This is a genomic window from Streptomyces sp. NPDC101776, assembly GCF_044766845.1.
GTDB lineage: Bacteria > Actinomycetota > Actinomycetes > Streptomycetales > Streptomycetaceae > Streptomyces.
Genome location: NZ_JBIWMV010000014.1, coordinates 244,835 through 300,229, shown reverse-complemented (window position 1 = coordinate 300,229; position 55,395 = coordinate 244,835). Strand labels below are relative to the sequence as shown.

The 55,395-nt window shown below is 68.7% G+C and carries 48 protein-coding genes (1 of these 48 running past the window's edge); 18 read left to right on the top strand and 30 right to left on the bottom strand.

The genetic code is table 11. The features are described from left to right. Positions 1–154 precede the first annotated feature (154 nt). From ACIRRY_RS34995 to ACIRRY_RS34970, 6 genes are all read right to left on the bottom strand, one after another. Positions 155–1,135 (bottom strand): cation diffusion facilitator family transporter, encoded by a 981-nt coding sequence (locus ACIRRY_RS34995; protein WP_403980859.1) that lies wholly within the window; start codon positions 1,133–1,135, stop codon positions 155–157. A gap of 184 nt (positions 1,136–1,319) precedes the next feature. Further along, entirely contained in the window at positions 1,320–2,471 is a 1,152-nt protein-coding gene (manA, locus tag ACIRRY_RS34990) for a mannose-6-phosphate isomerase, class I (RefSeq protein ID WP_403980857.1), read from the bottom strand. A 109-nt stretch (positions 2,472–2,580) separates the two neighbouring features. Beyond that, positions 2,581–3,708, bottom strand: coding sequence for an SIS domain-containing protein (locus ACIRRY_RS34985; protein WP_403980855.1), 1,128 nt, complete (start codon positions 3,706–3,708; stop codon positions 2,581–2,583). 31 nt (positions 3,709–3,739) lie between these two features. Then, entirely contained in the window at positions 3,740–3,910 is a 171-nt protein-coding gene (locus ACIRRY_RS34980) for a Trm112 family protein (RefSeq protein WP_019072213.1), read from the bottom strand. 251 nt (positions 3,911–4,161) lie between these two features. Continuing rightward, positions 4,162–5,526, bottom strand: a complete 1,365-nt coding sequence (locus tag ACIRRY_RS34975; protein ID WP_403980853.1) for a phosphomannomutase/phosphoglucomutase — start codon at positions 5,524–5,526, stop codon at positions 4,162–4,164. 150 nt (positions 5,527–5,676) lie between these two features. Next, the gene (locus ACIRRY_RS34970; RefSeq protein WP_403980893.1) at positions 5,677–6,108 is read right to left on the bottom strand and encodes a DUF3499 domain-containing protein; all 432 of its coding nucleotides are present in this window, start codon (positions 6,106–6,108) and stop codon (positions 5,677–5,679) included. 279 nt (positions 6,109–6,387) lie between these two features. Between ACIRRY_RS34970 and ACIRRY_RS34965 the strand changes: the two genes are divergently transcribed. Continuing rightward, positions 6,388–6,837, top strand: coding sequence for a metallopeptidase family protein (locus tag ACIRRY_RS34965; protein WP_403980890.1), 450 nt, complete (start codon positions 6,388–6,390; stop codon positions 6,835–6,837). 29 nt (positions 6,838–6,866) lie between these two features. Here the strand turns inward: ACIRRY_RS34965 and ACIRRY_RS34960 are convergent, their stop codons facing one another. From ACIRRY_RS34960 to ACIRRY_RS34950, 3 genes are all read right to left on the bottom strand, one after another. Continuing rightward, positions 6,867–8,354 (bottom strand): DUF5719 family protein, encoded by a 1,488-nt coding sequence (locus ACIRRY_RS34960; RefSeq protein WP_403980851.1) that lies wholly within the window; start codon positions 8,352–8,354, stop codon positions 6,867–6,869. Further along, on the bottom strand, positions 8,351–12,115 hold the full coding sequence (locus ACIRRY_RS34955) for a glycosyltransferase (RefSeq protein WP_403980848.1): 3,765 nt from the start codon (positions 12,113–12,115) through the stop codon (positions 8,351–8,353). The genes ACIRRY_RS34960 and ACIRRY_RS34955 overlap by 4 nt, the downstream gene beginning before the upstream one ends. Before the next feature lie 197 nt (positions 12,116–12,312). After that, positions 12,313–12,576, bottom strand: coding sequence for a WhiB family transcriptional regulator (locus ACIRRY_RS34950; protein WP_003975777.1), 264 nt, complete (start codon positions 12,574–12,576; stop codon positions 12,313–12,315). Positions 12,577–13,186: 610 nt separating this feature from the next. On the opposite strand from ACIRRY_RS34950, the gene ACIRRY_RS34945 reads away from it, so the two are divergent. From ACIRRY_RS34945 to ACIRRY_RS34930, 4 genes are all read left to right on the top strand, one after another. Beyond that, positions 13,187–13,732, top strand: coding sequence for a cysteine dioxygenase (locus tag ACIRRY_RS34945; protein WP_403980846.1), 546 nt, complete (start codon positions 13,187–13,189; stop codon positions 13,730–13,732). An 87-nt stretch (positions 13,733–13,819) separates the two neighbouring features. After that, entirely contained in the window at positions 13,820–14,779 is a 960-nt protein-coding gene (gene cofD / locus ACIRRY_RS34940) for a 2-phospho-L-lactate transferase (protein ID WP_403980843.1), read from the top strand. Between the two features lie 14 nt (positions 14,780–14,793). Beyond that, complete coding sequence (locus tag ACIRRY_RS34935) at positions 14,794–16,092, top strand: coenzyme F420-0:L-glutamate ligase (RefSeq protein ID WP_403980888.1); 1,299 nt, start codon at positions 14,794–14,796, stop codon at positions 16,090–16,092. Between the two features lie 141 nt (positions 16,093–16,233). After that, positions 16,234–17,235, top strand: a complete 1,002-nt coding sequence (locus ACIRRY_RS34930; protein ID WP_403980841.1) for a DNA-3-methyladenine glycosylase family protein — start codon at positions 16,234–16,236, stop codon at positions 17,233–17,235. A gap of 321 nt (positions 17,236–17,556) precedes the next feature. Here the strand turns inward: ACIRRY_RS34930 and ACIRRY_RS34925 are convergent, their stop codons facing one another. Together ACIRRY_RS34925 and ACIRRY_RS34920 are read right to left on the bottom strand one after the other, a co-directional pair. Then, positions 17,557–18,639, bottom strand: coding sequence for a sugar phosphate nucleotidyltransferase (locus tag ACIRRY_RS34925; protein WP_403980839.1), 1,083 nt, complete (start codon positions 18,637–18,639; stop codon positions 17,557–17,559). Between the two features lie 124 nt (positions 18,640–18,763). After that, positions 18,764–20,143 (bottom strand): peptidoglycan recognition protein, encoded by a 1,380-nt coding sequence (locus ACIRRY_RS34920; protein ID WP_403980837.1) that lies wholly within the window; start codon positions 20,141–20,143, stop codon positions 18,764–18,766. Between the two features lie 138 nt (positions 20,144–20,281). Between ACIRRY_RS34920 and ACIRRY_RS34915 the strand changes: the two genes are divergently transcribed. The 4 genes from ACIRRY_RS34915 to ACIRRY_RS34900 all read left to right on the top strand — a co-directional run bounded on the left by ACIRRY_RS34915 (position 20,282) and on the right by ACIRRY_RS34900 (position 26,079). Continuing rightward, positions 20,282–21,019: a TIGR03089 family protein gene (locus ACIRRY_RS34915; RefSeq protein ID WP_403980835.1), complete on the top strand. Its 738-nt coding sequence runs from the start codon at positions 20,282–20,284 to the stop codon at positions 21,017–21,019. 234 nt (positions 21,020–21,253) lie between these two features. Continuing rightward, positions 21,254–22,438: an LCP family protein gene (locus tag ACIRRY_RS34910; protein WP_403980833.1), complete on the top strand. Its 1,185-nt coding sequence runs from the start codon at positions 21,254–21,256 to the stop codon at positions 22,436–22,438. Positions 22,439–22,652: 214 nt separating this feature from the next. After that, complete coding sequence (locus ACIRRY_RS34905) at positions 22,653–24,380, top strand: LCP family protein (RefSeq protein ID WP_403980831.1); 1,728 nt, start codon at positions 22,653–22,655, stop codon at positions 24,378–24,380. Positions 24,381–24,510: 130 nt separating this feature from the next. Then, complete coding sequence (locus ACIRRY_RS34900) at positions 24,511–26,079, top strand: LCP family protein (protein WP_403980829.1); 1,569 nt, start codon at positions 24,511–24,513, stop codon at positions 26,077–26,079. A 25-nt stretch (positions 26,080–26,104) separates the two neighbouring features. On the opposite strand, the gene ACIRRY_RS34895 is transcribed toward ACIRRY_RS34900, so the two are convergent. Next, complete coding sequence (locus tag ACIRRY_RS34895) at positions 26,105–27,139, bottom strand: glycosyltransferase family 2 protein (protein ID WP_403980827.1); 1,035 nt, start codon at positions 27,137–27,139, stop codon at positions 26,105–26,107. A 126-nt stretch (positions 27,140–27,265) separates the two neighbouring features. On the opposite strand from ACIRRY_RS34895, the gene ACIRRY_RS34890 reads away from it, so the two are divergent. Next, entirely contained in the window at positions 27,266–28,720 is a 1,455-nt protein-coding gene (locus ACIRRY_RS34890) for an LCP family protein (protein ID WP_403980824.1), read from the top strand. A gap of 39 nt (positions 28,721–28,759) precedes the next feature. Here ACIRRY_RS34890 and ACIRRY_RS34885 read toward each other — a convergent pair whose 3' ends face one another. After that, the gene (locus ACIRRY_RS34885) at positions 28,760–29,284 is read right to left on the bottom strand and encodes an acyl-CoA thioesterase (RefSeq protein WP_403980821.1); all 525 of its coding nucleotides are present in this window, start codon (positions 29,282–29,284) and stop codon (positions 28,760–28,762) included. A gap of 120 nt (positions 29,285–29,404) precedes the next feature. On the opposite strand from ACIRRY_RS34885, the gene ACIRRY_RS34880 reads away from it, so the two are divergent. Further along, positions 29,405–30,697, top strand: coding sequence for an LCP family protein (locus tag ACIRRY_RS34880; protein ID WP_403980818.1), 1,293 nt, complete (start codon positions 29,405–29,407; stop codon positions 30,695–30,697). 313 nt (positions 30,698–31,010) lie between these two features. Here the strand turns inward: ACIRRY_RS34880 and ACIRRY_RS34875 are convergent, their stop codons facing one another. The 4 genes from ACIRRY_RS34875 to ACIRRY_RS34860 all read right to left on the bottom strand — a co-directional run bounded on the left by ACIRRY_RS34875 (position 31,011) and on the right by ACIRRY_RS34860 (position 33,893). Beyond that, entirely contained in the window at positions 31,011–31,817 is an 807-nt protein-coding gene (locus tag ACIRRY_RS34875; RefSeq protein WP_403980816.1) for an aminoglycoside phosphotransferase, read from the bottom strand. A gap of 83 nt (positions 31,818–31,900) precedes the next feature. Further along, a complete protein-coding gene (locus ACIRRY_RS34870; protein ID WP_403980813.1) occupies positions 31,901–32,065 on the bottom strand; it encodes a hypothetical protein in 165 nt (54 codons plus the stop codon). Further along, entirely contained in the window at positions 32,062–33,180 is a 1,119-nt protein-coding gene (locus ACIRRY_RS34865) for a radical SAM protein (RefSeq protein WP_403980811.1), read from the bottom strand. Before ACIRRY_RS34865 ends, ACIRRY_RS34870 begins: the two co-directional genes overlap by 4 nt. Positions 33,181–33,401: 221 nt before the next feature. After that, positions 33,402–33,893 carry an NUDIX domain-containing protein gene (locus ACIRRY_RS34860; RefSeq protein WP_403980809.1) on the bottom strand — a complete coding sequence of 164 codons (492 nt, stop codon included), beginning with the start codon at positions 33,891–33,893 and terminating at the stop codon, positions 33,402–33,404. 1,063 nt (positions 33,894–34,956) lie between these two features. Between ACIRRY_RS34860 and ACIRRY_RS34855 the strand changes: the two genes are divergently transcribed. Together ACIRRY_RS34855 and ACIRRY_RS34850 are read left to right on the top strand one after the other, a co-directional pair. Then, complete coding sequence (locus ACIRRY_RS34855; protein WP_403980806.1) at positions 34,957–35,778, top strand: Scr1 family TA system antitoxin-like transcriptional regulator; 822 nt, start codon at positions 34,957–34,959, stop codon at positions 35,776–35,778. Then, entirely contained in the window at positions 35,775–35,993 is a 219-nt protein-coding gene (locus tag ACIRRY_RS34850) for a DUF397 domain-containing protein (RefSeq protein WP_403980804.1), read from the top strand. Before ACIRRY_RS34855 ends, ACIRRY_RS34850 begins: the two co-directional genes overlap by 4 nt. 180 nt (positions 35,994–36,173) lie before the next feature. Here the strand turns inward: ACIRRY_RS34850 and ACIRRY_RS34845 are convergent, their stop codons facing one another. From ACIRRY_RS34845 to ACIRRY_RS34825, 5 genes are all read right to left on the bottom strand, one after another. Beyond that, entirely contained in the window at positions 36,174–37,532 is a 1,359-nt protein-coding gene (locus ACIRRY_RS34845) for a DUF3987 domain-containing protein (RefSeq protein ID WP_403980802.1), read from the bottom strand. A 391-nt stretch (positions 37,533–37,923) separates the two neighbouring features. Further along, entirely contained in the window at positions 37,924–38,727 is an 804-nt protein-coding gene (locus ACIRRY_RS34840) for a histone-like nucleoid-structuring protein Lsr2 (RefSeq protein WP_403980800.1), read from the bottom strand. A 644-nt stretch (positions 38,728–39,371) separates the two neighbouring features. After that, on the bottom strand, positions 39,372–40,145 hold the full coding sequence (locus ACIRRY_RS34835; protein WP_403980799.1) for a hypothetical protein: 774 nt from the start codon (positions 40,143–40,145) through the stop codon (positions 39,372–39,374). Between the two features lie 1,044 nt (positions 40,146–41,189). Beyond that, positions 41,190–41,348, bottom strand: a complete 159-nt coding sequence (locus ACIRRY_RS34830; protein ID WP_403980886.1) for a helix-turn-helix domain-containing protein — start codon at positions 41,346–41,348, stop codon at positions 41,190–41,192. Between the two features lie 89 nt (positions 41,349–41,437). Next, positions 41,438–41,989: a hypothetical protein gene (locus ACIRRY_RS34825; RefSeq protein WP_403980797.1), complete on the bottom strand. Its 552-nt coding sequence runs from the start codon at positions 41,987–41,989 to the stop codon at positions 41,438–41,440. A gap of 57 nt (positions 41,990–42,046) precedes the next feature. On the opposite strand from ACIRRY_RS34825, the gene ACIRRY_RS34820 reads away from it, so the two are divergent. Beyond that, a complete protein-coding gene (locus ACIRRY_RS34820) occupies positions 42,047–43,309 on the top strand; it encodes a tyrosine-type recombinase/integrase (protein WP_403980795.1) in 1,263 nt (420 codons plus the stop codon). Positions 43,310–43,508: 199 nt separating this feature from the next. Here ACIRRY_RS34820 and ACIRRY_RS34815 read toward each other — a convergent pair whose 3' ends face one another. Continuing rightward, on the bottom strand, positions 43,509–44,666 hold the full coding sequence (locus ACIRRY_RS34815; protein ID WP_403980794.1) for an acyl-CoA dehydrogenase: 1,158 nt from the start codon (positions 44,664–44,666) through the stop codon (positions 43,509–43,511). Positions 44,667–44,843: 177 nt separating this feature from the next. Here ACIRRY_RS34815 and ACIRRY_RS34810 point away from each other — a divergent pair, with 177 nt between their 5' ends. Continuing rightward, positions 44,844–46,187, top strand: coding sequence for a UDP-glucose dehydrogenase family protein (locus tag ACIRRY_RS34810; RefSeq protein ID WP_403980792.1), 1,344 nt, complete (start codon positions 44,844–44,846; stop codon positions 46,185–46,187). Positions 46,188–47,006: 819 nt separating this feature from the next. On the opposite strand, the gene ACIRRY_RS34805 is transcribed toward ACIRRY_RS34810, so the two are convergent. Further along, positions 47,007–47,507 carry a CGNR zinc finger domain-containing protein gene (locus ACIRRY_RS34805; RefSeq protein ID WP_403980790.1) on the bottom strand — a complete coding sequence of 167 codons (501 nt, stop codon included), beginning with the start codon at positions 47,505–47,507 and terminating at the stop codon, positions 47,007–47,009. 84 nt (positions 47,508–47,591) lie between these two features. On the opposite strand from ACIRRY_RS34805, the gene ACIRRY_RS34800 reads away from it, so the two are divergent. Both ACIRRY_RS34800 and ACIRRY_RS34795 read left to right on the top strand, forming a co-directional pair. Then, complete coding sequence (locus ACIRRY_RS34800) at positions 47,592–47,957, top strand: VOC family protein (protein WP_403980788.1); 366 nt, start codon at positions 47,592–47,594, stop codon at positions 47,955–47,957. Between the two features lie 14 nt (positions 47,958–47,971). Then, positions 47,972–48,352 carry a VOC family protein gene (locus ACIRRY_RS34795; RefSeq protein ID WP_403980785.1) on the top strand — a complete coding sequence of 127 codons (381 nt, stop codon included), beginning with the start codon at positions 47,972–47,974 and terminating at the stop codon, positions 48,350–48,352. A 10-nt stretch (positions 48,353–48,362) separates the two neighbouring features. Here the strand turns inward: ACIRRY_RS34795 and ACIRRY_RS34790 are convergent, their stop codons facing one another. The 4 genes from ACIRRY_RS34790 to ACIRRY_RS34775 form a co-directional block, all read right to left on the bottom strand. Next, complete coding sequence (locus ACIRRY_RS34790; protein ID WP_403980783.1) at positions 48,363–49,505, bottom strand: dipeptidase; 1,143 nt, start codon at positions 49,503–49,505, stop codon at positions 48,363–48,365. Positions 49,506–49,647: 142 nt separating this feature from the next. Then, positions 49,648–50,871 carry a dipeptidase gene (locus ACIRRY_RS34785; RefSeq protein WP_403980780.1) on the bottom strand — a complete coding sequence of 408 codons (1,224 nt, stop codon included), beginning with the start codon at positions 50,869–50,871 and terminating at the stop codon, positions 49,648–49,650. A 14-nt stretch (positions 50,872–50,885) separates the two neighbouring features. Next, positions 50,886–51,428, bottom strand: coding sequence for a 5-(carboxyamino)imidazole ribonucleotide mutase (purE, locus tag ACIRRY_RS34780; protein ID WP_403980778.1), 543 nt, complete (start codon positions 51,426–51,428; stop codon positions 50,886–50,888). Next, positions 51,425–52,564: a 5-(carboxyamino)imidazole ribonucleotide synthase gene (locus tag ACIRRY_RS34775; protein WP_403980775.1), complete on the bottom strand. Its 1,140-nt coding sequence runs from the start codon at positions 52,562–52,564 to the stop codon at positions 51,425–51,427. The genes purE and ACIRRY_RS34775 overlap by 4 nt, the downstream gene beginning before the upstream one ends. 176 nt (positions 52,565–52,740) lie before the next feature. On the opposite strand from ACIRRY_RS34775, the gene ACIRRY_RS34770 reads away from it, so the two are divergent. Continuing rightward, positions 52,741–53,268: a GtrA family protein gene (locus tag ACIRRY_RS34770; RefSeq protein WP_403980773.1), complete on the top strand. Its 528-nt coding sequence runs from the start codon at positions 52,741–52,743 to the stop codon at positions 53,266–53,268. A 49-nt stretch (positions 53,269–53,317) separates the two neighbouring features. On the opposite strand, the gene ACIRRY_RS34765 is transcribed toward ACIRRY_RS34770, so the two are convergent. Next, positions 53,318–54,595, bottom strand: coding sequence for an ATP-binding protein (locus ACIRRY_RS34765; RefSeq protein WP_403980771.1), 1,278 nt, complete (start codon positions 54,593–54,595; stop codon positions 53,318–53,320). Between the two features lie 152 nt (positions 54,596–54,747). After that, a protein-coding gene (locus ACIRRY_RS34760; RefSeq protein WP_174447603.1) for a response regulator transcription factor crosses the window boundary here: on the bottom strand, positions 54,748–55,395 show its 3' portion. The gene runs 30 nt beyond the window's last position; only the last 648 of its 678 coding nucleotides appear in the window; the start codon falls outside the window, past its right edge; the stop codon is at positions 54,748–54,750.

The window sequence follows — 55,395 nt, the reverse complement described above, 5'->3', positions numbered from 1 at the left end:
CGTCCGTCGACCATCGCGCCGACACTCTGCCCCCTCGTTCATCGAGAAGGCCCAGCCTATTTCAACCGGCGAACCTTCCCGGTCAGAGCACTAGCGGGATGGGGAGGGCCCGTCGAAGTCCCGGCGGGCCTCATTGCCCTAGCAGCGCGGGGACTCAGTGCTCGGCGGGGTGCTGGGCCGGGCCTCCGGGGGTGGCTTCGCGGTCCGGGCCCTTGGTGGCTTCGGACTCGCTGTAGATGTCGGGTTCGAGGTAGATCACGCGGGCGATCGGGACGGCTTCGCGGATGCGGGACTCGGCCGCGTTGATCGCGGTGGCGACCTCGGTGGCGGTGTCGTCGTGCTGGACGGCGATCTTGGCGGCGACGAGGAGTTCCTCGGGGCCGAGGTGGAGCGTGCGCATGTGGATGATGCCGGTGACGGTGTGGCCGTCGACGATCGCGGCCTCGATCTTCTGGACGTCCTCGATGCCGGCGGACTCGCCGAGCAGCAGCGACTTGGTCTCCGCGGCCAGGACCAGTGCGATCAGGATTAGCAGGATGCCGATGCAGAGCGTGCCGATGCCGTCCCAGATGCCGTCGCCGGTGAGCAGGGCCAGGCCGACGCCGCCGAGGGCGAGGACCAGGCCGATGAGCGCGCCGAAGTCCTCCAGGAGGACGACCGGCAGCTCGGGGGCCTTGGCGCGGCGGATGAACTGCGACCAGGAGTGCGTGCCGCGCAGTTCGTTCGACTCCTTGATGGCCGTGCGGAACGAGAAGCCCTCGGCGATGATCGCGAAGATCAGGACGCCCACCGGCCAGTACCAGTGCTCGATGTCGTGGGGGTGCTTGATCTTCTCGTAGCCCTCGTAGACGGCGAACATGCCGCCGACGGAGAAGAGGACGATCGAGACGAGGAAGGCGTAGATGTAGCGCTCGCGGCCGTATCCGAAGGGGTGCTGGGGGGTGGCCTCGCGCTGGGCCTTCTTGCCGCCGATCAGGAGCAGTGCCTGGTTGCCGGAGTCGGCGAGGGAGTGGACGCCCTCGGCGAGCATCGAGGACGAGCCGCTGAAGGCGAACGCCACGAACTTCGATGCCGCGATCGCGAGGTTGGCGCCGAGTGCCGCCACGATCGCCTTGGTGCCGCCTGACGCGCTCATGTGTTCGCGGTGTCCCTTCGCCTTCGTACGTCTGTGCCGGACGTCCAGGTCGGACGCCCACGTCGGACATCTGCCCCGGACGTCTGCCCGGATGAGTCGTCCGGCCGTCTTTGCCCGTCCTTTGCCGGTGGGTCATTCTTGCAGCCCTGCCCGGCGACGGCGCGTCAGGTATCCACAGGCCCGGTCATACGATCACAGTGGCTCGGAAGATCGTGCCGACTCCGGACACCTCGGCCTTCTCTCCGGCCGGGACGAACACCGACTGGCCGGGGGCCAGTTCGAACTCGCCCGCCGTCACCGCACCGGCTGTGCAGAGCAGGATCTGCGGGGTGTCGAGGGTGAGGTCGTGGACGCCTGTGCCCGCCGGGAGGACGTACCGGGACAGCCGGAACTCGTCGATGGGGGTCTCGTAGACCTCCTCGCCGTCGGGAGACGCCTCGGGGCGCAGCACTCCGGGGTCGCCCGCCTCGAAGCGGACGACGCGCAGGAGTTCGGGGACGTCGACGTGCTTGGGGGTCAGGCCGCAGCGCAGGACGTTGTCGGAATTGGCCATGATCTCGACGCCGAGGCCGTTGAGGTAGGCGTGCGGGATGCCGGCGCCGAGGAACAGGGCCTCGCCGGGCTGGAGTTGGACGTAGTTCAGGATCATCGCCGCGATGACCCCCGGGTCGCCCGGGTAGTGGTGGGCGATGTCGGCGTAGGGCGCGTAGTCGCCGCCGAGGCGGGTGCAGGCGGTCGCCGCCGCGGTGACCGTGTGGCGCATCTCCTCCGGGTCGGCGGTGAGGATCGCCGTGAGGACCTCGCGCAGGGCGGCTTCCTCGGGGTGTGCGTGCAGGAGGTCGACGTACGGCTTCAGGGAGTCGACGCCCAGGCCCGCGAGCAGGTCGGCGGCGTCCCGCGGGTCGCGGAAGCCGCACAGGCCGTCGAACTCCGTGAGCGCGCAGATCAGTTCGGGCTTGTGGTTGGCGTCCTTGTAGTTGCGGTTCGGGGCGTCCACGGGGATGCCCCGGCGCTCCTCGTCGGCGTAACCCTCCTTGGCCTGCGCCAGGTTGGGGTGCACCTGGAGGGAGAGCGGGGCGCCGGCGGCGAGGATCTTCAGCAGGAAGGGCAGTCGCGGGCCGAACTTCGCCACCGCCTTCTCCCCCAACTCCCGCTCCGGAGCGGCCTCGACGACCTCGACGAGCGTCCCGCGCGCGGTGCGCGAGGGTGCGCCGGGGTGCGCGCCCATCCACATCTCCGCCTGTGGTTCGCCGTTCGGCTCGACGCCGAGCAGCTTGGGGATGGCGGTGGTGGAACCCCAGGCGTAGGGGCGGACGGTGTTGTCGAGGCGGTCCATGTGGCTCTCTACCGGTTCTCTGTGTGTACGACCCGAGGACGACCTGGGTACGACGTGGCTTCGCGCCCCGTACGACGGTGTACGGCGGCTCAGGGCTTCGACGACAGGATCAGGCGCCCGAGGCGAGCGCCAGGTAAACGGCGGCGAAATCCGTCATGGCGATCAGCTCCGCGAGGGTCTCCAGCTCGCCGCCCTCCTCGGGCTCCAGCTCGCTGATCGGCGTGTCGTGGCTGAGGGCCAGGTCACGGGCGGTCGGGGCCGCTGTGAGACCGCCGATCGGACGGTCCCGGAGCAGCACCACGCGTGCGTGCAGCGCGGGTGCCTCGTCGACGCGGTCCCTGAAGAAGTCGTCGGGGTCGGCGCTCGCGGCGAGCGGGCCGGCCAGCAGGGCGTTGTGCTCGGCGAGCGCCTCGGGCAGTTCGGAGACGAGCGCGGGGCGGCCGGCCAACTCCGCGAGCGCGGCGGCGAATCGGCGGCCCGCCGGGCCCGCCGACGTGCCCTCCGTCCAGATCACCGGGAGCGAGTCGGCGAGTTCGGCGGCGAGGGTCTTGGCGGGGTTGCTGTAGGTCGCGACGGCGGGCCCGCAGCGCTCGGCGACCTGGTCGAGACGGTCGGCGACCTTCTCCAGGGCCTCGGGCGGCGCGCTGAGCAGGCCTGTGCGGTCCAGGAGCGCGAGCAGCGGGGTGAGCAGCGCCCAGAGGACTCCGGGGGCGGAGGCGGCCAGGGGTTCGTCGTGTTCGTACGGTGCGGTCGCCATCGGTACGAAGAGGCCGTGGGCGCCGTCCACCGCCTCGGTGAGAGGGCTGCGGGACGGGGCCACGGCGACGACCGTGCAGCCGCGGCGGTAGGCCTGCTCCGCGAGCAGGGCCAGGCCCGGCTCGCTGCCGTCCGGGGTGGTGATCAGCAGCAGGTCCACGGAGCCGGCCCAGCCCGGGAGTTCCCAGCGCAGGGCGCCGGCCGCGGGGGCGACGCCGGTGGGTGCCAGGCGGGTGACGGGGCTGCTGGCGCCGGCGAGCCTGCCGAGCAGGTCGGCGACGCAGGTGGCGGCTGCGCCGGGGCCCGCGATCAGGATGGCGCGGGGGCGGCCGTCCGGTTTCAGGTCGTGGACGCCCGCCTCGGCCGCGTGCCGGGCGGCTGTGCGCACCCGGGCACCGGCTTCGGCGGCACCGCGGAGCAGGGCTCGGCGGTCGGCCTCGGTCAGCGCGTCCGGGGAGTCGAGCAGCGATTCGTCGAGCATGGGCGGCGGCCTCCGATCGCGTCGTCGTCGGTTACGCGGGGTGGCGGGCCTCGTCGACGAGGAGGACGGGGATGCCGTCCCGTACCGGGTAGGCCAGGCCGCAGTCCTCGCCGGTGCAGATCAGCTCGGTGTCCTGCTCCTTGAGGGGGGCGTGGCAGGCCGGGCAGGCCAGGATCTCCAGGAGGCCGGCTTCGAGCGGCATGGGGTGTCCCTCCAGGGGGTGTCTACGACTGTCTGCGACGCTTCGGCGGATGTGCCTGGTCAGGGTACCGCCGGTGAGAGGTGTGCGCCGGGGTTGGGGCGGACGTCCATGGGGGCTGCGCGCCCAGACCCCCCTTCGGCCTGAACCGCCTCGTCCTCAAACGCCGGACGGGCTGAAAGTGACCGGCACCCAAAGACCCCGTCAACCGCTCACCCCTCACCCCTCACCCCTCACCCCTCACCCCTCACCCCTCACCCCAGGATGATCCCCAGCACCTCGTCCCGCACCTTCCCCATCGTCGCCTCGTCCCGCGCCTCCGCGTTGAGCCGCAGCAGCGGTTCGGTGTTGGAGGGGCGGACGTTGAACCACCAGTCGGCGGAGGAGACGGTGAGGCCGTCGAGTTCGTCGAGGGTCAGGTCGGGGCGGTCCTCGTAGGCGGTGCGGATCGCCGTGAGGCGGGCCTGCTGGTCGTCGACCGTGGAGTTGATCTCGCCAGAGCCCACGTAGCGGTCGTACTGGGCCACGAGGGCGGAGAGGGTGCCGTCCTGGCCGCCGAGTGCGGCGAGGACGTGCAGGGCGGCCAGCATGCCCGTGTCGGCGTTCCAGAAGTCCTTGAAGTAGTAGTGCGCGGAGTGCTCGCCGCCGAAGATCGCGCCGGCCCTCGCCATCTCGGCCTTGATGAAGGAGTGGCCCACGCGCGTGCGTACGGGTGTGCCGCCGTTCTCCTTGACGACCTCGGGGACCGACCAGGAGGTGATCAGGTTGTGGATGATCACGCCGGTGCCGCCGTTCCTCGCCAGCTCGCGGGAGGCCACCAGGGCGGTGATCGCGGACGGGGAGACCGGGTCGCCGTTCTCGTCGACCACGAAGCAGCGGTCCGCGTCGCCGTCGAAGGCGATGCCGAGGTCGGCGCCCTCCTCGCGGACGCGTGCCTGGAGGTCGACGATGTTGGCCGGGTCGAGCGGGTTGGCCTCGTGGTTCGGGAAGGTGCCGTCCAGCTCGAAGTACATCGGGACCAGGGTGAGCGGCAGGCCGGCGAACACGGTCGGGACCGTGTGGCCGCCCATGCCGTTGCCCGCGTCGACTACGACCTTCAGGGGGCGGATGGAGGTCAGGTCGACGAGGCCGCGGAGGTGCGCCGCGTAGTCCTCCAACGTGTCCCGCTTTGTGATCGTTCCCGTCGGTCCGGACACCTCCGGGGCGCCCGAGTCCATCCAGGACTCGGCGAGTTGGCGGATCTCGGCGAGGCCGGTGTCCTGGCCCACGGGGGCCGCGCCCGCCCGGCACATCTTGATGCCGTTGTACTTCGCCGGGTTGTGCGAGGCCGTGAACATGGCACCGGGGAGGCCGAACGCGCCCGACGCGTAATACAGCTGGTCCGTGGAGCACAGGCCGATCTCGGTCACGTCGACACCGCGCGCCGCCGCCCCGCGCGCGAAGGCGGCGGACAGACCCGGGGACGAGGGCCGCATGTCGTGCCCCGTCACGATCGCGCTCGCGCCGGTCACTTGGACGAAGGCCGCTCCGAACAGCTCGGCCAACGACTCGTCCCACTGGTCCGGGACGACGCCCCGTACGTCGTACGCCTTCACGAGCTGCGACAGATCAGCAGACACGGGCCAACCCTCCAGAAAGTCCTATCGGTCGCCCCAAACTACCCGTCAGGACCGACAGTGCGACGGGCGGCAACCGAGCCTTCCACACACCGTTACCTCAGCTCGGAGCGGCATCCGCGGCGCGACCGACGAACTCCGGGACAGGCGCCGTCAGTTGTCCGGGGAGCGCAGCACCCGGAGATGACCCCGGCGTGCGACCTCCATCGGGTCCACCGTGCGGGCACCGCCTCCGCCGCCGGCACCGGCCGCCCGCTCCTGGGGGCGGGCCGCCTCGCGCACGGCGTTGGCGAGTGCTTCCAGGTCGTCGCCGCTGGGGCGGGCCGGAGCGGAGCTGTCGAGGAGGCGGACGACTTCCCAGCCGCGGGGCGCGGTGAGGCGCTCGGAGTGCTGGGCGCACAGGTCGTAGCAGTGGGGTTCGGCGTAGGTGGCGAGCGGGCCGAGGACCGCGGTCGAGTCGGCGTAGACGTACGTCAGCGTCGCGACGGCGGGGCGGCCGCAAGCGGTGCGCGAACAGCGACGTACAGGGCTCACGACGTTGGACGGTACCGCACTCTTGAGCGGGCCGCGACGGCTCTCCCCCAGGTCACCCCACCGTGTCGGGCTGTGAGGCGCCCCACACACCTCACCGGCAACACGCCACTGACCTGCGCGTACACCCCCTCCCGAGATCTCGAACAGGGTCGGACCCGGTCACCACTCGGCACAAACACCGTCAATTGCCTTGAGAGAGACGGTCTTGGAGACATACGGAATCGAGCCGGACCTTGGCCGGAACGGTCATCCGGCGACATGCCGTGCGGAGCGTCCGACGGCGGGTGGAGTCGGGCGGCCGGACCCGGCGGGGACTACGCTTCACCAGTGATGGACACCCCCGTACCGCCCTCTGCCGCCGGACCCGGGCCCCGCCGCCGCGATCGCCACGGCCGGGGCATGCGCGGCCCGATCGCACCGCCCCAGGTTCCGCTCGCCGCGAGCCGCGCCGAGGCGTTCGCGGATCTGGTGCAGGACTCCGTGGAGCGACTGGAGCGGCGGTGGCCGCAGTTGGCCGACATCGATTTCCTCGTCCTGGAAGTCCCTCGACTGGGTGGTGCGGGCGAGGGCTGGAACGACGAGTCGGTGCCCATGGGGGGCACGATCGCCGCCCGTGAGGGACAACCCGCGCGCGTGGTGATCTACCGGCGCCCGGTGGAGATCCGCACGAAGGGGCGCGACGAACGGGCCGCCCTCGTCCACGAGATCGTCGTGGAACAGGTCGCCGAACTGCTGGGGCTCACCCCGGAGACGGTCGATCCGCGCTACGGGGAGGACTAGCACCCTCCCCGCGCGCGTGCCGCCGACTGCTACTTCTGGAGGACCGACAGGTCCTCGTCCGTGTCGGGCACCGAGACCGTTCCCCGGTCGTCGGGCAGCGTCTGGATCGTGAAGCCCGGCACGCCCTCCTCGGTGGCCGACAGGGTCCGGGCCGCGTACACCGGACCGCCCGACTGGGGCTCGACCGTCAGTGCGTAGGTGCCCTTCAGGCCGCCGGGGACCGGGAGTTCGACGTCCTCGGCGGTGCCGGCCTTGATCGTGTACGTCTTCGAGACGGGCGTACCGCCGCCGCTGCCCGCGGACGCGGTGACCTTGACCGTCGCGGTGCGGGTGGGCGCGACCAGGGACAGCGTGGAGCCCTTGGCGCTGTTGTCGGCGGACGTCGCGCGCGTGCCCACCGCGCCGGTCGCCGGGATGAACGCCGTCTCCTGCTTGCTGCCCTTGCCCCGTACGACCTTGAGCGCGGCGACGATCGGCACGGACTGGTCGGTCGGGGTCAGGACCAGGGAGCCCGGCTCGCCGCGCGTGACGTCGCCCAGGTCGACAGCGGTCGTCACGCCCGCCTTCACGTGCACGGTCTCGTGCCCGGCCGGCGTGATCGTCCCGGTGGGTGAGGACAGCCGCACCTTCAGGTCGGCGTCCGAGTCGCCCGGCGTGAAGGCGATCAGCCGCACGGAGGTGGCGTCCTTCGGGATGCCCGGCATGACCAGACTGCCGGCCGGGTCGGTGGACGCGGCCAGCCAGTCGCCGCCGAGCTTGGCGTCGAGGGCCTGCACGGACGCGCCGACCCGGCCGCTGCGCACGGTGACGTGCACGGTCAGGTCGGTCTCCTGGTCGTCGGTGAGCGTGGACAGCAGGATCGGCTCGCTGGCGTGCGGCTCGACCGTGATGCCCTCCCCCACCGTCGACTTGAGGTCGCCGTCCTTGCCGTAGAGCTCGATGTCGACGACGGCGGCGGAGTCGTCCGGGTTGGTGAGGTGCACGTAGTCGGTGCGGCCGTCGGCGGTGCTGGCGCCCGGGAACCAGAACTCGGTGTCCGGAGCGGTGCAGTTGACGCCCTGGAGGCCACGTCCGTTGCCCGCGGCGACCTCGGTGGTCTCCTGGACGGTCCAGCCGGGCGCGTACTTGCCCTCGGCGGTGCCGAGCAGCGCGGGCGAGTCGGCGCCGGAACTGTCGCCGGTGGCCGGGGTGCCGGGGGCCTTGGGTTCCAGGACGGGCTTGGCGGGCTTCTTCTTGTCGGCCGTGCCGTCGCCCGACTCCTCGGTGACGGACTGGAGTTCGGCCTTGCCGCTGTCGTCCGTGCCGGTCGTGACGGGCGTGAAGGACGTGTACGACGTGTCGGCGAGGTCGGAGGTGCTGGGAGCCGGGCAGAGCAGGCTGGTGCGCTCCACGGGCAGTTGAGCGGCCGTCCTGGCGGTGCCGGTGCCGGACGCGGCCGGTGCCTTCATCTCGGCGAACCCGGTGACGGCGCCGAGCGCGACCACACCGGCGAGGAAGGACAGGGTGGTGCGGTTCACTGCTGGCTCCCGTCGGGACGCTCATCGCCGTGCGGTCGTTGCTGCTGGGCCGGGTCGTACGTCGGGTCGTAGGCGGGGTCGTAGTTCGGGTCGTAGCCCTGGTTCTGCGCCTGGCCCTGGCTCTGGTCGTAGCCCTGTTCGTACGTCGGGTCGTAGGCCGGTGCCGGGTTCTGGCCGCCGTAGGCGTACGGGTCGTACTGGCCGCCCTGGTAGGGGTCCGCCTGGTACGACTGGTCGTAAGTGCCGGGCGGGTACTGCTCGTTGGCCTGGTACTGCTCGCCGCCGTAGGTGCCGTACTCGGCGCCCGCGTAGCTCGCGGTGTCCCTCCCCCAGGCTCGAACATCCTCGCCCGGGGGGACCCCCATGCCGTAGGACTGCTGTTGCGGGATCGCGGCGACGGCCTCCTCCTCCGGAGGAGGTGTGGTGTTCGAAGCGAAGGCGTCGAACTGCCCGGTGTCCGCCGGGTCGTCCGTCCCGTCGGTGGACTCGGCCTCCGCCTGGGCACGCAGGCGGCGGGCCCGGCGGCCCTCGCCGGCGACCGCCTGGGCCGGGATCAGCTCCTCCTCGGGGAGGTCGTCGTCGACGTCACGGCGGCGGCCCGGGAGGGCGAGCACGACGAGGACGAGGGCGAGGGCGCCCTGGGTCCACAGCCACGCGGTGTGCCCGATCGGGTCGTCGTAGGTGACGTCCAACTTGCCGCCGGAGGCGGGAAGTTCGAAGCCCTGGGCCCAACCGTCGACCGTGGTGCCGGTGAGCGGCTTGCCGTCCAGGGTGGCCGTCCAGCCCGCGGCGGCCGAGTCGGCGAGGCGCAGCACGCGGCCGGTGGCGCCGGAGGGGATCGTGGTGTGGATGTCGACGGGTCCGGCGGCGACGGGTGTCGGGGCGGCGGTGCCGGCGACGACGGCCGCGCGGGAGACCTGCGCGTCGACCCGCCACAGGGCGCTGCCGTCGGCCTGGCTGAGGCGGCTGAGGCCGGGGGTGGCGTCCAGGATGCGGCTGACCTCGCGGGGCGCGCCCTTGTGGACGAGGACGTAGCGCACGGCGAAGCCGCCGAGTTCGTCGGCCTGGTCGGCGCCGGAGCCGGCGACGAGGTTGGCGACGACCTTGTCGAGCTTGGTGTTCTCGCCGTCCGCCGCGGCGAACTCGCCGTCTCCCATGCGGGCGCCGGAGCCGCGCACCAGCATGTAGCCGACGTGGGCGGCGGAGTCGCTGTCGAGGACGAGGGTGCGGGCCTGGTCCTGGGTGCCGCTCTCCTCGGCGACGAAGGCGGGCACCTGGGTCGGGTCGTGGCGCTCCAGGGGGCCGTCGGCGCCGCGGATCATCCAGCCGGCGGCGACGAGCAGCGGGCCCGCGGCCGAGGCGAAGGCGATCAGCACGGCCACCGGCTGGCGCCAGCCGAAGCTCTGCTCGGCCACACGCGCGCGTGCCCCGTCGGCGCCGAGCGCGGCGGCGGCGAGGAGGGCGAGGCCGTAGACGAGGGTCGCGGGGCCCGCCCAGGTGGAGCTGTTGGACAGGACGGCGAAGACGATGCCTACAAGGGCGACGCCCCAGGCGGTCCAGATGCCGAACTGACGCTCGCTGCGCAGCAGGGCGGCGAGTGCGGCCAGCACGATGCCGATGAGCATCAGGCCGCCGACCGTGCCGGGGCCGCCCGGGCTGGCGCCGAGGAGGTCGAGGGGGGTCGCGGCCCCGGAGCCGTACTCCAGACCGGCCTGCTGGAAGAAGCCGAACGGGAGCAGGGTCAGCGACCAGGGCGCCAGGATCAGCAGCGGGGTGCCGTACTGGGCCAGGAAGCGCGGTCCGTAGGCGACGAGGTCGCCGCGGCGCACGGCCAGCAGCGCGATGCCCAGGAGCAGCGTGATGGGCCAGATGATCGGCGTGAAGGCCGTGGCGATCGTCAGCAGCAGGGCGTACGCCCAGGTGGCGCGCCAGCTGCCGCGGGCTCCCGAGGAGTGCGTGAGGCCGCTTGCGGCGATGCCCGCGCGGGCCATCAGCGGGAGCAGCACGGCGAGTACGGCGGTGCCGATGTGGCCGCCCGCGAGGGCGCCGGTGGCAGCGGGCAGGAAGGCGTAGACGACGGCCGCCCACGCGCGCAGCAGGCGCGACTCGACGAGTGGGCGGGACGCGAAGTAGGCGGTGAACCCGGCCAGCGGGACCGAGGCGACCAGCAGGACCGTGACCGCGAAGCCGGTCGAGCCGAAGAGCAGCGAGGAGAGCATCGCGACGAGCGCGAGGTACGGCGGGGCGGAGGGGGTGCCGCCGACGCCGACCGGGTGCCAGGAGTCCAGGAAGCGGGACCACAGCTCGCCGGAGTCGCCCGGGGCGGGCAGCAGCGCCCCGCCCGTGAGCGCGCCGCTGCCGAGCAGACCGCGGCATGCGACGAGCGAGACGAACAGCAGCACCAGGAACAGCACCGGGCCCGGCTTGCGGGCGATGCGCTTCACGCGCGCGAACTGCTCGATCTCCAGGAAGTCCGCGTCGTCGCCGCCGGGTCCGGACTCGACCGCGCCGCCGTGCCGGCCGGCTCCGGAGGTGATCTCGGGGTCGGAGGTGTCGACGAAGCTGGCCGCGGCCTGTTCGAAGGTGGCCCGCACGGTCGCGCCGGGCGGCGGGAACAGGGGCCGCAGCTCCGCCTTGTCGATCTGGGCGCCGCCGCGCCTGCGCCGCCCGGCGAGGATCCGCTCGGGGCGCAACAGGGTCCCCAGGAGGCCGCGGATCTCGTCCAAGGCCTGTCCGGGGACCTTGCCGACGAGATAGGCGACGGTCCGCAGCACCGTGCCGACGACGACCCTGATCAGGACCCAGGGCAGCACGGCCGTACGGCTGTTGACGAGCAGGGTGTAGACGGCGCCGGCCTTGTCGACCTTGTGCGGGGAGGCGACGGTGCGGCCCGCGCAGTCGACGGCCCGGCGCTCGCGGGAGGCCGCCTCGGCGTGCCGTACGACCGCCTCGGGGGCGACCAGGACGCGGTGGCCGGCGGCGGTGGCGCGCCAGCACAGGTCGACGTCGTCCCGCATCAGGGGCAGCCGGCGGTCGAAGCCGCCGAGTTCGTCGAAGATGTCGCGGCGGACGAGCATGCCGGCGGTGGAGACGGACAGCACGGGCCGTACGTGGTCGTGCTGGCCCTGGTCCTGTTCGCGGCGGTCGAGGCCGGTCCAGCGGCGGCCGGAGTGGGCGATGGTGACGCCGACCTCCAGGAGCTGCCGCCGGTCGTACCAGCCGCGCAGCTTGGGGCCTACGACGGCCACGTCCTCGCGGCCCAGTTCGTACTCCTGGTCCACGACCCGCAGCAGTTGCGCCAGGGCGTCCGGCTCCGGCGCGGAGTCGTCGTGCAGCAGCCACAGCCACTGGACGGGCTCGCCGTGCGGGAGTTCCGGCAGGTCGTAGGCGTCGTCGCGCCACGTGCGCGTGACGGGGTCCCAGCCGCTGGGGCGCTTCAGGTACGGCAGCTCGTCCGGCGTCAGCAGGGGCGCGGTGCGGTTGGCCTCCTCGACGGCCTGGCCGAAGCCGGTGCGCCGGGCGAGGTGGAGCACGCGGTCGGCACCGAGGGCGTCGGTGACGAGCTGGGCGGAGTCGTCCGCGCTGCCGGTGTCGGCGGCCATGACGCTCTGCACGGGGCGCTCCTGGCCGAGCAGCCCGGCGAGCGCGTCGGGCAGCCAGCGGGCGCCGTCGTGGGAGACGAGCACCGCCGTCACCACGTGACGCGGGAACTCAGGAGTGGCAGCGTCGTGTTGGGCTGCCGTGTGGCTGTGCACGGACATCGAGGTACGGGCCCCGGTTCGGTGGACTGCGGTGGACGCGCGCGTCCCAAGGGGACAGCGGTACGTCTCGGACGAGCGCCCACACTATCGGCTGGGCATGGCGACGGCCCGCCGCCTGTGGATAACCCAGCTGCGACGGGCCGTTCAGTAGGTCCCGAGGTGTACCCCGGAGCATGTCCCCGGGTGTGCCGTCCGGTTCAGACGGCGGCCTTCTTGAGGCGGCGGCGTTCCCGCTCGGAGAGGCCGCCCCAGATGCCGAAGCGTTCGTCGTTGGCGAGGGCGTATTCGAGGCATTCGGAGCGGACCTCACAGGCGAGGCAGACCTTCTTGGCCTCGCGGGTGGAACCACCCTTCTCGGGGAAGAACGACTCGGGGTCGGTCTGGGCGCACAGCGCGCGCTCCTGCCAGCCGAGTTCCTCGTCCGCGTCGTCGACCAGCAGTTGCTGCACCAGCTCGGTCATGTGCGCCCCTCGTCTGTCTTTCGCGTCCCCGTGATGTGGCCGCCGTTACCGATGTCGGCTGAACGACACGAGTGAAATTACAAGTGTGCTGCTCCGGGCGAGTCAAGCCGAGATCTGCTATTGGGCCCCTTATTCACTCTGCGGAACCAAGGCCTAGCGGAAAGTGTTCAAATCGGCATAAACCTTGACAAGCAAAGGAGACCCCCCTGCGGCCTCCTACCCCGAGACGGAGCCTGTACGGGGGAGGACGCCCAGGAGTTCGATCTCGTTCCACTGAGGTTTGTGCGCCCGGTTGTGCGCCATGTGTCCCGGTAGACACCTGAACAAACCTTTCACCTCGGAGATGAACCGGATGAGGTGAAACATGTCCCACATACCGGGCGTCGAGTTGACAGTGCGGGTGTGAACCGCTGTCCTTGTGGGCATGCTCGCGAACTCGGCACTCACCTCGACCCGCACCGCCGGGTCCCTCGGTGCTGCCCACGCTCGCCGCAGCTGTTGTTGCTGTTCCGGCTGTTGAGCCCCACGCGCTCCGGCCTCACCTGCTTGTCTGTTTGGTGACACCCATCCCCCGCCGTTACTTCTTACGCCGAGGAACTCCCGCACCCCCATGAACAGCGACAGCGACCTCCAGATCGCCGGCGACATCCTCGAAGTCCCGCACCTGCTCCAGCCCCCGCGCGAACACCCGGCCACCGTCGCCGAGTTCGTCGGCCTGGCGCGCTCCGTCGCGGCCGACCGCACCCAGTGGGAACACCTCGTCGAGTACGACGCGACGAGCCGCTGGTACCACCGGCTGCGCACCGGCCCCGGCTACGAGGTGTGGCTGCTGTCCTGGGTGCCCGGACAGGGCAGCGGACTGCACGACCACGGCCGCTCCTCCGGTGTGCTGACCGTCCTGGACGGCACGCTGACCGAGCGCACCGAGCGGGGCACGCGCACGTTGGGGGCGGGCGCGCAGCGGGTGTTCGCGCCGGGGTACGTCCACGAGGTCGTCAACGACACCCTCGAACCGGCCATAAGCCTGCACGTCTACTTCCCCGGCCTCACCGAGATGCCGATGCTCCCCCAGTCCCAACTTCGTCCGACCGGGGAGACCCCCATGGCGTGCGCGCGACGCACCGGCTCGGAACCGGTCGACGCCGTGACCGCCTGATCAGAACCGGTCAACGTGGTCGCCGTCGCGCCCGCGATGCGGTGACTGCCTGCCGCGTTGTCACACCCGCCTGCAAGACTTGTCCCCATGCGCATTGTGGTTCTGGCAGGCGGTATCGGTGGTGCCCGGTTCCTGCGCGGTCTCAAGCAGGCCGTGCCGGACGCGGACATCACGGTGATCGGCAACACGGGGGACGACATCCACCTCTTCGGGCTGAAGGTCTGCCCGGACCTCGACACGGTGATGTACACGCTCGGCGGCGGCATCAACGAGGAGCAGGGCTGGGGCCGTGCCGACGAGACCTTCCATCTCAAGGAGGAGCTCGGGGCGTACGGGGTCGGACCCGAGTGGTTCGGGCTCGGCGACCGGGACTTCGCCACGCACATCGTGCGGACGCAGATGATCGGCGCCGGCTTCCCGCTGAGCGCGGTCACCGAGGCGCTGTGCGACCGCTGGCAGCCGGGAGTACGGCTCATCCCCATGACGGACGACCGCGTCGAGACGCATGTCGCCGTCGAGGTGGACGGCGAGCGCAAGGTGATCCACTTCCAGGAGTACTGGGTGCGGCTGCGCGCGTCGGTCGCCGCCGAGGCGGTCGTGCCGGTCGGCGCCGAGCAGGCGAAGCCCGCGCCCGGGGTCCTGGAGGCGATCGCGGAGGCGGACGTCATCCTCTTCCCGCCGTCGAACCCGGTCGTCTCCGTCGGCACCATCCTCGCCGTGCCCGGCATCCGTGAGGCGATCGCCGAGGCCGGGGTGCCCGTGATCGGCCTCTCCCCCATCGTCGGGGACGCGCCCGTGCGCGGGATGGCCGACAAGGTGCTCGCGGCGGTGGGCGTGGAGTCAACGGCCACGGCGGTGGCCGAGCACTACGGCTCCGGGCTGCTCGACGGCTGGCTCGTCGACACCGTGGACGCGGCCGCCGTACCGGATGTCGAGGCGGCCGGGATCCGCTGCCGGGCCGTACCGCTGATGATGACCGACACCGAGGCGACCGCGCGGATGGCGCGGGAGGCGCTGGCGTTGGCGGAGGAGGTGCGGGCGGCGTGAGCGAAGTGCCGACGATGGAGGGTTACCGGGTCTGGGCCGTGCCCGGGATGCCGGAGGTCGCGGCCGGGGACGACCTCGCCAAGCTGATCGCGGCGGCCGAGCCCGGGCTCCTCGACGGGGACGTGCTCCTCGTCACCTCGAAGATCGTGTCCAAGGCGGAGGGGCGGATCGTCGAGGCGGCCGACCGGGAGGCCGCGATCGACGCCGAGACCGTACGGGTCGTGGCCCGGCGCGGAGCCCTGCGGATCGTGGAGAACCGGCAGGGCCTGATCATGGCCGCCGCCGGGGTCGACGCCTCCAACACCCCTGCCGGGACAGTGCTGTTGCTGCCCGAGGATCCGGACGCGTCCGCGCGCGCGATCCGCGACGGGCTGCGGGACGCGCTCGGTGTCGACGTCGGGGTCGTCGTCACCGACACCTTCGGGCGGCCCTGGCGCACGGGGCTCACGGACGTCGCGATCGGCGCCGCGGGCGTCCGCGTACTGGACGATCTGCGCGGGGGCACGGACGCGTACGGCAATCCGCTCAGCGCGACGGTGGTGGCGACGGCGGACGAACTGGCCGCTGCGGGTGATCTCGTCAAGGGCAAGGCCGCGGGGCTGCCGGTCGCGGTGGTGCGGGGGCTGGCGCATGTGGTGACCGTCGAGGACGACCGGTTGGGCGCTCGGGCCATGGTGCGGGGCGGGCACGACGACATGTTCCGGCTGGGGACGTCGGAGGCGGTACGGGAGGCGGTGACCCAGCGTCGTACGGTGCGGGCCTTCACGGACGAGCCGGTGGATCCCGGTGCGGTACGGCGGGCCGTGGCCGCGGCGGTGACCGCGCCGGCGCCGCATCACACGACGCCGTGGCGGTTCGTGCTGCTGGAGTCGGCCGAGTCGCGGAAGGCGTTGCTGGATGCGATGCGGGACGCGTGGATCGCGGATCTGCGCCGGGACGGGAAGTCGGAGGAGTCTGTCGCGAAGCGGGTGCGGCGCGGGGACGTGTTGCGGGGGGCGCCGTATCTGGTGGTGCCGTGTCTCGTGACGGACGGAGCGCACACGTACGGGGACGCTCGGCGGGACGGGGCGGAGCGGGAGATGTTCGTGGTGGCCGCGGGGGCCGGCGTGCAGAACTTCCTGGTGGCGCTGGCCGGGGAGCGGTTGGGGTCGGCGTGGGTGTCTTCGACGATGTTCTGCCGGGACGTCGTGCGGGGGGTGTTGGGGTTGCCGGAGGGGTGGGACCCGATGGGGGCGGTGGCTGTGGGGCATGCGGCCGCGTCGCCTGCGGCTCGGGCCGGGCGGGATGCGGGGGCGTTCATCGAGGTGCGGTGAATCGCCGTCGGGGCGGGTCTTGTTTGCGGGTGCGGGCCGTGTGTGGCTGGTCGCGCAGTTCCCCGCGCCCCTGGAAGGGGCGCCGGCCGCCTAGGCTCGTGACACTCTTCAGGCCTCTCACCTCACCCCTGGATCTCAACTGTGGCCGGACGTTTCGTTCATCGGCCCACTCGTACGACAGTGCGGGGTGGGGATGTTGTGGTGCCCGGGGGTGTGCCTGGGCAGGCTGCTGCCCCTGGGCGGGTGCGGCGGTGGGTGCCGGGCTGGCCGCTTGATCTGGGGCTGGTGCTCGGGCCGTTGCGGCGGGGGCCCGGGGATCCCACGTTTCGGGTGGACGCGGACGGGGCTGTGTGGCGGGCCAGTCTTACGCCCGTGGGGCCGGGGACCTTGCGGGTGTCCGCGCACGGGGGTGAGGTGCGCGGGGAGGCCTGGGGGCCCGGGGGTGAGTGGCTGCTTGAGCGGTTGCCGGAGATGCTCGGTGCCGCTGACGATCCTGACGCGTTCGTGCCCCGGCATCGGCTTGTGGCTGTCGCCCGACACCGACGGCCGGGGCTGCGGTTGACGCGGACCGGGCTGGTGCTGGAGTCGTTGATTCCGTCGGTGCTGGAGCAGAAGGTGACGACCGACGAGGCGTATCGGGCCTGGCGGTCGTTGGTACGGAAGTTCGGCATGCCGGCGCCTGGGCCCGTGGGCGGGCGGATGTGGGTGATGCCGACGCCGCGCGCGTGGGCGTTGATCCCGTCGTGGGAGTGGCATCGGGCCGGGGTCGACGACAAACGGGCGTCCACGATTCTGCGTGCTGTACGGGTCGCCGCGCGGCTGGAGCAGGCGGTGTCGATGTCGGCGGAGGATGCGCGGGCCCGGTTGGAGGTGGTGCCGGGGGTGGGGGTGTGGACGTCGGCGGAGACCGTGCAGCGGAGCCATGGGGCGGCGGACGCGGTGACCGTGGGGGATCTGCATCTGCCGGGGATCGTCGGGTTCGCGCTCGCCGGGGACCGGGATGCGGACGACGCGGCGATGCTGTCGTTGCTGGAGCCGTATGCGGGGCAGCGGCATCGGGCGGCCCGGTTGATTCTGCTGAGCGGACGGACTCCTGCGCGACGGGCACCGAAGATGCCTCGCGGGGACATCGGGAAGCTGTGATGCCGGTGGAGACACCCAGCCCGTCCGGCGCTTGAGGACGAGGCCGTTCAGGCCGACAGGGGTCCGGCCCCTGCCACACCCCCCGGAAATCACAAGAACCGGCAACCACACCCAGCAACCCGTCCGACGCCTGAGGACAAGGCCCTTCCGACCGCCAGAGGTCCGAAAGCACAAGCCCCTGGCGTTGCGCCCTCCCCGGAACCTTGCAAGAACCGGTGGACATATTCAGCCCGTCCGGCGTATGAGGACAAGGCCGTTCAGGCCGAAGCGGGGGTCCGGGGGCGCAGCCCCTGGGACGGCGCCCCCGCCCACCCGCACGAACTACTGGTCAGAAGAGAACCGCACTGCTCCCGCCGGAATCCGCGCATCGCACCACACCCGCATGCCGTCGCGGAGTTCGTTGTCGGCGCCGATGATCGCGCCGTCTCCGATGACCGTGCCGGTGAGGACGGAGCGTTCGCCGACCCGGGCTCGGGTGCCGATGAGGGAGTCGGTGATGACGGCGCCCGGTTCGATGACCGCGCCGGGGAGGATCGTCGAGCCGAAGACTCGCGCCCCCTCCGCCACGAACGCGCCCTCGCCCACCACCGTGCCGCCGGTCAGCTTGGCGTCGGGGGCGACCCGGGCCGTAGGGAGGACCAGGCGGTCGCCGCAGCGGCCGGGGATCGCGGGGGACGGGGCTCGGCCCAGGACGAGGTCCGCCGAGCCGCGGACGAAGGCGGCGGGAGTGCCCAGGTCGAGCCAGTACGTCGAGTCCACCAGGCCCTGGAGGTGGGCGCCGGCGGCCAGGAGGCCGGGGAAGGTCTCCCGTTCCACCGAGACCGGGCGGCCCGCCGGGATCGTGTCGATGATCGAGCGGCGGAAGACGTACGCGCCCGCGTTGATCTGGTCGGTGACGATCTCCTCGGGGGTCTGGGGTTTCTCCAGGAAGGCCAGGACGCGGCCCGTTCCGTCGGTGGGGACCAGGCCGTAGGCGCGCGGGTCCGTGACCTTCGTGAGGTGGAGGGAGACGTCCGCGCCCGTTGTCTCGTGGGTGTCCACCAGGGCCCTGATGTCCAGGCCGGTCAGGATGTCGCCGTTGAAGATCAGGACCGGGTCGTCGGGGCCGGAGTGGAGGCGCGAGGCCACGTTGCGGATCGCGCCGCCCGTGCCGAGGGGCTCGTCCTCCGTGACGTACTCGATGTGGAGGCCGAGGGACGAACCGTCACCGAAGTGCGGTTCGAACACCTCCGCCAGATAGGAAGTGGCCAGGACGATGTGGTCCACGCCCGCCGCTCTCGCCCGCGCCAGCTGATGCGTGAGGAACGGCACCCCCGCCGCCCTGACCATCGGCTTGGGGGTGTGCACCGTGAGCGGGCGCAACCGGGTGCCCTTGCCGCCGACCAGGAGGATCGCTTCTGTCACCTGTCGTCTCTGCTTCCTGCCGGGACCGGCCGAGGTGTCGATTCGGCCGGCCAGTCTGTGCAGACCGCGCATGTGTGCGGCTGCCCCGCAGACCCCTCCCCGGCCCCCCTGTCGGCCCGCCCCCTCAGCGGCCCTGGAACCGGGCCGACGTGGAACGGGCCGAGCCGAGCTTGCCGTAGAGCTGCCGTCCTGGGCATTCCGTGGCGAACCCGTCCCGATGGCCGGAGATCACGTTGAGTCGTACGTTCTTTCCCTTTCGGTAGAGATTGCCACCACCGGACTTCAGGTATGTCTTGCCGCGCGGATTGACCCCGTAGAGCCCGAGCTTCCAGGCGGTGAGCCTGGCGATGGCGTTCACTGCCGCCGAGGACGGTTTGGCGCTGCCGAAGGTTCCGAGCACCGCGATCCCCATGCTGTCGGTGTTGAAACCGAGGGTGTGGGCGCCCATCACCGCCTTCGTCACTCCCCCGGCGCGACCCTCGTAGATGGTCCCGCACTTGTCGACGAGGAAGTTGTAGCCGATGTCACGCCAGCCGCTGCTCTCGACGTGGTACCGGTAGATACCGCGAATGACTGAAGGCGCTTGCGAGCAGCGGTAGTTGTTGCCGGTGGCGGTGTGGTGCACGAAGGCCGCCTTGACCTTCTTCGTGTACACGAACCCCTTCTCCCGCAGCTTCTCGTCGGCACCCCAGCCGTGCCGGGTGACGATGCGCGGACGCGGCCCGATGTACGGCTGCGCCTTGCCGCGCAGCGCGACCAGCTCCCGTTCCGTGGCCTGCTTGCTCAGCGCCGGGAGCTCCGTGGCGGCGAGGGGGGTGCCGGAGGCGCGGTTCGCGGTCGGCCGGGCGCCCGCGGGCGGGGCTTCCGCACCGGGGTCCACCAGTTCCAGGTGCAGGCCGGCGGGGAGTGGCGACGACCGGTTTTCCACGGTCCTTGTCGTGTTCTCCACGGCCCTTGTCGTGGTCTCTGCGGTCCTTGTCGTGTTCTCCACGGCCCTTGCCGCCGCCGTGTCTGCTTTCACCCGTACGTCCACTCCGTCCGAGTCGCCCACCCACAGCGGGGCGGTGGAGCCGTGGACGCGGCCCGAGTCGCGCTCGGCGGTGCCGGGGTCGGCGCCGTGGTCCTCGTTGTGGGTGTCGATGTCCTGCCAGCCGGACCACTCGCCGGTGTCGGTGGCGCGGGTGCGGACCTGGACCCGGCCGCGCAGTTCGGTGTCGGGGTCGGACCAGGTGACGCCGACCAGGGAGAAACGGTGGACGTCGTCCCGGGTGAGGCCCTGTTCGGGGGCCGCGCCCAGGGTGCGGTCGCTGGTACGGGGGGCCAGCGGCAGCGACTCGGTGCTGCTGGGGAGGGCCGGTTCGGCGGTCGTCGGCGCGGATCTCGCGCCGCTCGTCGGCTGCGCCGGCGGTGCCGATGCCGTGCCCGCGGCCGCGGGCAGGGTGAGTGGGAGGGCCAGTGCGGCCGCGCAGGTGACGCCGATCGAGGAAGCAAGGAATCCACGCATGCCCCTGATCCTGGACATAGTCATACATATCTGTCTATCCGGGAATTGACGGACCGTCGGCTGCGGTTCGTCCGAACCGGTGGTCCGGCGTCCGGTGCGGAGGCGTGCGGCGGTGGGCGCCCGCGTACGCTTGCGCGGGTGAACGCCACCGATCGCACCCCTGCCGACCTGCTGCGTTCCGCGCTCGCCGCGGATCCCGGCCGCCCCCTGGTGACCTTCTACGACGACGCCACGGGGGAACGTGTCGAATTGTCCGTGGCCACCTTCGCCAATTGGGTGGCCAAGACCGCGAATCTGCTTCAGGGGGATCTTGGGGCGGGGCCCGGTGATCGGGTCGCGGTGTTGTTGCCCGCGCACTGGCAGACGGCGGTGTGGTTGCTGGCGTGTTCGTCCGTGGGGGTGGTCGCGGACGTGGGCGGGGATCCCGCCGTGGCCGATGTGGTGGTGAGTGGGCCGGAGTCGTTGGACGCGGCGCGGGCCTGTGGCGGGGAGCGGGTCGCTCTTGCCCTGCGGCCGCTCGGGGGGCGGTTTCCGCAGACCCCGGCCGGGTTCGTCGACTATGCCGTTGAGGTACCGAGCCAGGGGGATCGGTTTGTCGCGTTCTCGCCGGTCGATCCTGAAGAGCCCGCGGTGGCCGTCGGTGGGGTGGAGTTGACCGGGGTGCAGGTCGTCGAGCGGGCTCGGGCGGACGGGGACGCGGGGGCTCGGGTGTTGTCGGGGCTGTCGTATGACACCTGGGAAGGGGTGAGCGCGGGGTTGTATGCGCCGCTCGCCTCCGGGGGGTCCGTGGTGCTGTGCCGGAACCTTGATCGGCTGAGTGCGGAGTTGTTGGCCAAGCGGGTCGAGAGTGAGCGAGTGGCTGTTACGCGCTGCTGAGGGGGGTGGCGGAGGGTTGTTCGGCGAGTGCGGGCCGGTGGAGGTCGGTCGCGCAGTTCCCCGCGCCCCTTAGGCGCATCCAGTCACCCGAATGGACCCCCACCGCCCGCCTCCCCCGCCCCATCCACGCCATGGTCGTAGAGCAGAAGCAGGCGCAGAAGCCGACACGGAAGTCGGCGTAGAAGCCTGCGCAGATCCTCGCGCTCGTCCTCGGCCATGAGGGGTGAACCGCACGTGTTCGACGACACCGCAGGAGGCGTTCTCGGGCCGGGTGCGGGGAGTTCCGCGTCCGGGGCGGGGATCGTACGGCGGCGGCGTCGGCGGTGGGTGCGCGGAGTGGCCCTGGGGGTCGGCGTGGTCGCGCTCGGGGCCGCCGGGGTCGGGTGGGCCGTCTACGCGAAGCTGGACTCGAACATCACGCCCGACAACGCCGCCGCGGCCGAACTCGCCCGGTACGAGAAGGAGCGGCCCACCGCCCTCGTGAAGGGGGCGCAGAACATTCTGCTCATCGGGTCCGACTCGCGGTCCGGGGACGGGAACGCCGAGTACGGGCGGGACTCGGGGACCGAGCGGTCCGACACGACGATCCTGTTGCATCTGGCGGCCGACCGGCGCAGTGCCACCGCCGTGTCCTTGCCGCGGGACCTGATGGTGGATGTGCCGGGGTGTCTGCGGCCGGACGGGACGCGGAGCGAGCCGATGTTCGCGATGTTCAACTACGCGTTCCAGGTGGGGGGTTCGGGGTGCACGATCCGGACCGTGGAGAAGCTGACGAACGTGCGGATCGACCATCACATGGTCGTCGACTTTCATGGGTTCAAGGACATGGTCGACGCTGTGGACGGGGTGCAGGTCTGCCTTAAAGATCCCATTCGCGACAAAGCCGCCAAACTGGCTTTGCCTGCTGGGCGCGTGACCCTCGACGGGGAACAGGCGCTGGGGTACGTGCGAGCGCGGAAGTCGCTGGGGAACGGGAGTGACACTGATCGGATGGACCGCCAGCAGGGGTTCCTGGGCGCGCTCGTCAACAAAGTGCAGAGCGACGACGTGCTGTTCAATCCGGTGAAGCTGTATCCGGTGCTGGACGCGGCGACTTCTTCGCTCACCACCGATCCGGATCTGGCCAATCTGCGCGGTTTGTACGAACTGGTGCGCGGCTTGCGGAACATCCCCACCGAACATGTGCAATTCCTCACCGTTCCACGGGAGTCGTACATCTACAACGCGAATCGCGACCAACTCGTGGAGCCCGAGGCCGAAAAGCTGTTCGCCCGGCTGCGAGCGGACGCGACCGTGGCGGTGGCCAAGGAAGATCCACGGGATTCCACCACAAACACCCGTAATACGGCACCTGTTGGCGAGGCCACGCCCGCGCCCACGTTTCGCGGGAACACCGCCGCCGAGGACACCTGCGGGTAAAGCGATCGCCAAGTCGACGAACTTTTGTTCCGAAAAATAGGACGGATTGACCGGTTGTAGGGACGTGGAATTTGTCACCGCAGTCACTTGACGCTCAACTGGACGGATAGTGTGAGCGATCCGGTGGGCTGTGTGCTTGCGCACCGGATGAACGAGACCCGAGCGCCTGAAGGGGGAAGGCGCCGCGTGGCCCCGACGGAGGATTCGGTAAACCGTGGACGCGCAAGGCCGTGGGCGGGCGGACAACATCGACCCCGCAGACCAGTGGGTACTCAATCCGAACACTGGCGAATACGAACTGCGACTGACTCCTTCCACACCGCAGTCAGCGGTGCCCGGGCCCCGTAGAGCCACTGCGCACAACCGCAGTGTGGGGGCGCCGGAGCGGGAGGCGGTCCCGAAGAGTCCCGGGCGTGAGGTGCCCGCGCCGCGCAGACGGCGGGGTGCGCCGGAGGAGCCACCGGCCCGGCGCGGTCGCCGGCCGGTGAAGAAGAAGGCCAAGGGCAAGAAGATCCTGATGTGGACCGGCGGCGGTCTGGCCTTCGTGCTGGTCGCCGTCTCCGCGGCCGCGTACCTCTACATCCAGCACCTCAACGACAACATCACGACCGCCTCGGACGACGGCGCCAGCACCGGTGGCTTCAGCAAGGGCAAGGCCATCAACCTGCTGGTGATCGGCACCGACAAGCGGACGGGCGCGGGCAACGAGGGCTACGGCGACGCCGGCAGCGTCGGCCACGCGGACACCACGATCCTGCTGCACGTGTCCAAGGACCGCTCGAACGCGACCGCGCTCAGCATCCCCCGCGACCTGATCACCGATGTCCCTGACTGCCAGACGACCCAGTCGGACGGCACGTCCAAGGTCATCCCGGGCACGACGAGTGTCCGCTTCAACACCAGCCTCGGCCAGGACGGCCGTACGGCGAGCTGCACCGTGCGGACGGTCACCGAACTGACCGGGATCCAGGCCGACGACTTCATGGTGGCCGACTTCAACGCCGTGAAGACGCTGACCGACGCGGTCGGCGGGGTCGAGGTCTGTCTGGCCAAGAACATCGACGACTCGGACTCGCATCTGAAGCTGTCCAAGGGCACGCACAACCTCTCGGGCGAGCAGGCGCTGGCCTTCGTGCGGACCCGGCACTCGGTCGGCTTCGGCGGTGACCTGAGCCGGATCACGCTCCAGCAGCAGTTCCTCAGCGCGCTGATGCGGAAGCTGAAGTCCAACTCCACGCTCACCAGCCCCTCGAAAATGCTGAAGCTGGCGGACGCCGGCACCAAGGCGCTGACCGTCGACGAGAACCTCAACACCATCGGCAAGCTGAAGGACCTCGGTCTGGAGCTGGGCAAGCTCAACCCGAAGAACCTGACCTTCACCACCGTGCCGGTCGTCGACAACCCGGCGGAGAAGACCCCGGTGACGGTCGTCCTGAACAACACGACCGCCCCGCAGGTCTTCTCGCTGATCAAGAGCGACACCTCCTTCACCGCGGTCAAGCAGCAGGCGGCGAAGGAGAAGGCCGCCGTGGCCGCCCGGCTCAAGGGCACCAAGTCCGCCGCCTCCGCGGTGCGGGTCCGGATCCTCAACGGAGGGGCCGTCGCCGGCAGCGCACAGGAAACTCTTACGTGGCTGCAGAATGATGAGGGCGTACTCAAGTCCGAGAACGCGGGCAACGCTCCGGCTGCGCTCGCGAAGACGACCCTCGAGTACGCACCCGACCAGGCGGACCAGGCTCGACGGCTCGCCGCCATCATGGGCCTCTCGGGGTCCGCGATGAAGCCGGGCAAGAGTGTGCAGAACTCCCAGGGACTCCCGGCGATGACGCTGACCCTGGGCAAGGACTTCAAGGGAGCCGGCGTCCCGCTCACTTCGACCGCGGGGTCGACGCCGGAGGGGGTCCAGAAGTCCACGGCGGACAAGGTTGAGTGCGCCAAGTAAGTGACCACACGGGTCCGTTCCGCGTCTAACGGGGCGCGGGGCGGACCCGTGCGTCAGGGCGCGGTGCGGGAGGGGTGGGGACTTGACTCAGAGCAGCGTGCGTGGGGAGGTGCCGGCGGTTGAGGACACGATGTCCCTCACGCCGGCGGACGGGAAGAGACCGGCGAAGGGCAAGACACCGGCGGACGGCGACGGGGGCGGCCGAAAGGGCCGTAGACGCCGGGTGTTGCGCTGGTCGGCGATCGTCCTCGCGGTGGTCATAACCGGGACGGCCGGCGCCGGTTACCTGTACTACGAGCACCTCAACCGCAACATCAAGAAAGACCCCCTGAACATCGGGGACGAGAAAGAGCGGGCGGCCGAGTCCAAGGCCAACGCGGCCGGGCAGAAGCCGTTGAACATCCTGCTGATCGGTTCGGACGCGCGGGACTCCGCGGAGAACCAGGAGCTCGGCGGCGCGAAGGACACCTTCAACACCGCGCCCCGCGCCGATGTCCAGATGCTGCTGCACGTCTCGGCGGACCGCTCCAACATGTCGGTGGTGAGCATGCCGCGCGACACCCTGACGGACATCCCCAAGTGCACGGACCCGGACACCAAGAAGACGTACGCGGCCGAGACGGACGTCATCACGAACGACTCGCTGGGCCGCGGCGGCCCCGGCTGCACGGTGGCGACCTGGGAGAAGCTGACCGGCATCCACATCGACCACTTCATGATGGTCGACTTCGCGGGTGTGGTGTCGATGGCGGACGCGATCGGCGGGGTGCCGGTCTGCGTGGACGCCAACATCTACTCGCACACCTCCTCCGGCAAGGGCTCCGGCCTGAAGCTGAAGAAGGGGACCACGGCGGTGAAGGGCAAGCAGGCCCTCCAGTGGCTGCGGACGCGCTACGGCTTCGAGGACGACACCGACATCGCCCGGACCAAGGCGCAGCACCAGTACATGAACTCGATGGTCCGCCAGCTGCGCGAGAACGCCACGCTGAGCAACCCGACCGAGCTGCGCAGCCTCGCCGAGACGGCCACCAAGGCGCTCACGGTCGACACCGGTCTCGGGACGGTCGCCAAGCTCTACGACCTGAGCAAGGAACTGAAGAAGGTTCCGACCGACCGGATCACCATGACGACGATGCCGTGGGAGTACTCGGGCAGCAGCGGCCGGGTGGTGCCCAAGCCCGCCGACGCGGAGAAGCTGTTCCGGCTGGTCCGTGAGGACATCGCGCTGGACGGCAAGGACAAGAAGAAGACGACCCCGGTGAAGACGTCCACCGATCCGGCCGCCGCCGACGACAAGATCGCCGTACAGGTGGAGAACGGCACCCGCACCGACACGACGGGCGCGGTACGCGGACGGGCGACCGCCGTGGCCGGACTCCTCGTCGGCAAGGGCTTCGAGCAGGCGGTGGCGGACTCGTCGACGACTCCCAGCGCGGCCACCACGGTCGTCCGCTATCCGAGCGCCGACCTGGAGGGCGACGCCCAGCGGGTCGCCAAGGCCCTCGGCATCCCGACGACCGCGGTGAAGAAGTCCACGAGCGTCTCCGGGGTCACCCTGGTCGTCGGCGCGGACTGGAGCACCGGCACGACGTACAAGGCCCCGGCCGAGGACGACACGACCCCGACGTCGGCGGACGCCCTCAACGGCTCGGACACCACGGCCTGTATGCACGTCGACCCGAACTACGTCTGGTCGTAGTCCGGGCCGTCGTGGGCGGCGGTGCTCAGTTGTTGGACGGGCTGAGCACCGCGGGTCGCCGGGACGCGATGACGCGCTTCGCAAGGGACTTGGGGCTGGTGAGGAAGCCGAAGCCCCAGGACATGTGCATGGTGGCGAGGGCGAGGGGGATCTGGAGGCGGGCCTTCAGCGAGAGGCCCTTGCCCGCCGGGAGCGAGCCGAGCACGATCGCCGCGAGGTAGCCGCCGGGGATCAGGAAGCCCCAAGGGGTCAGGGCCGCGCCGACCACGAGGCCGGCCGCGATGGCGCACACGGCGGTCGGCGGGGCGAGGTAGCGCAGGTTGATGGAGCCCTCGTGGTAGCGGGCGACGACGTGCCGCCAGCGGCCGTAGTCCTTGTACTGCTTGGCGAGTGCCTTCACCGACGGGCGGGGGCGGTACGAGACGCGCAGGTCGGGCGAGAACCAGATGAGGCCGCCCGCTTCCCTGATCCGGAAGTTCAGCTCCCAGTCCTGGGCGCGGATGAACTCCTCGTTGTAGCCGCCCTGTTGCTCCAGCGCCTCGCGCCGGAACACCCCGAGGTAGACCGTCTCGGCGGGCCCCGCCTCCCCTCCCGTGTGGAAGGCCGCGTTGCCCACGCCGATCTTCGAGGTCATCGCGGCGGCTACCGCGTCCTCCCAGGCGTTCTCGCCCTCGGCGTGCATGACGCCGCCGACGTTCTGCGCGCCGGTCTCCTCCAGGAGCCGTACGGCGGTGGAGATGTAGTTCGGCGAGAGCATGCCGTGGCCGTCCACGCGGACGACGATCGGATGGCGGGAGGCCTTGATCGCGGCGTTGAGGGCGGCGGGCGTGCGGCCGGCCGGGTTCGGGACCGTATGCACACGGGGGTCTTCGAGTACGAGCTGGGCCGCGATCTCGTCCGTGCGGTCCTTCGAGGGACCGAGGGCGAGCACGACCTCCATCTCGCCGGCGTACTCCTGGGCGAGGATCGCTTGGACGGCTCCGCGCAGATGCCGCTCCTCGTCGAGAACGGGCATGATCACAGAAACGGCGGGGAGTCGCACGTCGGGCTTGGCGTTCATAGGGGGCTCACGTTACCGCGAACGGGGGACACGGACGCGCCCCGCCCGGGCGGCTGCGGTGGTATCAGATCGTATGGGCCTACGGTGCTCAAGATCCCACGTACGGCCCTCGCGGAGGTGTCCCCCATGCCCACGCCGCCCCGCCGCTCCCCCGCCGCCCGTCCCCCACAGCGCCGCCCACGGCCCCCCGTACGGCCGAAGAAGCCGCGCTGGGCCATGCGGGCGGCGACCACGCTGTCCGTGGTGGTGCTCGCGTCCGCCGGGATCGGGCACGCGGTGGTCACCAGCCTCGACGCGGACATCGCCCGCGTCGACCCCTTCAAGGACATGAAGAACCGCCCGCGCGCGGGCCACGGCATGAACGTCCTGCTCGTCGGCACCGACGGCCGCGACAGGATCACCGAGCAGGAGCGGCACAAGTACCACCTGGGCGGCGCGCCCTGCCACTGCACCGACACGATCATGATCGTGCACATCTCGGAGGACCGGGAGCGGGCCAGCGTGGTCAGCCTCCCGCGCGACTCCTACGCCGAGACGCCCCCGCACGTCGACCAGACCACCGGCAATCACCACGGCCCGCACCCCATCAAGCTCAACGCGGCGTACGCGGAGGGCGGTCCGAACCTCACCGTGCGGACCGTCGAGAGCATGACCCACGTGAAGATCGACCACTACCTGGAGGTCGACTTCACCAGCTTCATGAAGACGGTGGACGTCCTGGGCGGTGTGAAGATCTGCACCGCCGAACCCCTGAAGGACTCGTACACGGGTCTCGATCTCCCCGCCGGCTCGCACACCCTGATGGGCGGTCAGGCTCTCCAGTACGTCCGCTCGCGGCACGTCGACGGCGCCTCCGACCTCGGCCGGATGAAGCGCCAGCAGCGGTTCCTGGCGGCGCTGATCGACCAGGCGACCTCCTCCGGGGTGCTGCTGAACCCGCTGAAGTTCCGTGACGTGACCCGCGCGGTCCTCGGCTCGGTCCGCGCGGACAAGGGCTTCGGCACCGACGAGCTCCTCGACCTCGGGCGGGCGATGCGCACCTTCTCGCCGTCCTCCTCCGAGTTCACCACCGTGCCGATCGGGCAGATGGGATACGTCGTGAAGGGCATCGGCTCCACGCTGAAGTGGGACGAGCCGAAGGCGGCGAAGCTCTTCCAGGCCCTGCGCGACGACCAGCCGCTGACCGTGCACCGGGCGGCGCGCGCGAACGCCGTGAAGGTGGACGTGGCCCCGCAGCAGATCCGGGTCCAGGTGGAGAACGGGACGGCGTCCGGCGGTCTCGGCAAACGCGTGGACGCGGCCCTCGCGGCGACCGGCTTCCGCACGACCCATCTGCCGGTGAGCGCGGCCGACCACGCCGTACGACGGACGGTCGTGGCCTACGACCCCCGCTGGGACCGTTCCGCGAAGTCCCTCGCGGCGGCACTCCCCGGAAGCGAGCTGCGCGCGGTGAAGGGGCAGGGGCCGGTGCTGAAGGTGATCGCCGGGAGCGACTTCAAGCAGGTCACGCGGGTGCGGGCGACGGATGTGCAGCAGGGCGAGTTCGGGGTGGTGACCGGGGACGAGGTGGGGTGTTCGTAGCGAAGTGGGGTGTTTTGTAACAGCGCCGGTGAGCGCGCTTCAGTCGTCGAGGCCCTCCGCCGCCCGCTTCGCGCGCAGTTCCATGATCGCGCGGCGGCGGGCCAGGCGGTGGGTGCGGCGGATCTGGGCCTCCTGGTAACGGCGCTCGTCGCGCTCGGTCTCCGGGAAGACCGGGGGCACCGCGCGGGGCTTGCCGTCGGCGTCGACGGCGGCGAAGACGAGGTACGCCGAGCCGACCTGGGTCGCCGGGTCGGACTCGTTCCAGCGCTCGGCCATGACCCGTACGCCAACCTCCATGGAGGTCCGCCCGGTCCAGTTGACCTGGGCCTTCACATGGACGAGGTCGCCGACGCGGACCGGTTCCAGGAACGCCATCTCGTCCATGGACGCGGTGACGGCCGGTCCGCCGCTGTGCCGCCCCGCGACCGCGCCCGCCGCGTCGTCGACCAGCTTCATGATCACACCGCCGTGCACGGTCCCCAGCAGGTTCGTGTCGGCGTTCGTCATGATGTGGCTGAGGGTGGTCCGGGAGGCGGACGTCGGCTTGCCCGGCAGGTCTGTCATGGACGCCACCCTATGCCGGGGTGGACATCTGCGGACTTTGTGTTGGCTTCGCAACAGCAGTGCCCTGATTTTCCTACGACCCTTGTATTGGGCATGGTCGCAGCCTGCACACTGGGCCCCATGAACGATTGGCCCGAGGGATGGTCCGGCGGCAACCGCGGCGACGAGTACGGACGCGGTAGCGCGAACGCACAGCCGGAGAGCGCACGTGTGATGCGTCAGGTACGACGCGGCCCGCAGGCCCCGCCGTACGGCGCCGGAGTCCCGCCGCAGCCGTCGTACACGGGCGGCCAGGGCTACGACGAGGGCCAGAGCGGCTACGGCCAGGGCGGCTACGACAACGGCCACGACGGCTACAACACCGGCCAGGTCTACGGCGGTGGCGGCCCGGGCGGACCCGAGGGCCCGGACGGCGGCCGGGGCCCCCGGCGCGCGCCGAACTGGCGCCGTCGTATCAAGTGGACCGCGATCACCCTGGTCACCGTGCTGGTCGTGACGTCCGTGGCGACCTACTTCTGGGCCGACTCCAAGCTGAACCGCGATGTCGACCTGTCGAAGGTGATCGACCGGCCGGAGGCGGGCGACGGCACGAACTACCTGATCGTCGGGTCGGACAGCCGCGAGGGCCTGACCGCCGCCGAGAAGAAGAAGCTGCACACCGGTTCCGCCGCGGGCAAGCGCACCGACTCGATGATGATCCTGCACGTGGGCGACAGCGGCGACACCCTGATCTCGCTGCCGCGCGACTCGAACGTGACGATCCCGTCGTACGTCGGCTCCACCTCGGGCAAGACGTACAAGAACACGGGCCGGCAGACGAAGCTCAACGCGGCGTACGCGGAGGACGGCCCGACGCTCCTCGTCCGCACGGTCGAGTACAACATGGGCCTGCACATCGACCACTACGTGGAGATCGGCTTCAACGGCTTCGCGGACATCGTGGACGCGGTCGGCGGGGTCACCATCGACATCGACAAGGGCTTCAAGGACTCGTACTCGGGCGCCGACTTCAAGGCCGGCAAGCAGACGCTGAACGGCGAGGAGGCCCTGGCCTTCGTCCGGACCCGGCACGCGTTCGCCGCCTCCGACCTCCAGCGCACGAAGAACCAGCAGAAGTTCCTGTCGGCCCTGGCCCACCAGGTGGCGACCCCGGGCACCCTGCTGAACCCGTTCAAGCTCTACCCGACGCTCGGCGCCGGCCTGGACTCCCTCTCCGTCGACAAGGACATGTCGCTCTGGGACCTGGCGTCCATGTTCTGGGCGATGAAGGGTGTCAGCGGCGGCGACGGCACGTCGATGAACATGCCGATCTCCGGCTCCACGGGCGGCAACCTCCTGTGGGACAAGGCGAAGGTCAAGACCCTGGTGAACGAGCTGAACAACGACCAGAAGATCACGGTCTCCGGCAACTGACGCGACCGGTGACGCGACCGGTGACATGAGAAGGGGGCCCTTGTCCGCATCGGACAAGGGCCCCCTTCATGCATGCGCTGTGGCCTACGGCAGGTTGCGCGCCATCACGATCCGCTGGACCTGGTTGGTGCCCTCGTAGATCTGGGTGCTTTACAGGTGATACGGCTTTGACCTGCGCTAACACCCCTTTCAGAGGGGGGCTCCCCAGCATTCCCCCATGATCATCAGGGCTTGGCACGCCCCCTCGTCCAGAAGCGGGAAGCCCCGCCCATGCGCCACGGGGGAACGGCACACGGACGGGGCGATTGAGAGGCTAGCTCCGCTGTCGGAACCTTGCCCAGAGACGGGACGCGCGGAGCATGCGCGCTGTCCATTCGTCCGGGTCGTCTCCGGCAATTTCTTCCCACACGTTCGCGGTCGCCTGAGCGAAGGCGGTAATTCCCTCCGTGGGAGCGACGCGCCAAGAGGCGATCTCATGCGCCCACTGTTCGGCCGACTCCGGTTCATGGTGCCCGGCGGCCATCAGCCACACGACCCAATACCCGGCGTCCAGCCATGCGGCTCCGCGCGTTGCCCATGCCCAGTCGACGAGATACGCGGAGCCGTCGACGATGACGTTGTGGTCGTTCAAGTCGGTGTGAAGCAGCGAGTGACCGGCGAAGTAATCAAGGTCTGACGGTTTGGCCGCATACACCGCAAGACGTTGCTCAGCCTGCCGCAACTGGATTTCGGGGCAGGTGACTTCTCCGAGTCGGCGAAGCAAGTCGGCGACCCTCGGCAAGTCTGGTGAACCGGCCGTGTAGTCGGCGTGGCGGCCTTGCAGATTCTCGAACCCCAGGAGCACCCAACCGGCCTCTTCGATCTGCCAGAGCAAGCCAGGGGCGATCCCGTGAAGGAACGGGTTCACCTCAGCTTCGCGACGCTGAGTCGAAATCCACCGGTGGTCAGTGCGTAGTCCCTTGACGAAGCATGACCCGGAGTCAGTGAATACACGCGCAGCGAGTTCGCTGTTGAATCCCTGGCTTACGGTCTCGCTCTTGAGTACCGGACCGGTCAGCTTCTCGACCGCAGAAAGCGCGGCAAGTGGAAGGTCTTCGAAGGTGATTCGTGTTGTGGCCACAGCTCCCCACACTCTCATGAGACGGCCCGCGCGGGCCCCGTGACGAGTCAACGCCATGAAGCCCACGCGGAGGGCACTACCTGTTACGTATACGGGTTGTCGTCGTTGCACCCGGGCAGGGTCGCCGGAGTCAGCGACTCGACGTCTTCGACGATGACGAGCCCGACCGGCGGGGGGCTCAGCGGAAGGGGCGGCGCCATCATCCCCGATACGGGGCGGGCGGTGATCTCGACAGCAACAGCGGTCATGCAGCATCTCCCTTTTCGTGCTGGCAGTAGTTTTTCAGTGGTGCCTTCGCAGCCTGGTATGCCTTTGCGAGCGGTCGGCACACTCGGCATGTTCCCGAGAGCTGACAGCCGGTACAGCCACCGGTGCGAAGCATTTGGGCATCTGCGATTACAGGCAGACGCAATAGGCCGTCAAGTCCCTCAGCTATCAAGCTGATTGGGTTTTCGCGTCCGATCTTGCACATGGTTGCGAACCCGTGGGGGTCGACGTGAAAGAAGGTGTGTCCGGCCGGACAGCCCCCGAATACCGTGGACTTGTCCAAGAGTCCCGGGGCTTGCGCTGCGAGTGGTTCGGGGGTGCCGTCGTAGGTGGGAGAGATGTTCGCGTACTCCGTGTACGTCGCGGAGTACTCCCTTGCCATGGCGCGCATGGAATCCACCTCATGCGCATTGTGCTTCGTGATGATCAGAGTCAGCTCAAGGGGAATCCCGGCATCCTTCGCGGACTTAAGTCCCTTGAGCAAGAGCTTGAAAGCTCCCGGCTTCCGCGTCAGAGAGTCGAAGCTCTCGGCCGTTGCGCCGTATAGCGAGACCTTCACCCTGTTTGGAGGCATAGCCCCGAGGAGTTCAACCAACTCGGGCCGGTGAAGCCGAGAGCCGTTCGTCAGAATCTCGATCATCATTCCCATGCCGTACGCCTGTTCATAGGCGGCAAGGAAATCCCGGTCGATCGTGGGTTCTCCCCCGGTGATCTGAAGCAACAGAACACCAGCGTCGCGAAGGAGAGAGAGAAGTTCCTGTTTGCCGTCCAAAGGAAGCCCGGCGAACTTACGCTCCGCCAAATAGCAGTGTTCGCAGTTGAAGTTACAGCCTTTGTTGATTTCCCATGACGCGCGGTTGTAGTTGAGCTGCGTAATGGGCCGAACAAGTACGGCTTCCTTGCTGGAGCGGCCGGAGAGTTCGACCCCCCACGCCTGCCGTGTCGCATCAGAAAGCCATGCCGGAACTGATCCCCCGGCATCCACTGTCTCCGACAGCTCGCGGAACAAGGCGTGAGGAATCTGCATACCTTTCCGCGCACCGGGACGCACAATGACGAACTTGTCATGTTGGGGGCTTGCAATCACCTGGTGCATGGATTCCACCGATTCGTTTCCGGACCCGCCCGGCTACCGCCGTCGCCAGTAGCCGGACGGGGGTCTAGTGGGAGTGACCTTCGGGTTGTTCGTGGCCGTCCCGGTCCCCGCCGGGGGCACCCGGATTGAAATACGGATCTTGCGCGGGAAGGGAGATTCCCGGGTTGCATTCCCCGCACCCGCTGCACGAGCCGCCCGCCGGTATTTGGCAGGCCATTCCGTCAGCCGTCCACCAGATACGCGGTGGGCAGGTGCGAAGCGCTCAATACCCCGACAGCCGCGTTAATGCGGAGCGCCGTATATGAAGCGGCCAACTCGTGTACTTCGTCGAGCGGAACGAACCGGTAACTCGTCAGCTCCGGTTCCTCCCCGGGTGCCGGGGCAGGCAGGATGATTTGAGATTCGGATGAAACCGTGCCGCCGTCCCAGACAAGGTTCAGCCCCTCCGTCGCCCCGGTTTCCGGGTTCCGCGACATGTAATGCACGACGAGAAGCCGCCCGGGAGCTAAGGTCAAGCCCGTTTCTTCCTGCACTTCACGGGTGAATGCCCGGTGCGGCGGCTCGTCTTCGTTCGCGCAACCACCGGGCAGACCGAACGACCCGCCCTTATAGCTCTTCTGCACCATGAGTACGGCTCCGGACTCATTCCGGATTATGGCGAGTGCCCCAGTGCGGCGCCGGGGCGGGTTCGTGAAATCTATGTCGGTATGCATGGCTTCCCTACCTTTCTTCTCGGTGTCAATAGCTATTACTCGCGGGGTGAAACTTTGGTCGTGCAGTGTCCTTGCCCGGAATCGAACCGGAGTCTCCGGCTAGTACGTGACCGTTCGACTAAAAGCGACACTTAGCCAGTGTTGTGCCTGACTCAACTACAAGGACCCGTAGTTATTCGTATCGCTCCCAGGTGTGACCGCCCCTGTGTTGGGTGTGCAGCCAACAGGAGTCATCTTTAACGGGGCCCTTTGAAGCGCAATACGGTTTGATCTGTACTTTGACGTCGCTGCCGTCTTCACACCACGTGAACCAAACGGCGCCATCATGCTCTGTTCCCAGATCGATTAGTAGGGCTACATGCTCGCCGTACGGATGCCTGTCGAGTTCACACCTCAAGCTGTCCGGTACGGTGTCGTCGATCCGATTGCTGGGGAATGCGAGAGCGGCGGCACGCATTCCATCAGGGACATCGATTGTTGCCCCGCATTCCGACACCGTCGTTAACAACCTCACGCCGTAACTCGCTTTACTAGCGCGGGCACTAGTTCTGTCGGTAGCCCGCTCAGGGAATTCAGTTGGGCAATGGCGGGACGTAGAGCTTCGGAAAGCTCAACAGGCTCGATGTCATCAGGAAGGACGTCCCATTCCCGACCACCCTGAACGGGCCGGAGTTGGACGCGTCCACCAACGTGCCCCATGACGCGACCCACTTTGTCTCTCCGCATGTCTCGCGCTGTGGTCCCGACGGCAGGTTTCATGCGACCAACCGCCGAAGTCCGTCTTGCATGCGGCGAAGGTCGACCATGTGGGGGTCGGCCCAACCGCCGCGCGGACGCCAACCGAGTAACGCCCAGGGGCCCAAGTCCCGCTGTAGCGCGGCCAGCTCCGCCACGTCGTCCGGCGTGCGGGTGGTCCTGGTGGTGCTGGTCATGGTCGGTTGCCGTGCCCTTCGTGTCTCGCTGCTGTGTGTGACTTCGCCCTCACACCATGACGTGCGGACGCGTACTCTCAACAGGGTCAAAGGGTTTCCAACACAGGTGGAAAGGCGGGTGAGTTGAACAGGTGAGCGACGAAGAGCCGGACGAGCCCGTGAACGGTCTTGAGTGGTTCGGGCGAGAGCTGGAAGAGGCCTTAGCGCACAAGGGCGCTACTCAGCGCGAGTTGGCTGACTTCACGGGCTACAAAGAGCCGTACGTGTCGAAGGTGAAGACCGGCCGCGCGCTGCCGTCCCCTGAGTTCGCGGCAGGGTGTGACCGGTTCTTCAACACGAGCGGATACTTCGGGCGGTTACTGGTCCGGATCAGTGAGCGCGGTCACCCGGACTGGTTCGTCCCGTACTTGAAGCTTGAGAAGGACGCGACGGGCATCACGGACTACAGCAACGCGTTCGTCATGGGCATGTTGCAGACCCCGGACTACGCGGAAGCAACCTTCCGGTCGACACATCCGCGCGAGAGTGACGACAAGATCAAGTCACGGGTACAGGCTCGCTTGCAGCGGCACGACGTGATGGATCGACCGTCGCCCCCGCTCTTGTGGGTCGTCGTGCATGAGTCCGTGTTGCGGACGGTTGTAGGCAGCCCGGACGTCATGCGGGAACAGTCGGGACACCTCATTACCGAAGCCTCAACACCACACATCACGGTTCAAGTTCTCCCCTACCGCGCGGGTGCCCCCGCTTCGTCTCTTCCGTTTATCCTGCTAACGCAGGAGGACGGGTCAGTCGTCCTGTACTCGGAGACCAGGGAGAAGGGGCACGTGACCGACTCGGTAGCGGCTGTGACTGGCGCTCAGGCAACCTACGAGCGGTTGCGTGCGGCTGCCCTTTCTCCTTCGGACTCGCTGACCCTGATTCGACAGATCGCGGAGGACTACACCTCATGAGCAACACCCCCGACCCCGGCATGATCACGCAGTGGGTCAAGAGCACGTACAGCGGCGGCGAAGGCGGCAACTGCATCGAGTGGTCCCCGTCTTACGCGCTAGCCCACGGTGTCGTTCCGGTACGCGATAGCAAGGTTCCCAACGGCTCGGCGCTCATGCTCTCGACGACCGGCTTCGCCGCCCTGGTGGCCTTCGCCCGCAACGCCGACGCGTAGCCCACCGACCGCAGAACCCCATCTTTCCTGCCCGTTAGGAAAGGTGGGGTTCTTTGCTGACTGAGCAAGACAGCGTGCGCACGAGACCAAGTGACGGGCCGTCAGTATCGAAGAACCCCCGTTCACCTGCCACCAGGAAGCGGGCGGGTAGAGGGGGGTTCCTTTGATTGGTTCGAGGTATCAGAGCAGCGCGCGGAACGGGTTGGCGTCGAGCTGTTCAGGTTGCTCGTCTACGGGGACCGACGGCCGTACGGGCTTCACGGTTTCGGGCTTGGTGGGTCGGTAGGCGTCCATCGAAACAACCTTCGCCCCGTTCGCGTCCGGTTCTGCCCGCTGGCCGGCTGCGGGCTCCTCCGGTTCCAGATACGTAGCGTCATGGTCACTGTCGTCCGTGAGTGAGAAGACGACAGCCGGACGGCCGACCGCTTGCCGTTCCTCCGTGACGACGATTCCGGGCAGTGCCTTGACCTCAGCAGCGGACGCACCGACATACGGCAGCACCTGTGACGAGCGCGCGGAACCGCCGAACAGTTCCAGTCGGGCCCGAACCTTCTCCGTGAGACTGAGCGGCTGACGCTTGCCGGGCTTGCTCCCGCTTCCGGTCGCGATGACTTCCACGGTGTCCATGGCGTGAGCAACCAGGGATGCCGCCGCGTGCAGATCCTCGGACGTGATCGAAGCTCGAAGGTCGAAGAGCGAGAAGAGAGCGGCGATGCGGCGGACCTGTTCATTGCAGCGTGCGGCGAACGGCTTGAGTTCCTCGGACTCTCGGGCCTTGCTCAACAAGTCGTGGCGGATCGTGTCGGCTACGTCGTACGCGTCCTCAGTCAGGGTGACCGTGCCGACCCGTTGCCCGAACCGGACGGCACGCGCGAAGAGTTCACCCGCTTCCGGGATCAAGTGCGCGGGCATTCGTTCCCGCTCGCTGAGCCACCGGACTTGAGACACAGGCAGGGTCAACAGCCGGTTGTACGAACCGCCGTCGCGGTCGGCGCCAGTGAAGTTCGCTGAGAACTCCTCCGGCGTGACGTGACCCATAATCGCGACCCTGGGAGCGTCGACAAGAACAGGGTCCTTCGCTCGGGACGTGGCCACCGGGGCACCGTCCCAGAGGTCACGGAGCGTCTGAGAGAGGTTGGCCTGTCGTCGCCCGGCCCGCAGGACACGGGCGTACTCGGTATCGACGATCAGGGCGTGTTCGCCGCAGTCGGCTACGGCCTGGATGAGTCCGGCCCCGCCCACCACACCGTGAATGATGTTGCCCGTCATGAAGGTGCGGTTGGCGTCCCTGGCAATTGCTTCGGCGATCCCCCATGACTGGCCCTTGCCCTCACCCGTGCCGCCGCAGAGAAGCACGTGGAGCATGAGCGGCATGGAACCGGAACCGCGCTGCACTCGGGTGTCCGGCAGCATCGCGGAGAACGCACAGAGCAGACCGCCGAGCAGACCGACCGGGGACCACTCGACATGAGGGGCCAGAGAGGCCACAACGGCCCTGAGTCGACCCGTGGCCAGGGTGTGAATGTCGGGTGTCGTCATGCTGCGTCAGCCTCCATCAGGGACGGTTGAGCGTGGGATGGGATGAGTCGGCACCAACGGCCGTTCGTTTCCTTGGCCAAGGTGTCCGGGCGGTTGGACGTGCTGAGTGAAACCGGAAGAGCCTGCCCGCCATCAGCGGGCACCACCAAGGCGCGGCACGTCTTGCTGCCAGTCGGCACAGTGCGCAGGATCGCGGCCAGAGTGAACACGTCACGGGAGATCACACCGGTACGCGTCCGGCCTCTGGTGTCCGTCCACCTGACCCAGGAACCAGGGGCGTAGTCCACCCGAGAGGGGCGGGATTCGGTCCCGTACCCCTTGGCCTGCTTCCAGACCTTGTGATCCTTGGGGCGGGGGTGCCGACCGCCCCGAAGAACGGTCGGCACGGCGATTACGCCGCTGTGTGGGACTCCTTGGAACCGGACTCCCGCTCTTCATTGGCAAGCCGGTACGCGTGGGACACGGCCATCGGGATGCGGCCCCGCGCTGGCACGTCGAATCCGTTCTCTCGCGCCCACTGGCGAACGATCTTGTTGCGCTCACGGTCACTGAGAGGACGCTCTTCCGGCGTCACCGACTCAGCAGGGGTCTGATCCTGCTGAGGCACACCGCGCATGGCGTCCGCGTAGGCCCGTGCCATGTGGGGGAACTCAGACCACATGAACCCCCTGAACTCCACGTGCGACGCAGTCAGTTGGGCATCCTTGCCCTCTGTGGCACACCACTTCGCGTAGTCAGCCCCCTCCTTCTCCGGGAGCACGGCCAGACGCTCACGGTGCTTGGACCACTGAGCGCGTGCAGCCTGAGAGTTGGGGTCCAACGGCTTGCCCTTACGGGCCTTACGGCTGTCCATGATCCGTGAGACGTAGTCGACCAAGTCAGCGTCAGGAGTGGGTTCTTCGGTCTCCGTAACAGTCGGAGCGTCCGCCTGGACGTCATTCGTCTCGGTCTCCACAGGGCCCGACTCCGGTACGGATACAACCGGCTCAGCGTCGGTCTGCTCATCCGGCAGACCGGAACCCAACGCGTCTGCCAGGTAACGGCCGAAACGGTCGTGATGGGTCGCACACAAGTCCCAGGAACGGTCACCCAGACTCAGGGTCTCGGTCGCCTCAGTCTGCGTGCCGTCCTTCGACAGGCACCCATCACACACGACCTTCTCGACGTAGCTGACGACCTGAACCGTCGTGCGCACGGGTTCCCCCTGGGTTGATTAGGTGAGTGAGTCTCGGTCCGCCGGAGATTCGTTCTCTGCGGCTTCCCGCCCCGCCTCAGTGGCAGGTTCTTGAAACTCCACCTATCCCACCATCACCCAATAACGAAACGGTAAATATGAGATTTCTAAACCATAACTACAATTACCCGGGAGTGGGGGTAATGTGGAATTAAAAAGTAATTGAGGACCGCTGGGGCGCGTTCCTTCTGTCGTGTACGGGTTTCGCTATTTCAGAAATCCAAGCAATAATCGTAACGAAAATGGCAGTGAGGGTTCTTGGTGGTGCTCTGATGGCCCTCTGAAGTGTATGAACGTGCCGCCAGGGGGTATTTTGGGGACCTCAGTCACAGTTTCAGACGCCCTTGTCCCGTTCTCGTTGATAGGACACGTAAGGGTCTCACGAGAGGGTCAATTAGGGGAACTGGCCCCATGCGCCTCTCTATTACAGTCCGTTTCTGTCCACCTAGGCCGGCTGCGGCCCTCTGGTAGACGCTGAGTCACACGATGTGTCGCCGAGGCAGGCCTTACAAACTAAAAACGGGGCCCCCGCCAGTTCGACAGAGGCCCCCAAGGTCATCAATAGAGCAGCTCCACGTAAGCATGCTCAATGCGCATGGCCGTATTTAAGGCCTACTGTAGTAGTGACTAGGCATCGTGTACTTGAGGTCTATTGCCACAGGCTCCGGCGGATTTGGGTCCTCTTCGATGATCCCTGGGACAACCACGAGCTTGCCGTAATACCCAAGTTCCTGGGATGCCTCAAAGGAAAGTCGGCCATCATCCGTCAACGCCCAGGCTTCGATATTGTCGCCACGGCTTTCACCGCTCAGTGGCGTGCTATCAGAAAGGCCACTGGAGACGCACCAGGCAAAGAGGTCTGCATGTAGCTTCAGAGTGGCCCTGGCGTTAATCGCATCCTCATATGCCTTCTTGTATTCAGCGTGAGCCTTGGCTGCCTTCTCCGCCTCCTTGAGACCCATAGCCTTGAGGTCACCAAACAGGGCCTCGGAATACTCCTGCTTAGCCTTCTGGGCTAGAGCCTTCAGGGCCTGCACCGTTCGCTTGTACTCATCCATCTTGGCTTTGATCGGGTCAAGGTGCTTTTCCTTGTCGGGTAGAGGCTTACCAGCCTCTACCGCGACAATCTCAAGTTCCCTGAGTTCACTCGTAGCCTCTTCCAGGGCAGTAGAGCTATACCGGGGCTCCGTTTCCCCTATCGTCCGTACATCCCTGGTGTGGTATCGAGAATTCTCCCGGGTGCACTTCTCACAGGCCGCCTCGGCGTCCTGATACGCCTCCCTGAGGCCCTTTACCTTATGGCTCAGAGGGAGATCAGCCGGAGGTTCCGATGTGAAGTTCTTATCGAAAGGATTATGCATGTTATACGTGTCATACATACTGCTACTCCTTGATCAATTGGTAATTCTGGCAGGCGCGCGTTACCCCATACCGAGGTGACGATGAACGAGGGAATCCTCAGAGGAGTTAGAAATCTGTAGTCACATGTAGCCGCCCTCAAAGGCGGCTACATAGACAGTTACTAACAGGTACTCACAACAGGACAACGTAAGAGAAGACAGGTCCCCTACCCCCAAACAATCAACTTCATGGGGTAAAGGACCACTCCCCGGTTGTTCTGCTTTGTCTCACAGGCAGGTATCCGCAGAGCCGCATTCGAGCATCTTCACAACATGCTCAGGACTTCGGACAGGCCCGGACTCTCGTCCGCGTCAGAGGCTCACCGCCCAGTGAGCATGACTCCAAGGGGAAAACTCCCCTCACCTATAAGAAAAAACGGACGCACCCAGGACACAGGACATGCCTGCCGTGTCAGATGCCCATGGTGAACTGCTCCAGGGGCTTCACGTGGCTCCGCGTACACATCGGTTCGGAGCGCCACCAGGGACGAGCCGATCCGATCACCCGCAGCATGGGGGAAGTCCTTCCCGTTTCTGGCCCAGTCTTCGGCTCCCGCGTGTCGGAGAACCACAGCATCACCGTGCGGCGGTCCTCTGCTGTCGAATAGGCGATGTCCGGGTGAACCGTCCTCTCTCGTTCCTGCCGGGTGTCGTACCGATCGGGTGGCACTGCAAACTGTTGCACCTCTTCCACCAAGGCCCCCGCCCTCCAGGCGATATCCAAGGCGTCAGCCCTATTCGGCTGCTTCTTTGGAGCCAACCCGCTCCGTTTCCTGGCGCGTGATATTGCCCGGTTCTGGTTGTCCCGTTTCTGCCCGCATTCGGTGTGATCGGGATTTGTTGCAGGATTCCGGCCCGCTCTGCCTTGTGGCCGATGATAGATCCACGGTTCACGGCACGTCGCGCAAATCAAATCAATCAGCTTCACAGCCATTGCCGCCAACTATTCCACTGGCACTAAGAAGCCCCCGATTCACCTCGGGGGCTTCATGGAAGGGTGATGTGATGTAAATGGATTGGGCTTCAGTCCGCTGTCTGCCCATCCAGCCACTTGTCAAGGTCATTCGGCCTACATCTGAGTGCCTGGCCAATCTTGCGAAACGGAATCTTCTCCCGCTGCCAATTGCCGTAGACCCACGACCTGGGCTTGTTCAGGTAGTCGGCCACGTCATCCACCGTCATCAACTTCGTATGCATAGGTCCCTCGCTAAAAAATAAAGGCCCCCAGTTCCCTGGGGGCTCATTGTGTGCTGCTTCAGTAATAGCGAATGTCAGTCTTGTTCGTCACTGGATTTAACGAAGGTTGCAAGTGCCTCCGTCGCTTTCTCAGTCAGTTCGCCGCCAGCCTTGCCCGCAACGGTGGTCAGGTACCCCTCTCTTCGCGCCCGCTTGAGATGATCCTTCACGGTCTCGGGACGGCGACCGATGAGCCGCGCCAACCACGGAACAGGCGCCGGAGCGCCCATGTCAGCCATGGTCTTGTAAGTCGCGGCCAGCATGGCCAAGTAGGTCTCTGACACACCTTGGTCGCCTAGTAGCAGACCCGCCGACGACCCGGCTTCCTCCACCTTCGCCGTCACCTCCGCCATGCCCTGTTGCAGTTCGGGCGCCTGCTCAGCCAGCTTCATGGCCGCCGCCAGGTCGAGCCTGCGCAGAACGGTCGTGGAGATCCCGCGCGCCACGTCACGGGTGACAGCGCCTTCTGACGCCTCGACAGTGATCCGCTGCGGCCCTCCCGCGATCGGTCCGGTCGGCCACCACATGCGGATCACCCAAGCCCCCTGCCTCTGGGTGATCTCGAACCCGCTCTCATCCGCTTCCATGCTTCCGAAGGTACCACACAGGGTGAACCACCCCGTGTTGACAACCCAGGGTGGACCATGAGCAGACTTGAGATGCCGGTGACTGACCGGCGCGACGGCGGGGTCCTCCCGCAGGTCGGCAACCACAAGAGGGGGGCCACCTCAGTGGCAAGGGCATGGGTCGCACGATCGACGGACGACCCGAAGAAGTGGACGACGTTTTGGTACGACCCTGACGGCAAGCAGCGTCAGAAGACCTTCAGCACCAAGACGCGAGCTGACGACCAGCGCAAGCGCAAGGAACAGGAACTCGACGCCGGGACCTACCTGGACGACCGGTTGGGCAAGCAGCCTGTGACGGCCGTGTGGGAGCAGTGGACGAATCAAAGGAAGCTGGAGAACAGCACCAAGAAGCAGTACCGGTCCATCCAGAAGACGACCCTTGAGCCATTCTTCAAAGTCCGTTCCATCGTGTCCCTGAAGGTCGCAGATGTTGAGCAGTGGCTCTTGTGGATGGAGCAGGACCGGAAGCTGTCCGCCCGTACACGCCGTCAGCGGTTCTCGTTCTTCTCCGGGATGATGGACTGGGCCGTCGCCAACGAGATCATCGGCCGGAACCCGTGCAAGAGGGTCAAGGGCGCAGGGAGCCGCGCCAAGGAGATCCGGGAACAGAAGAGCACCGCAAGGCGGCTCACGACGCGGGAAGTTCTGGCGATGCTGGATGCCGCTCCTCCGCGATACCGCGCGATGCTGTGGCTCATGGCCGGGTGCGGCCTGCGACTGGGCGAGGCCATGGCGGTATCCCGCGATCAGATCGACTTCAAGGCCGAGACGCTTCGGGTCGACTTTCAGATTGCGGAGGACGGGGACTCGGAGTCGGGCAAGAACAGTGCGATCCAGCGTCGGCATATCAAGGCTCGTGACGAAGGTGAGCCAGGGCGTACCGTTCCCCTCCCGCCGAACGTCGCATTCGAGCTGCGGCGGCACATCAGGAGCCACGGCGTTTGGGGGCCGGAACAGCTTCTCTTCCCCAACGTGACGCGGACCGGATACCTCTACGCGTCGTACTTCTATCCGAAGATCTGGATGGAGGCTCTGAGCAAGGCACAGGTGGCCTACTGCAAGGCTCACTCTCTCCGGCACTACTACGGATCGCGGCTGCTGTACGCCGGAGTCCCTGAGAACGACGTGGCCGACTGGATGGGCCACAGCAGTACAGACGTGCTGAGGGAGCACTACCACTACATCTTCGAAGGGGCCGAGCAGCGCGGTCGAGCCGCCATCGCAACGATGTTGACGCCCGGCGCCGACGACCCGACGGAGGCGTCAGAGGTCGCCTGATACGCGTACGACAACAGCCCCCGGCATCGCGCCGGGGGCTGTGTTGTTTGTGCAGGTCAGTGGCTGTTTTCCAACCAGCATCCGCCCAGGATTCCCCCAGCATGACACCCAGGAACAGCCCTGATCGGGCCGCAACGGGCAGAGAGCCGAGAGAGCCCCTCCGGACCTTCAAAACAGCGCCTGACCTGCAAAAACCCTCCTAAGGAAGGTTCCTTGCCATCACGATCCGCTGAACCTGATTCGTGCCCTCATAAATCTGGGTGATCTTGGCGTCGCGCATCATCCGCTCGACCGGGTAGTCACGGGTGTAGCCGTAGCCACCGAGGAGTTGGACCGCGTCGACGGTGACCTCCATCGCCACGTCCGAGGCGAAGCACTTGGCCGCCGCGCCCTGGAAGGTGAGGTTCTTGTCGCCGCGCTCCGAGGCCGCCGCTGCCTGGTACGTGAGGGCGCGGGCCGCCTCGATCTTCATGGCCATGTCGGCGAGCATGAACTGGATGCCCTGGAAGTCGGCGATCGGCTTGCCGAACTGCTTGCGCTCCTTGACGTAGCCCTTGGCGTAGTCGAGGGCGCCCTGGGCGATGCCGAGGGCCTGGGCCGCGATGGTGATGCGGGTGTGGTCCAGGGTCTTCATCGCCGTGGCGAATCCGGTGCCCTCGGGGCCGATCAGGCGGTCGGCCGGGATGCGGACGTTGTCGAGGTAGACCTCGCGGGTCGGGGAGCCCTTGATGCCGAGCTTCTTCTCCGGGGCGCCGAAGGAGACGCCCTCGTCGGACTTCTCGACGACGAAGGCCGAGATGCCCTTGCTGCGCTTCTCGGGGTCGGTCACCGCCATCACCGTGTAGTACTCGGAGACGCCCGCGTTGGTGATCCAGCGCTTCACGCCGTTGAGGACGTAGTGGTCGCCGTCGCGGACCGCCTTCGTCTTCATGCCGGCCGCGTCCGAGCCCGCGTCGGGCTCGGAGAGGGCGTACGAGAACATCGCGTCGCCCTTGGCGAGCGGGGTCATGTACCGCTTCTTCAGGTCCTCGGAACCCGAGAGGATCACCGGGAGCGAGCCCAGCTTGTTCACCGCCGGGATGAGGGAGGAACTGGCACACACGCGGGCCACCTCCTCGATCACGATCACCGTGGCCAGCGCGTCCGCGCCGGTGCCGCCGTACTCCTCGGGCACGTGGACGGCGTGCAGGTCGTTCGCGACGAGGGCGTCGAGCGCCTCCTGCGGGAAGCGGGACTCCTCGTCCACCGCTGCGGCGTACGGCGCGATCTTCGCCTCGGCCAGTGAGCGGATCGCGTCGCGGAGCATGTCGTGCTCCTCTGACGGGCGGTACAGGTCGAAGTCAGCCGATCCGGCCAAGGTCTCTCACGCTCCAAGGACGCTGTGATCACAGTGCTAATTACCGTTAAGTAACCCAAATTTTAGGGGCCCGCCCACGGGAGGGATACGTGAGCTTGGCGACAGGGGGAAAGTTGCCCGCTGTGACGTCCGACTATGCTCGGGCGCGCATCGCCCCGTAACCCTTCTGGAGCACTCATGGCCCTCAAGATCACCGTGATCGGCACCGGCTATCTCGGCGCGACACACGCCGCGGCCATGGCCGAACTGGGCTACGAGGTACTGGGTCTGGACGTCGTTCCCGAGAAGATCGCGATGCTCCAGCGGGGTGAGGTCCCGATGTACGAACCGGGACTCGAAGAGCTGCTGCGCAAGCATGTCGCCGGGATCGAGGGCTCCACCGGGCGGCTGCGCTTCACCATGGACTGGGCGGAGGTCGCGGAGTTCGGCGACGTCCACTTCATGTGCACGAACACCCCGCAGAAGCACGGCGAGTACGCCTGCGACATGTCGTACGTCGACCGGGCCTTCGAGTTGCTCGCCCCGCACCTCACCCGTCCCGCGCTCGTCGTCGGCAAGTCCACGGTGCCGGTCGGTTCGGCGGACCGGCTGGCCGCGTATCTCGCCGCGCACGCGCCCGTCGGCGCGGAGGCCGAGCTGGCCTGGAACCCGGAGTTCCTGCGGGAGGGCTTCGCCGTCCAGGACACGCTGCGTCCGGACCGGATCGTGGTCGGCGTCCGGAGCGAGCGGTCCGAGAAGCTGCTGCGCGAGGTGTACGCCGTGCCGGTCGAGGCCGGGGCGCCGTTCGTCGTGACGGACTTCCCGACCGCCGAGCTGGTGAAGACGGCCGCGAACTCCTTCCTCGCCACGAAGATCTCCTTCATCAACGCGATGGCCGAGGTGTGCGAGGCCGCGGACGGCGATGTCGTGAAGCTGGCCGAGGCGATCGGGCACGACGAGCGGATCGGCAACAAGTTCCTGCGGGCCGGGATCGGCTTCGGCGGCGGCTGCCTCCCGAAGGACATCCGGGCGTTCATGGCCCGCGCCGGCGAACTGGGCGCCGACCAGGCGCTGACCTTCCTCCGCGAGATCGACTCCATCAACATGCGCCGCCGCGGCCAGATGGTCGAGATGACCCGCGAGGCGCTCGGCGGCGGCTCCTTCCTGGGCAAGCGGGTCGCCGTCCTCGGCGCGGCCTTCAAGCCCGACTCGGACGACGTACGCGACTCCCCCGCCCTGAACGTCGCCGGCCAGATCCACCTCCAGGGCGGCCAGGTCACCGTCTACGACCCGAAGGGCATGGACAACGCCCGCCGGCTGTTCCCGACACTCGGCTACGCCGACACCGCCGTGGAAGCCGTGCGCGGCGCCGACGTCGTCCTGCACCTGACGGAGTGGCGAGAGTTCCGCGAACTGGACCCGGCGGCACTCGGCGAGGCCGTACGCGCCCGACTCGTCCTGGACGGACGCAACGCCCTCGACCCCGCACTGTGGCGCAAGGCGGGCTGGACGTTCCGGGCGATGGGGCGACCCACGGCGTAGCGGGTGGGCGGGCGGACGAGGTGGGGCGGAGCGGGGCTACACAGCGGGCCGCGAGGCGGGGCTACGACACCGGGCCGCGACGCGGGCCACGAAGCCGGGCTGGGCGCGCTCGACCCCGCGCTGTGGCGGAGGGCCGGCTGGACAATCCGCGCGATGGGACGCCCCGCCGCGCAGCACACGACCGGGCGGACGACGCGGGGCCACGACGCCCGGCCTCGGCACCCGACCGCGACGCAGGGCACGGGGCCGGACGGAACACGCTCGACCCCGGCGCTGTAGCGGAAGGCCGGCTGCACATTCCGCGCGATGGGACGCCCCACCGCGCAGCACACGACCGGGCGGACGACGCGGGGCCACGACGCCCGGCCTCGGCACCCGACCGCGACGCGGGGCACGGGGCCGGACGGAACACGCTCGACCCCGCCGCTGTAGCGGAAGGCCGGCTGCACATTCCGCGCGATGAGACGCCCCACCGCGCAGCACGTGACCGGGCGGACGACGCGGGACTACGACACCGGGCCACGGCACCCGACCGCGACGCAGGGCACGGAGCCGGGCAGGGCGACGCAGATCCGGCCGAGGCTCGGTCGACGGGCCGCCCCGCCGGCTGGCACACGCGTCCCACCGCACGGCTCACGCGTACCGGTACACCACTCGCGCGGATCAGCGCACGGCTCACCCGTCCCACCGCACACCACGCACACACGCAGGCGACACCGGTCCGGCCGAGGCTCAGTCGGCCGGACCGGTGTCTGGCTGCATTCTGCACCACTGGGCTGTACTCGGCGCCCGGACCGCTCAAGTCACCCCCGGTGAGGGCTACTTGGCCCGGTAGCGCCGCATCTTGGCGCGCGCCCCGCACACCGCCATCGAGCACCAGCGGCCCCGGCCCGCCGGGCTGCGGTCGTAGTACGCCCAGTGGCAGGTCGACGCCTCGCAGGCTTTCAGGCGGGGCCAGGTGCCCGCGACGAGGCCCTCGGCGATCGCCGCAGCCACGCGGGAGAGCAGGGGTTCCGGGTCGGCGGGGGTCAGGCGGGCGGTGCCGTCGTGCGCGTCGAGCGTGATCAACAGCGGCGCCCGCGCGAGGAGTTGGCCGAGCGGCGTCACGTCCTGGTGCGCGGGGTGGCCCGCGTGGGCGAGCAGGGTGGCACGCAGGGACTCGCGGAGTTCGCGGGCGTGCGGGACCTGGTGTGCCGTGAGTCCGAAGGACGCCCGGCCGTCCTCCGTGTCGAGTGCGTCGACGCCCGCCTCGATGTCCAGCGTGTTGACCAGCGCCTGGATCAGGGCCAGGTCGCCCGGCGCGGGGACTCTCTCACTCATGCTTGCGACGTTACCTCCAATGCGGGAGCATGAGGTAACCGTTACTGGCTGACGCCACATATGGGTAACCCGAAGGAGTCCGTCATGACCATCGCCACGCTGGGTGCCGTAGTCCTGGACTGTCCCGACCCCCGCGCACTCGCCCGCTTCTACGCCGGGGTCCTGGGCGGCACCGTCGAGGACGAGGACGGGGGCGACTGGGTGGACCTGAAGCTGCCGGGCGGGCGGACGCTGGCGTTCCAGGAGGCTCCCGGGCACGTACCGCCGAAGTGGCCCGCGGCCGGCGACTCCCAACAGTTCCATCTCGACCTGACCGTCACGGACCTGGACGCGGCCGAGCGGGGCGTCCTGGCGCTGGGCGCGACAGCGCTGGACACCGAGGACCGCTCGCGTGCCTGGCGCGTGTACGCCGACCCGGCGGGGCACCCGTTCTGCCTCTGCGCCTGCTGACCCAGGAGGTCGTCGTGACTGCCGTCCGCTTCCGTTCCACCGTGATCGACTGCCCCGACCCGCTCGCGCTCGCCGCGTTCTACGCCGGGTTCCTGGGCGGCACGCCCCGCGCCGCCGACGACGAGTGGGTCGTCCTCGACATCCCGGACGGCCCCCGGATCGCCTTCCAGCGGGTGACGGAGTACGTCGCACCCGAGTGGCCGCGCGCGGACCGGCCGCAGCAGTTCCACCTCGACTTCGACGCCGGGTCGACCTGGGCGGAGATCGAGGCGGCGGAGAAGGCCGTACTGGCGCTCGGCGCGCGGGAGTTGGCGCGGCAGGACAAGGAGGACTTCCGGGTGTACGCCGATCCGGCAGGGCACCCCTTCTGCCTCTGCCGGATCGACCACCCGTAGAACCGCGTGCCTACCCGTCCAGCTCGGCGATCTTCGCCGTCGACGGCTCGCGGCGCTGCTGCGCGGCGCGGGCCGTGAAGTCGGCGCTGCGCAGGGCGCGTTGGACGTTGCCCCAGCTGAGCAGGGCGAGGTCGGGCTCGGACCAGCCGCGGTGCAGGAGCTCGGCGACGAGGTTCGGGTAGCAGGAGGCGTCGGCGAGGTCCTGCGGGTGGGCGGTGCCGGCGTCGTAGGTCCCGGACAGGGCGACGCACTCGCGGCCCGCGACCTCGTGCACATGGTCGAGGTGGTCGGCGACGTCCCGGACGGAGGGGCCGGTCTGCTCGGCGGTGAGCGGCACCATGCACAGGCCCTTGGCGGCGCCGACCGCGGCGAGGAGTTCGTCGGAGAGGTTGGCCGGGTGCGGGCGCAGGGTGCGGGCGGCGGAGCGGGTGAACACCACCGGTGCCTTGGAGACCGCCAGCGCGCGCCGGACCGTGCCGTCGGAGGCGCCGGAGAGGTCGGCGAGCACGCCGAGGCGGTTCATCTCACGCACGACCTCCTCCCCGAACCGGGTCAGCCCCGCCTCGCTCGCCCAGGACACCCCGGACAGCGTGAGGACCCGCAGCCCCAGCGCGTGCAGCGAGCGCAGGATGCCCAGCGAGTCGCCGAGCGCGGCGGCTCCGGCGGGGCCCAGCAGCACGGCGATCCGGCCGCAGTGCCGCACGTCGGTGGTCTCGCCGGCGGTGTAAGCGAGCCGCAGCCCTTCCGGGTGGGCGCGGACCACGGTGTTCACGAGGTCGAGCTGCTCCAGGGTGGCGCCCACCGCCCGGTCCCCGGCCAGCCCCTCCGGCAGGTGCAGCGACCAGAACAACGCGCCGACGTGCCCCTCGCGCAGCCGCGGCACATCGGTGTCCACGGAACTCTCCCCCAGCTCCAGGTCGAACCACGGCAGATGCCGCAGCGCCCACGGCAGCCCGCTGTAGCCGTCCGCGACCGGATGCGCGGCGAGAATCGCGTGCGCGCGCTCCAGCGGGGCGGCGGCCGGATCGGAGACGGGGTCGTACGGTTCCGCGGTGTCCGGCGGAAAGGGCCCACCGGGAAAGGGCTCATGGACCAAGTCGTCGAGCTCGCCGACCTCGGTCGTCGCGTGCAGTTGGTCCTGGAGGTCGGCCATGGCGGGCTCCGTACGTCGTTACGGCAGTACGGTCACCGTCGCACGCCCGCAGGGGGGCTACCTGGTGGGCGGGGCGTTCGGGGTACGGCGCGAGAAGTCGGTGTTCCCGCGCCGTAGCCAGTTCCCATCGGCCACCCGTCGGTCAGCCGTCCAACGACTCGATCGTCGCGTTCGACGCCCCCCGAGTGGCCCGCAGCCCCCGCGCCACGTCCTCCGCCCCACCCAGCACCCGTACCGCGTTCTGCCAGGTCACCTTGGCCAGGTCGGTCCTGGACCAGCCGCGGTCGAGCAGTTCCGCGATGAGGTTGGGGTAGCCGGAGACGTCGTTCAGGCCGTCGGGGGTGAAGGCCGTGCCGTCGTAGTCGCCGCCGATGCCGAGGTGGTCGACGCCGGCGACCTCGCGCATGTGGTCGAGGTGGTCGGCGACCGTGGCGACGGTGGCGATCGGGCGCGGGTGGAGCTCCTCGAAGGCGCGGTGCACCTTCATCGCCTCTTCGGTGGTCTCCAGGTGGTGCAGCCCGTGCGCGCGCATGTTGTCGTCGGCCGCGGCCGTCCAGTCCACGGCGGCCTGGAGCACGAACTTCGGTACGAACGTCACCATCGCCATGCCGCCGTTGGCGGGCAGCCGCTCCAGCACGTCGTCGGGGATGTTGCGCGGGTGGTCACAGACGGCCCGGGAGGAGGAGTGCGAGAAGATCACCGGGGCCGTCGACGTGTCCAGCGCGGCGCGCATGGTCGTCGCCGCCACGTGCGAGAGGTCGACGAGCATGCCCTCGCGGTTCATCTCCCGCACGACCTCACGGCCGAACGCCGACAGCCCGCCGACCCCCGGTTCGTCCGTCGCCGAGTCCGCCCACGCCACGTTGTCGTTGTGGGTGAGCGTCATGTAGCGGACGCCGAGGGCGTACAACCCCCGTAGCGTGCCGAGGGAGTTGGCGATCGAGTGCCCGCCCTCCGCCCCCATCAACGAGGCGATACGGCCTTCCGCGCGCGCCGACTCCATGTCCGCGGCGGTCAGCGCGGGCGCCAGGTCGGCCGGGTAGCGGGCGAGCAACTGCCGTACGCAGTCGATCTGTTCGAGCGTCATCGGCACCGGGTCGGGCAGGTCCGAGCGGACGTACACCGACCAGTACTGCGCACCGACGCCGCCCTCACGCAAGCGCGGGATGTCGGTGTGCAGATGGGCGTTCTGCGCCACGGCGATGTCGCGGGCGTCGAGGTCGTAGCCGACCTGCTTGCGCAGCGCCCAGGGCAGGTCGTTGTGCCCGTCGACGACCGGGAACTCGCGGAGCAGTTCCCGGGCTTGATCGAGCGAGGTCGCCCCCGTCGGCCCTGTCGTCCCCGTCGGCCCTGTCGCCCTCGTCACCCCTGTCACCCCGGTCACTTCCCGAAACCGAAGCCGCTGGCGCCGCTCCCGCTCTCGACCTTGGCGCGCAGCCGCTTGCCCTTCTCGGTGGCCTGGTCGTTCAGCTCCTGCTGGAACTCCCGCATACGGACGAGGAGTTCCTCGTCGTGGGTGGCCAGGATGCGGGCGGCGAGCAGTCCCGCGTTGCGCGCGCCGGCGACCGAGACGGTGGCGACGGGGACACCGGCCGGCATCTGCACGATGGAGAGCAACGAGTCCATGCCGTCCAGGTACTTCAGCGGTACGGGAACGCCGATCACCGGCAGCGGGGTCACCGAGGCGAGCATCCCGGGAAGGTGGGCGGCACCGCCCGCACCCGCGATGATCACCTTGAGGCCGCGGCCGTCGGCCTGCTCGCCGTAGGTGATCATCTCGCGCGGCATCCGGTGCGCGGAGAGGACATCGACCTCGTACCCGATCTCGAACTCGTCGAGGGCCTTCGCGGCGGCCTCCATGACGGGCCAGTCGGAGTCCGACCCCATGACGATTCCTACGACGGGTCCTGCGACGGGGCTCATTCGGTGATCGTGCCTCTCAGATAGCCGGCTGCGTGACGGGCGCGGTCCAGGACGTCGTCCAGGTCGTCGCCGTAGGTGTTGACGTGGCCGACCTTGCGGCCGGGCTTCACGTCCTTGCCGTACATGTGGATCTTCAACCGCGGGTCCCGGGCCATGCAGTGCAGGTACGCGGAGTACATGTCCGGGTAGTCGCCGCCCAGCACGTTACACATGACCGTCCAGGGCGCGCGGGCGCGCGGATCGCCGAGCGGGAGGTCGAGGACCGCGCGCAGGTGGTTGGCGAACTGGCTGGTGATCGCGCCGTCCTGGGTCCAGTGACCGGAGTTGTGCGGGCGCATGGCGAGTTCGTTGACCAGGAGGCGGCCGTCGACGGTCTGGAACAGCTCGACGGCGAGATGGCCGACGACCCCGAGTTCCTTGGCGATGCGCAGCGCCATCTCCTCGGCGCGCAGGGCGAGGGACTCGTCCAGGCCGGGCGCGGGCGCGATGACCGTGTCGCAGACACCGCCCACCTGCTGGGACTCGACGACCGGATAGGCGACGGCCTGGCCGTGCGGGGAACGTACGACGTTCGCCGCCAGCTCCCGCACGAAGTCGACCTTCTCCTCGGCGAGGACCGGCACACCGGCACGGAAGGGCTCGGCGGCCTCCTCCACGGAGTCGACGACCCACACGCCCTTGCCGTCGTAACCGCCGCGGACGGTCTTGAGAACGACCGGAAAGCCGTCCCCCTCCCCCGCGAAGGCGACCACGTCCGCCGGATCGGCGACGATCCGGTGCCGCGGGCACGGCACTCCGATCTCCATGAGCTTCGCGCGCATCACGCCCTTGTCCTGGGCGTGCACGAGCGCGTCCGGGCCGGGGCGTACGGGGATGCCGTCCGCCTCCAGGGCACGCAGATGCTCGGTGGGTACGTGTTCGTGATCGAAGGTGATCACATCGCAGCCCCGCGCGAAGTCACGCAGCGTGTCGAGGTCGCGGTAGTCGCCGATGACGACATCGCCGACGACCTGCGCCGCGGATTCCTGCGGGGTGTCACTCAGAAGCTTGAATTTGATGCCGAGCGGGATGCCCGCCTCGTGTGTCATACGAGCGAGCTGCCCCCCGCCGACCATGCCGACTACCGGGAACGTCACTCCCCCAGGGTATCGGTCACGCCGCCCGGGCCCGATTTCCGCACCTCTTACCGTTCTTTTCCGGGTCTCTTCCCGACCTGTGAGCAGCTTCATGGGCAGCGGGGGAAAGCGGTGGTTAGCATGGCTGGGTCGACGAATCCGAGATGACACCCGAGATGACAGGGGCCTGCACACCCATGGAACGTGGTTCCGAAGGGCCTTTCAAACGGCTCGCGCGTGAGGTCGCCAAGTTCGGCGCGGTGGGCATCGTGGGCACCGTGGTGAACTTCGCGGTCTCCAACCTGCTGTGGCATCTGACCAGCCTGCAGGCCGTGCGCGCCAACGTGATCGCGACGATCGTCGCCATCGGGTGCAACTACGTCGGCTTCCGCTACTTCACCTACCGTGACCGCGACAAGAGCGCCCGCACCAAGGAACTCAGCCTGTTCCTGGCGTTCAGCCTGGTCGGCCTGGTGATCGAGAACGGCGTCCTGTTCGCCGCGATCTACGGCTTCGGCTGGGACAGCTCGCTGCAGCGCAACGTCTTCAAGGTGCTCGGCATCGGCATCGCGACGCTGTTCCGCTTCTGGTCGTACCGCAGCTGGGTCTTCAAGGCGCTGCCGGTCGAGGACGGGGAACTCCCGGAAGCCGGGGCCCCGGCCGCGGGCCCCTTCCCGGAGCCCGCGCCTGAACCGCAGCCCCGCCCCAAGCAGCACGTGAGCTGAATTCGCCCGAAGCCTGCCGGAACTCACCTTCGGGGCTCGCCCGCAGGGCTCAGCGGACCGTCGGCTCCTCGTCGTCCACCAGCGTCCGCTTCGCCGGCGGCGTCCGCGACAGGAACAGCCCGAACACCGGCGGCTGCAACTGGAGCATCTCCAGCCGGCCACCGTCCGCCTCCGCGAGGTCACGGGCCACGGCCAGACCGATCCCGGTGGAGTTGCGGCCGCTGATCGTGCGCTCGAAGATCCGGGCGCCGAGGTCGGTCGGAACCCCCGGCCCTTCGTCGGTGACTTCCACGACGGCCTGGTTGCCGGTGACACGGGTGCGCAGGGCGACCGTGCCGCCGCCGTGCATGAGCGAGTTCTCGATCAGCGCGGCCAGCACCTGCGCCACCGCCCCCGGCGTGCCGACGGCCTGGAGATGCCGCTTGCCCGAGCTGACGATCGCGCGGCCCGAGCTGCGGTAGGCGGGGCGCCACTCGGCGAGCTGCTGCTGGATGACCTCGTCGAGGTCGAAGGAGACGGCGGAGCCGGTACGGGGGTCACGCGCGTTCGTCAGCAGCCGCTCCACGACGTCCGTGAGCCGCTCGACCTGTGTCAGCGCGATCGTCGCCTCCTCCTTCACCGTGTCCGGGTCGTCGGTGAGGGTGATCTCCTCCAACCGCATGGACAGCGCGGTCAGCGGCGTCCGCAACTGGTGCGAGGCGTCCGCGGCGAGTCTGCGCTCGGCGGTGAGCATGCGGGCGATGCGCTCGGCGGAGGAGTCGAGGACATCGGCGACCCGGTCCAGCTCCGGGACGCTGTACCGCTTGTGGCGGGGGCGCGGGTCACCGGAACCGAGCCGCTCGGCGGTCTCCGCGAGGTCGGTGAGCGGCGAGGCGAGCCGGTTGGCCTGCCGTACGGCGAGCAGCACGGCGGCGACCACGGCGAGCAGCGCCACGGCCCCGATGATGAGCAGCGTCCGCCCGACCTCACGGGTCACGGTCGAGCGCGGCTCCATCACGGTGACCGTCTCGCCCTCCTCGCCCTTGGCGGTGGAGCGGATGACGTCACCCGCCGGCTTGGTGCCGACCTCGATCACCGGGTCGCCCGGGATCCGGATCACGGCGTACCGGTCCTCCGTGACCTGCGTACGCAGCACCTCGGAGTCGACGATCTCCGCCCCGAGAATCCGACTGTCCACGATGCTGGCCAGCCGGAGCGCCTCGGAGTCCACCCGCTCCTGGGCACTGTTGCTGATGGTCCGCGTCTCCACGATGACCAGGGACACCCCGAACACAGCGATGACCACGAGCACCACGGCGAGGGTGGACTGAATAAGACGACGACGCACGGCACTCTCCGAGAAACGGCGACTTCCAGCGCCCTGAAGGGGCACGGGGCTGTGTCGATTTGCGGCTCCGCCGCGTGGGCGCGACCAGCCCCCACCGGCGGCCGGTCGCACACATCACACCAGCCACCCACGACGCAACGCGCGTAGCCGACCTAGCTCTTCTCGAACCGGAACCCGACACCCCGCACCGTGGCGATGTACCGAGGGTTGGCCGCGTCGTCACCGAGCTTCTTCCGCAGCCAGGAGATGTGCATGTCGAGCGTCTTGGTCGACGACCACCACGTCGTGTCCCAGACCTCGCGCATCAACTGGTCCCGGGTGACAACCCGCCCCGCGTCCCGTACGAGAACACGCAGCAGGTCGAACTCCTTGGCGGTGAGCTGGAGTTCCTCGTCCCCCATCCACGCACGGTGGGACTCGACGTCGATACGGACGCCGTGCGTGGCGGGCGGCTGCGCGGGCTCGGCCGCACCGCGCCGGAGCAGGGCCCGGACACGGGCGAGCAGTTCGGCGAGCCGGAAGGGTTTGGTGACGTAGTCGTCGGCGCCCGCGTCGAGGCCGACGACGGTGTCCACCTCGTCGGCGCGCGCGGTCAGGATGAGGATGGGGACGGTGTGTCCCTCGGCGCGCAGTCGGCGGGCCACTTCCAGGCCGTCCATGCCGGGCAGGCCCAGGTCCAGGACACACAGGTCGATGCCGCCCTGGATGCCGGCATCGAGGGCTGTGGGTCCGTCCTCGCGCACCTCGACCTCGTAACCTTCCCGTCGCAAAGCGCGGGCCAGCGGCTCCGAGATGGACGC

Excerpts from the sequence above, each read along its gene's own strand:
- ACIRRY_RS34825 (WP_403980797.1), bottom strand. The coding sequence starts at position 41,989 with ATGGAAGCGGATGAGAGCGGGTTCGAGATCACCCAGAGGCAGGGGGCT.
- ACIRRY_RS34955 (WP_403980848.1), bottom strand. The coding sequence starts at position 12,115 with ATGTCCGTGCACAGCCACACGGCAGCCCAACACGACGCTGCCACTCCT.
- ACIRRY_RS34900 (WP_403980829.1), top strand. The coding sequence starts at position 24,511 with ATGTCCCTCACGCCGGCGGACGGGAAGAGACCGGCGAAGGGCAAGACA.
- ACIRRY_RS34995 (WP_403980859.1), bottom strand. The coding sequence starts at position 1,135 with ATGAGCGCGTCAGGCGGCACCAAGGCGATCGTGGCGGCACTCGGCGCC.
- ACIRRY_RS34895 (WP_403980827.1), bottom strand. The coding sequence starts at position 27,139 with ATGAACGCCAAGCCCGACGTGCGACTCCCCGCCGTTTCTGTGATCATG.
- ACIRRY_RS34870 (WP_403980813.1), bottom strand. The coding sequence starts at position 32,065 with ATGACCGCTGTTGCTGTCGAGATCACCGCCCGCCCCGTATCGGGGATG.
- ACIRRY_RS34820 (WP_403980795.1), top strand. The coding sequence starts at position 42,047 with ATGAGCAGACTTGAGATGCCGGTGACTGACCGGCGCGACGGCGGGGTC.
- ACIRRY_RS34950 (WP_003975777.1), bottom strand. The coding sequence starts at position 12,576 with ATGACCGAGCTGGTGCAGCAACTGCTGGTCGACGACGCGGACGAGGAA.
- purE (WP_403980778.1), bottom strand. The coding sequence starts at position 51,428 with ATGAGCCCCGTCGCAGGACCCGTCGTAGGAATCGTCATGGGGTCGGAC.
- ACIRRY_RS34880 (WP_403980818.1), top strand. The coding sequence starts at position 29,405 with ATGAACGATTGGCCCGAGGGATGGTCCGGCGGCAACCGCGGCGACGAG.
- ACIRRY_RS34830 (WP_403980886.1), bottom strand. The coding sequence starts at position 41,348 with ATGACGGTGGATGACGTGGCCGACTACCTGAACAAGCCCAGGTCGTGG.
- ACIRRY_RS34835 (WP_403980799.1), bottom strand. The coding sequence starts at position 40,145 with ATGTATGACACGTATAACATGCATAATCCTTTCGATAAGAACTTCACA.
- ACIRRY_RS34860 (WP_403980809.1), bottom strand. The coding sequence starts at position 33,893 with ATGCATACCGACATAGATTTCACGAACCCGCCCCGGCGCCGCACTGGG.
- ACIRRY_RS34790 (WP_403980783.1), bottom strand. The coding sequence starts at position 49,505 with ATGGCCGACCTCCAGGACCAACTGCACGCGACGACCGAGGTCGGCGAG.
- ACIRRY_RS34920 (WP_403980837.1), bottom strand. The coding sequence starts at position 20,143 with ATGCGTGGATTCCTTGCTTCCTCGATCGGCGTCACCTGCGCGGCCGCA.
- ACIRRY_RS34965 (WP_403980890.1), top strand. The coding sequence starts at position 6,388 with ATGGACACCCCCGTACCGCCCTCTGCCGCCGGACCCGGGCCCCGCCGC.
- ACIRRY_RS34985 (WP_403980855.1), bottom strand. The coding sequence starts at position 3,708 with ATGCTCGACGAATCGCTGCTCGACTCCCCGGACGCGCTGACCGAGGCC.
- ACIRRY_RS34935 (WP_403980888.1), top strand. The coding sequence starts at position 14,794 with ATGGAGGGTTACCGGGTCTGGGCCGTGCCCGGGATGCCGGAGGTCGCG.
- ACIRRY_RS34945 (WP_403980846.1), top strand. The coding sequence starts at position 13,187 with ATGAACAGCGACAGCGACCTCCAGATCGCCGGCGACATCCTCGAAGTC.
- cofD (WP_403980843.1), top strand. The coding sequence starts at position 13,820 with ATGCGCATTGTGGTTCTGGCAGGCGGTATCGGTGGTGCCCGGTTCCTG.
- ACIRRY_RS34890 (WP_403980824.1), top strand. The coding sequence starts at position 27,266 with ATGCCCACGCCGCCCCGCCGCTCCCCCGCCGCCCGTCCCCCACAGCGC.
- ACIRRY_RS34885 (WP_403980821.1), bottom strand. The coding sequence starts at position 29,284 with ATGACAGACCTGCCGGGCAAGCCGACGTCCGCCTCCCGGACCACCCTC.
- manA (WP_403980857.1), bottom strand. The coding sequence starts at position 2,471 with ATGGACCGCCTCGACAACACCGTCCGCCCCTACGCCTGGGGTTCCACC.
- ACIRRY_RS34845 (WP_403980802.1), bottom strand. The coding sequence starts at position 37,532 with ATGACGACACCCGACATTCACACCCTGGCCACGGGTCGACTCAGGGCC.
- ACIRRY_RS34805 (WP_403980790.1), bottom strand. The coding sequence starts at position 47,507 with ATGAGTGAGAGAGTCCCCGCGCCGGGCGACCTGGCCCTGATCCAGGCG.
- ACIRRY_RS34865 (WP_403980811.1), bottom strand. The coding sequence starts at position 33,180 with ATGCACCAGGTGATTGCAAGCCCCCAACATGACAAGTTCGTCATTGTG.
- ACIRRY_RS34770 (WP_403980773.1), top strand. The coding sequence starts at position 52,741 with ATGGAACGTGGTTCCGAAGGGCCTTTCAAACGGCTCGCGCGTGAGGTC.
- ACIRRY_RS34810 (WP_403980792.1), top strand. The coding sequence starts at position 44,844 with ATGGCCCTCAAGATCACCGTGATCGGCACCGGCTATCTCGGCGCGACA.
- ACIRRY_RS34800 (WP_403980788.1), top strand. The coding sequence starts at position 47,592 with ATGACCATCGCCACGCTGGGTGCCGTAGTCCTGGACTGTCCCGACCCC.
- ACIRRY_RS34980 (WP_019072213.1), bottom strand. The coding sequence starts at position 3,910 with ATGCCGCTCGAAGCCGGCCTCCTGGAGATCCTGGCCTGCCCGGCCTGC.
- ACIRRY_RS34850 (WP_403980804.1), top strand. The coding sequence starts at position 35,775 with ATGAGCAACACCCCCGACCCCGGCATGATCACGCAGTGGGTCAAGAGC.